This window comes from Polyangium fumosum, assembly GCF_005144585.1.
GTDB classification, from domain to species: Bacteria; Myxococcota_A; Polyangia; order Polyangiales; family Polyangiaceae; genus Polyangium; species Polyangium fumosum.
The window spans coordinates 1-57066 of the sequence record NZ_SSMQ01000007.1 but is presented as its reverse complement, the minus strand read 5'-3'; the positions used below and the strand labels follow the sequence as shown (position 1 = coordinate 57066).

General features: G+C 69.3%; 45 protein-coding genes and 1 pseudogene (1 of these 46 only partly in view). 24 read left to right on the top strand and 22 right to left on the bottom strand.

What is annotated here, in order from left to right; genetic code table 11:
• Positions 1-2293: the 5' portion of a serine/threonine-protein kinase gene (locus E8A74_RS08900; protein WP_170228976.1), read on the bottom strand. The gene continues 437 nt to the left of window position 1, outside the view; only the first 2293 of its 2730 coding nucleotides appear in the window; it begins with the start codon at positions 2291-2293; the stop codon falls past the left edge of the window.
• Positions 2294-2452: 159 nt separating this feature from the next.
• Here E8A74_RS08900 and E8A74_RS08895 point away from each other — a divergent pair, with 159 nt between their 5' ends.
• From E8A74_RS08895 to E8A74_RS08885, 3 genes are all read left to right on the top strand, one after another.
• Positions 2453-3082, top strand: a complete 630-nt coding sequence (locus E8A74_RS08895) for an RNA polymerase sigma factor (RefSeq protein WP_170228975.1) — start codon at positions 2453-2455, stop codon at positions 3080-3082.
• A 168-nt stretch (positions 3083-3250) separates the two neighbouring features.
• On the top strand, positions 3251-4612 hold the full coding sequence (gene argG / locus E8A74_RS08890) for an argininosuccinate synthase (RefSeq protein ID WP_136928521.1): 1362 nt from the start codon (positions 3251-3253) through the stop codon (positions 4610-4612).
• 58 nt (positions 4613-4670) lie between these two features.
• Positions 4671-6056 (top strand): serine/threonine protein kinase, encoded by a 1386-nt coding sequence (locus E8A74_RS08885; protein ID WP_136928520.1) that lies wholly within the window; start codon positions 4671-4673, stop codon positions 6054-6056.
• Between the two features lie 30 nt (positions 6057-6086).
• Here E8A74_RS08885 and E8A74_RS08880 read toward each other — a convergent pair whose 3' ends face one another.
• Genes E8A74_RS08880 through E8A74_RS08870 form a run of 3 tightly spaced genes read right to left on the bottom strand, consistent with a single transcriptional unit; the run spans position 6087 to position 9153 of the window.
• Entirely contained in the window at positions 6087-6491 is a 405-nt protein-coding gene (locus E8A74_RS08880) for a SpoIIAA family protein (RefSeq protein ID WP_136928519.1), read from the bottom strand.
• Between the two features lie 47 nt (positions 6492-6538).
• Entirely contained in the window at positions 6539-7933 is a 1395-nt protein-coding gene (locus E8A74_RS08875; RefSeq protein WP_136928518.1) for a flavin monoamine oxidase family protein, read from the bottom strand.
• Between the two features lie 20 nt (positions 7934-7953).
• Positions 7954-9153: an acetyl-CoA C-acetyltransferase gene (locus tag E8A74_RS08870; RefSeq protein WP_136928517.1), complete on the bottom strand. Its 1200-nt coding sequence runs from the start codon at positions 9151-9153 to the stop codon at positions 7954-7956.
• A gap of 254 nt (positions 9154-9407) precedes the next feature.
• Here E8A74_RS08870 and E8A74_RS54660 point away from each other — a divergent pair, with 254 nt between their 5' ends.
• From E8A74_RS54660 to E8A74_RS08855, 4 genes are all read left to right on the top strand, one after another.
• Positions 9408-9599: a hypothetical protein gene (locus E8A74_RS54660; RefSeq protein ID WP_232379450.1), complete on the top strand. Its 192-nt coding sequence runs from the start codon at positions 9408-9410 to the stop codon at positions 9597-9599.
• A 30-nt stretch (positions 9600-9629) separates the two neighbouring features.
• Positions 9630-10832 (top strand): response regulator, encoded by a 1203-nt coding sequence (locus E8A74_RS08865; RefSeq protein WP_232379449.1) that lies wholly within the window; start codon positions 9630-9632, stop codon positions 10830-10832.
• Positions 10817-11785 carry a phosphate/phosphite/phosphonate ABC transporter substrate-binding protein gene (locus tag E8A74_RS08860; protein ID WP_136928516.1) on the top strand — a complete coding sequence of 323 codons (969 nt, stop codon included), beginning with the start codon at positions 10817-10819 and terminating at the stop codon, positions 11783-11785. The genes E8A74_RS08865 and E8A74_RS08860 overlap by 16 nt, the downstream gene beginning before the upstream one ends.
• Before the next feature lie 385 nt (positions 11786-12170).
• Positions 12171-13487, top strand: coding sequence for a sensor histidine kinase (locus tag E8A74_RS08855; RefSeq protein WP_136928515.1), 1317 nt, complete (start codon positions 12171-12173; stop codon positions 13485-13487).
• Between the two features lie 48 nt (positions 13488-13535).
• Here E8A74_RS08855 and E8A74_RS08850 read toward each other — a convergent pair whose 3' ends face one another.
• Positions 13536-16172, bottom strand: a complete 2637-nt coding sequence (locus tag E8A74_RS08850; protein ID WP_136928514.1) for a S8 family serine peptidase — start codon at positions 16170-16172, stop codon at positions 13536-13538.
• Positions 16173-16326: 154 nt separating this feature from the next.
• Here E8A74_RS08850 and E8A74_RS08845 point away from each other — a divergent pair, with 154 nt between their 5' ends.
• Together E8A74_RS08845 and E8A74_RS08840 are read left to right on the top strand one after the other, a co-directional pair.
• Positions 16327-18015, top strand: coding sequence for a tetratricopeptide repeat protein (locus E8A74_RS08845; protein ID WP_136928513.1), 1689 nt, complete (start codon positions 16327-16329; stop codon positions 18013-18015).
• A 58-nt stretch (positions 18016-18073) separates the two neighbouring features.
• Positions 18074-20683, top strand: coding sequence for a neutral/alkaline non-lysosomal ceramidase N-terminal domain-containing protein (locus E8A74_RS08840; RefSeq protein ID WP_136928512.1), 2610 nt, complete (start codon positions 18074-18076; stop codon positions 20681-20683).
• 1 nt (position 20684) lies between these two features.
• Here the strand turns inward: E8A74_RS08840 and E8A74_RS08835 are convergent, their stop codons facing one another.
• Entirely contained in the window at positions 20685-21152 is a 468-nt protein-coding gene (locus E8A74_RS08835; protein WP_136928511.1) for a hypothetical protein, read from the bottom strand.
• Between the two features lie 205 nt (positions 21153-21357).
• Here E8A74_RS08835 and E8A74_RS08830 point away from each other — a divergent pair, with 205 nt between their 5' ends.
• Positions 21358-22473: a hypothetical protein gene (locus E8A74_RS08830; RefSeq protein ID WP_136928510.1), complete on the top strand. Its 1116-nt coding sequence runs from the start codon at positions 21358-21360 to the stop codon at positions 22471-22473.
• A 385-nt stretch (positions 22474-22858) separates the two neighbouring features.
• Here E8A74_RS08830 and E8A74_RS08825 read toward each other — a convergent pair whose 3' ends face one another.
• On the bottom strand, positions 22859-23254 hold the full coding sequence (locus E8A74_RS08825) for an alpha-helical endospore appendage domain-containing protein (protein ID WP_136928509.1): 396 nt from the start codon (positions 23252-23254) through the stop codon (positions 22859-22861).
• A gap of 298 nt (positions 23255-23552) precedes the next feature.
• Here E8A74_RS08825 and E8A74_RS08820 point away from each other — a divergent pair, with 298 nt between their 5' ends.
• Together E8A74_RS08820 and E8A74_RS08815 are read left to right on the top strand one after the other, a co-directional pair.
• On the top strand, positions 23553-24131 hold the full coding sequence (locus E8A74_RS08820; RefSeq protein WP_136928508.1) for an RNA polymerase sigma factor: 579 nt from the start codon (positions 23553-23555) through the stop codon (positions 24129-24131).
• 200 nt (positions 24132-24331) lie between these two features.
• Positions 24332-25567, top strand: a complete 1236-nt coding sequence (locus E8A74_RS08815) for a citrate synthase (protein WP_136928507.1) — start codon at positions 24332-24334, stop codon at positions 25565-25567.
• Here E8A74_RS08815 and E8A74_RS08810 read toward each other — a convergent pair.
• Genes E8A74_RS08810 through E8A74_RS08800 form a run of 3 tightly spaced genes read right to left on the bottom strand, consistent with a single transcriptional unit; the run spans position 25561 to position 29254 of the window.
• Positions 25561-26424 (bottom strand): SDR family oxidoreductase, encoded by an 864-nt coding sequence (locus tag E8A74_RS08810; RefSeq protein WP_136928506.1) that lies wholly within the window; start codon positions 26422-26424, stop codon positions 25561-25563. The genes E8A74_RS08815 and E8A74_RS08810 overlap by 7 nt on opposite strands.
• 35 nt (positions 26425-26459) lie before the next feature.
• Positions 26460-27932 (bottom strand): sigma 54-interacting transcriptional regulator, encoded by a 1473-nt coding sequence (locus E8A74_RS08805; RefSeq protein ID WP_170228974.1) that lies wholly within the window; start codon positions 27930-27932, stop codon positions 26460-26462.
• Positions 27929-29254, bottom strand: coding sequence for a serine/threonine-protein kinase (locus E8A74_RS08800; protein WP_136928504.1), 1326 nt, complete (start codon positions 29252-29254; stop codon positions 27929-27931). The genes E8A74_RS08805 and E8A74_RS08800 overlap by 4 nt, the downstream gene beginning before the upstream one ends.
• Positions 29255-29388: 134 nt before the next feature.
• Between E8A74_RS08800 and E8A74_RS08795 the strand changes: the two genes are divergently transcribed.
• The gene (locus E8A74_RS08795; protein WP_136928503.1) at positions 29389-32784 is read left to right on the top strand and encodes an AgmX/PglI C-terminal domain-containing protein; all 3396 of its coding nucleotides are present in this window, start codon (positions 29389-29391) and stop codon (positions 32782-32784) included.
• Between the two features lie 72 nt (positions 32785-32856).
• Here the strand turns inward: E8A74_RS08795 and E8A74_RS08790 are convergent, their stop codons facing one another.
• Genes E8A74_RS08790 through E8A74_RS08780 form a run of 3 tightly spaced genes read right to left on the bottom strand, consistent with a single transcriptional unit; the run spans position 32857 to position 35428 of the window.
• A complete protein-coding gene (locus tag E8A74_RS08790; RefSeq protein ID WP_136928502.1) occupies positions 32857-34242 on the bottom strand; it encodes a polymer-forming cytoskeletal protein in 1386 nt (461 codons plus the stop codon).
• Position 34243: 1 nt separating this feature from the next.
• Positions 34244-34822 (bottom strand): hypothetical protein, encoded by a 579-nt coding sequence (locus E8A74_RS08785; RefSeq protein WP_136928501.1) that lies wholly within the window; start codon positions 34820-34822, stop codon positions 34244-34246.
• A 27-nt stretch (positions 34823-34849) separates the two neighbouring features.
• The gene (locus E8A74_RS08780; protein WP_170228973.1) at positions 34850-35428 is read right to left on the bottom strand and encodes an RNA polymerase sigma factor; all 579 of its coding nucleotides are present in this window, start codon (positions 35426-35428) and stop codon (positions 34850-34852) included.
• A 134-nt stretch (positions 35429-35562) separates the two neighbouring features.
• Between E8A74_RS08780 and E8A74_RS55460 the strand changes: the two genes are divergently transcribed.
• Positions 35563-35997: a molybdopterin-dependent oxidoreductase gene (locus E8A74_RS55460; RefSeq protein WP_170228972.1), complete on the top strand. Its 435-nt coding sequence runs from the start codon at positions 35563-35565 to the stop codon at positions 35995-35997.
• Positions 35994-36245 carry a molybdopterin-dependent oxidoreductase gene (locus tag E8A74_RS55890; RefSeq protein WP_136928498.1) on the top strand — a complete coding sequence of 84 codons (252 nt, stop codon included), beginning with the start codon at positions 35994-35996 and terminating at the stop codon, positions 36243-36245. Before E8A74_RS55460 ends, E8A74_RS55890 begins: the two co-directional genes overlap by 4 nt.
• A 2-nt stretch (positions 36246-36247) precedes the next feature.
• On the opposite strand, the gene E8A74_RS55885 is transcribed toward E8A74_RS55890, so the two are convergent.
• Complete coding sequence (locus E8A74_RS55885) at positions 36248-36493, bottom strand: hypothetical protein (protein WP_284720091.1); 246 nt, start codon at positions 36491-36493, stop codon at positions 36248-36250.
• Here E8A74_RS55885 and E8A74_RS55975 point away from each other — a divergent pair.
• The 3 genes and pseudogenes from E8A74_RS55975 to E8A74_RS08755 all read left to right on the top strand — a co-directional run.
• Positions 36444-36731, top strand: a pseudogene (locus E8A74_RS55975) (nitrate reductase catalytic subunit); the annotation flags it as partial. The gene E8A74_RS55885 and the pseudogene E8A74_RS55975 sit on opposite strands and share 50 nt — an antisense overlap.
• A gap of 67 nt (positions 36732-36798) precedes the next feature.
• Positions 36799-37653 carry a molybdopterin oxidoreductase family protein gene (locus E8A74_RS08760; RefSeq protein ID WP_170228971.1) on the top strand — a complete coding sequence of 285 codons (855 nt, stop codon included), beginning with the start codon at positions 36799-36801 and terminating at the stop codon, positions 37651-37653.
• Positions 37654-37703: 50 nt separating this feature from the next.
• Complete coding sequence (locus E8A74_RS08755; RefSeq protein WP_136928672.1) at positions 37704-38195, top strand: SRPBCC family protein; 492 nt, start codon at positions 37704-37706, stop codon at positions 38193-38195.
• Between the two features lie 7 nt (positions 38196-38202).
• Here the strand turns inward: E8A74_RS08755 and E8A74_RS08750 are convergent, their stop codons facing one another.
• The gene (locus E8A74_RS08750; RefSeq protein WP_136928496.1) at positions 38203-39909 is read right to left on the bottom strand and encodes a L,D-transpeptidase; all 1707 of its coding nucleotides are present in this window, start codon (positions 39907-39909) and stop codon (positions 38203-38205) included.
• Positions 39910-40079: 170 nt separating this feature from the next.
• Between E8A74_RS08750 and E8A74_RS08745 the strand changes: the two genes are divergently transcribed.
• Both E8A74_RS08745 and E8A74_RS55970 read left to right on the top strand, forming a co-directional pair.
• Positions 40080-41057 carry a tetratricopeptide repeat protein gene (locus tag E8A74_RS08745; RefSeq protein WP_136928495.1) on the top strand — a complete coding sequence of 326 codons (978 nt, stop codon included), beginning with the start codon at positions 40080-40082 and terminating at the stop codon, positions 41055-41057.
• 1 nt (position 41058) lies between these two features.
• On the top strand, positions 41059-42543 hold the full coding sequence (locus E8A74_RS55970; protein ID WP_136928494.1) for an RCC1 domain-containing protein: 1485 nt from the start codon (positions 41059-41061) through the stop codon (positions 42541-42543).
• On the opposite strand, the gene E8A74_RS08735 is transcribed toward E8A74_RS55970, so the two are convergent.
• The 3 genes from E8A74_RS08735 to E8A74_RS08725 all read right to left on the bottom strand — a co-directional run bounded on the left by E8A74_RS08735 (position 42540) and on the right by E8A74_RS08725 (position 45026).
• Positions 42540-43109 carry a hypothetical protein gene (locus E8A74_RS08735; RefSeq protein WP_136928493.1) on the bottom strand — a complete coding sequence of 190 codons (570 nt, stop codon included), beginning with the start codon at positions 43107-43109 and terminating at the stop codon, positions 42540-42542. The two genes, E8A74_RS55970 and E8A74_RS08735, sit on opposite strands and share 4 nt — an antisense overlap.
• A gap of 154 nt (positions 43110-43263) precedes the next feature.
• A complete protein-coding gene (locus E8A74_RS08730) occupies positions 43264-44178 on the bottom strand; it encodes a DNA-methyltransferase (protein ID WP_136928492.1) in 915 nt (304 codons plus the stop codon).
• Positions 44175-45026: a penicillin-insensitive murein endopeptidase gene (locus E8A74_RS08725; RefSeq protein ID WP_136928491.1), complete on the bottom strand. Its 852-nt coding sequence runs from the start codon at positions 45024-45026 to the stop codon at positions 44175-44177. Before E8A74_RS08725 ends, E8A74_RS08730 begins: the two co-directional genes overlap by 4 nt.
• Before the next feature lie 122 nt (positions 45027-45148).
• Between E8A74_RS08725 and E8A74_RS08720 the strand changes: the two genes are divergently transcribed.
• Positions 45149-45598 (top strand): hypothetical protein, encoded by a 450-nt coding sequence (locus tag E8A74_RS08720; protein WP_136928490.1) that lies wholly within the window; start codon positions 45149-45151, stop codon positions 45596-45598.
• A 22-nt stretch (positions 45599-45620) separates the two neighbouring features.
• Here E8A74_RS08720 and E8A74_RS08715 read toward each other — a convergent pair whose 3' ends face one another.
• Positions 45621-47555, bottom strand: a complete 1935-nt coding sequence (locus E8A74_RS08715) for a hypothetical protein (RefSeq protein ID WP_136928489.1) — start codon at positions 47553-47555, stop codon at positions 45621-45623.
• 117 nt (positions 47556-47672) lie between these two features.
• On the opposite strand from E8A74_RS08715, the gene E8A74_RS08710 reads away from it, so the two are divergent.
• The 3 genes from E8A74_RS08710 to E8A74_RS08700 are packed head-to-tail and all read left to right on the top strand — an operon-like array spanning position 47673 to position 50153.
• Positions 47673-47894, top strand: coding sequence for a hypothetical protein (locus tag E8A74_RS08710; RefSeq protein WP_232379448.1), 222 nt, complete (start codon positions 47673-47675; stop codon positions 47892-47894).
• Positions 47895-47936: 42 nt separating this feature from the next.
• Positions 47937-49448 (top strand): hypothetical protein, encoded by a 1512-nt coding sequence (locus E8A74_RS08705; protein ID WP_136928487.1) that lies wholly within the window; start codon positions 47937-47939, stop codon positions 49446-49448.
• Between the two features lie 54 nt (positions 49449-49502).
• The gene (locus E8A74_RS08700) at positions 49503-50153 is read left to right on the top strand and encodes a sigma-70 family RNA polymerase sigma factor (RefSeq protein ID WP_170228969.1); all 651 of its coding nucleotides are present in this window, start codon (positions 49503-49505) and stop codon (positions 50151-50153) included.
• Positions 50154-50310: 157 nt separating this feature from the next.
• On the opposite strand, the gene E8A74_RS08695 is transcribed toward E8A74_RS08700, so the two are convergent.
• The 3 genes from E8A74_RS08695 to E8A74_RS08685 form a co-directional block, all read right to left on the bottom strand.
• Positions 50311-53100, bottom strand: a complete 2790-nt coding sequence (locus tag E8A74_RS08695; RefSeq protein WP_136928485.1) for a DUF3160 domain-containing protein — start codon at positions 53098-53100, stop codon at positions 50311-50313.
• A gap of 518 nt (positions 53101-53618) precedes the next feature.
• On the bottom strand, positions 53619-55001 hold the full coding sequence (locus E8A74_RS08690) for a helix-turn-helix domain-containing protein (protein ID WP_136928484.1): 1383 nt from the start codon (positions 54999-55001) through the stop codon (positions 53619-53621).
• 41 nt (positions 55002-55042) lie between these two features.
• Positions 55043-56605, bottom strand: coding sequence for a sensor histidine kinase (locus tag E8A74_RS08685; RefSeq protein WP_170228968.1), 1563 nt, complete (start codon positions 56603-56605; stop codon positions 55043-55045).
• Positions 56606-57066: the final 461 nt, after the last annotated feature.

The window sequence follows — 57066 nt, the reverse complement described above, 5'->3', positions numbered from 1 at the left end:
GCCACGCGCGCCGCCGCGACGCGAGGCCCTCGCGTGTGATCGCCCCGGCCCGCCGCGCCGTCACGAGCAACGCGGGCGTCGCGTCGTTCGAAAGGGCCGAGTCCTCCGCGTTCGGATCGGGCTCCCACGCGCCTTGACGATCGAGATACCCGATCGCGACCGCCCCGGCCTCCGCGTGTTTCCCCGACTCGAGCAAGAGCTCCGCGACCGCGCGCGCCGCGATTCCGTGATCGTTGCGCCGCGCGCTCCCCTCCGCCTTCCGCCCGAGGGCCTGCGCATGTTCGAGCGCCTCCTCGAAGTCGCCATAGAGCGCGGCCGTGCGCATCGCGCCCACGACGAGCACGCGGTTCCGCACGAGCTCCGCCGTTCCTTTGGGCAGCTCGTCCACTTGCTTGCCCGCGTGCCGCAGCGCTTCCTCCACCGTCGCGCTCGGCTCGCCCCGCGACGCGAGCGCGTCGGCGAGCAGCGGGTACGAGACGTGCGCCTGTGCGCCTCGGGCGATCATCTGCCGCGCGGTCGACTCCATCGCGGCGCATCGGCCCGCGTACCCTTCGAGCCGCGCGCGGTACGACAGGCACGCCATCGCGTCCGGCGCGACCTGCAGGCATCGATCGATGGCCTTCTGCGCCTCGTCGAAGCGACCGCGGTACGCCTCGAAGACGGCCAGCGAGCTGAGCGCGCGGGTGAACTGCGGATCGAGCTCGATCGCGCGCTGGAGGTGCTGGATGGCGGCCTGGAAGTCGTCGAAGTTGCCGCGGCCGAGCGCGAGGAAGTACCAGAGCTGCGCGTCGCCCGGATGGTCCTTGATCATCGCCCCGAGCCTGCGGCTCGCCTCGGCCCAGTCGGCGGGCTCGCGCTGCACGACCGGCTCGATCGCGTCGAGCAGCGCGCGGTCCCGCGGCGAGAGCGCGTCGCTCTTCGCCCGCGCTTGCCGAAAGCTCTCGCGCACGCCGTCGAGGTGCTGCGCCATCCCGATCGCCGCGTACTGCACGTGCGCCGAGGCGAGCCCCGGATCGAGCGTGATCGCGCGCTGAAAATCCGGCCCCCACGAGCCGCCGGCCCGGAACGCTTCGAGCCCCGCGCGGTACGCGGCGCGCGCCTCCTCGCTCCGTGACGACGAGCTTGGCAGATCCGTCGCGACCACGGGCGCATGCGCGTTCGTCGCAGCGAGAGCCGTGCTCGCCGGAGGTTGCGCCGAAGGCTCCGCGGCTCGCTCGGCGCCGCGGAGCCTCGCTGCACCGATCGCCGCCCCGAGCATCAAGAGCAGCACCCCGAGCGCCGCCGGGGCCAGGAAACGCTTCCTTCCCGGCTTCCCTTGCGCCTCGTGATCGAACTCCCGCGCGATCGCCCCGGCGTTCTCGTACCGCGCGTGCGGCTCCTTTTGCAGGCACCGCAGCGCCACGCGCTCGAGATCGGGATCGACGCCTGCGCGGATCGTCGACGGCGGCGTCGGCTCCGACCCTTCGATCGACGCGAGCACGGCGGCCGCGTTTTTTCCGACGAAGGGCCGCTTCCCCGTCAGCATCTCGTAGAGCATCACGCCGAACGAGAAGACGTCGCTCCGTGCGTCGACCGGCTTTCCCCCCGCTTGCTCGGGCGACATGTAGCTCGGCGTGCCGATGATCGCGCCGTCGGCCGTGGCCACCGAGACCGGATCGATCTCCACGTGGGTCGCCTTCGCCAGCCCGAAATCGAGCAGAGTGAGCCGCCCGTCGCCCTCGATCATCACGTTCTCGGGCTTGAGGTCGCGGTGCACGAGGCCGCGCCCGTGCGCCTTCGCGAGCGCGCGGGCGAGATCTTTCGCGACGCGCCGCGCCTCGTCCGGCGGCAGCGCCGGCGTGTCCTTTGGCCTCGCGTCGAGCCGCTCGCGCAGCGTCGATCCGCGCAGCCGCTCCATCGCGATGAACGCGCGGCCGCAATCCTCGCCGACGTCGTAGATCGCCACGACCCCTGCGTGCCCGAGCGCCGCGGCCGCGCGCGCCTCACGCAAGAGCCGACGCTTGCGCTCCTCGTCCTCCGACAGGAGCACCTTCAGCGCGACCTCGCGGCCGAGCGTGGGATCCGTCGCGGCGAACACGACGCCCATCCCGCCGCGGCCGATCTCCTCGCGGACCACGAAGCGCCCCACGCGCTCGCCGGGGCGCGGCAACGTCGCCGGCGCGCGGGGAGCTTCGCGAGAAGGGATTCGCGCGATCTTCGCCAGGAAGGGATCGGGCGTGATCGGCCCCTCGCCGTCCTCGGACGAGGACGACAGGGCAGCGTCGTCGTCTTCGTCGTCGACGTCCCGTCGCACGTCGCCCGTGCGTCCGGACAAGGGCTCGCCTGGCATGGACCGCCGCGAGCATACCATCCGGCAGCGCCGTTTCGCGCGGGAGAGCACTTCCCAAGCGACGGCCCGACGGGCAAGATGGATCGCCCGCGCAGAGCCCTCCGGGCTCGCGCCTCACCACGCATGGACGCGGACAAAAGGCGCACGATCGACGTAGACATTCGCCGCCTCGCCGAGGGCGGGGACATCGGCGCCGCCACGTCCGTCGCCCTGCGCGCCTACGGCCCCGAGATCTTCGAGTTCGTCGCGGCGCTCCACCGCAACGAGACCGACGCCTCCGAGGTATTCTCCCTTTTCGCCGAGAAGCTCTGGAAGAGCCTGCCGAGCTTTCGCTGGGACGCTTCCTTCCGCACCTGGGCGTACGCCGTGGCGCGCACGTCCTCCCTCGATTTCCGACGCGCGGAGAAACGCCGCGCCGCGCGGGTCGTCCCCTTGCCGGAGAGCTCCTCGCTCTCGGCGATCGAGGCCGAGGTCCGCACCGTCACGCGCTCCTACCTCCGCACCGAACGCCGCGATCGTTTCGCCGAGCTCCGGGCGCGCTTGCCGCCCGAGGAGCAAGAACTCCTCATGCTTCGCGTCGATCGGCAGCTCTCGTGGGACGACCTCGCGGTCGTGCTCCACGGCGAGGACGCGCCACCGCTCGGGGCGGACGAGCGGAAACGAGCGGCCGCGCGCCTGCGCAAGCGCTTCCAGCACCTCAAGGAAAAGCTCTACGAGATGGGGCGGCGCGAGGGGCTCGTCGGGGACGAGTAGAGCAGCGATTCACTCGCTGCTCTACGAGATCGCGCAGCGAACTCGCCTCGGGGGGTGAATCGGCCGGGCTCCGCCTGGCCGAGAGGGGGACGCGAGGCGGTCCCCCTCGGGACAGCAACAACAAAGGTCTTTCGCGGCGCGTCGTGGCCTGCTATCGCACGCGGCGAGATGAGCCGCATCTACCGCACCCTTCCTCCGTCGGGCACCGCGCTCGGCATTGCGTTCTCCGGGGGCCTCGACACGCGCACGGCCGTGGCCTGGCTCTCGCGCCAGGGCCTTCGCGTCCATTGTTATACCGCCGATCTCGGCCAGCCGGACGAGAAGACCCCGGCGGACATCCCGCCCGTCGCGATCTCGCACGGCGCTGAAAAGGCCCGGCTCGTCGATTGCCGCGAGTCCATGGCGCGCGAGGGCATCATCGCCCTCCAGTGCGGCGCGTTCCACCTCTCGACCGCGGGCCGCAAATACTTCAATACGACGCCCCTCGGCCGCGCCGTCACCTCGACGGCCATCGTTCGCGCCATGCGCGAGGAGGGCGTGCACGTCTTCGGCGACGGCAGCACGCACAAGGGCAACGACATCCAGCGGTTTTACCGTTATGGCGTGCTCGTCGATCCCGAGCTCAAAATCTACAAGCCCTGGCTCGACCAGAAGTTCGTCGACGCCTTCGGCGGCCGCACCGAGATGGCGCAGTACCTCGATTCGATCGGCATGCCGTACCCGATGGGCACCGAGAAGGCGTACAGCACCGACGCGAACGTCCTCGGCGCGACGCACGAGGCGAAGGACCTCGAGTTCCTCGACAAGGGCATGACGATCGTGAACCCGATCATGGGCGTGCCTTTCTGGCGCTCGGACGTGGCGATCGCCGAGGAGGAGATCACGGTCGAATACGCCGAGGGCGTGCCCGTCGCGCTGAACGGCGCTCGATTCTCGTCGTTGTTCGCGCTCATCGTCGCGGCGAACGAGATCGGTGGCCGGCATGGGCTCGGGATGAGTGATCAGATCGAGAATCGTGTCATCGGCGCGAAGAGTCGCGGCATTTACGAGGCGCCCGGCATGGCGCTGCTCCACATCGCCTACGAGCGCCTGCTCTCGGCCACGCACAACGAGGACACGACCGACCTCTACTGCACGCTCGGCCGCCGCCTCGGCCGCCTCCTCTACGAGGGCAAGTGGTACGACCCCGAGGCGATGATGCTGAAGGAGTCGCTCGCCCGCTGGGTCGCGACGCCGATCAGCGGCATCGTGCGCCTCTCGCTCCGCCGCGGCGACGATTACACGATCCTCGAGACCCGCGCCGAGAAGAGCGCGTATGCGCCCGAAAAACTCTCCATGGAGAAGACCGAGGCCGCGTTCACCCCCGAAGATCGCATCGGCGCTTTGGAGATCCAGAACCTCGCCGTCTCGGACAACCGCACGCTGCTGCTCCATTATGCCGAGCGTCTCGGCCGCCTCGCGGGCCCCTCGGCGTCGTCCTTCGGCGACGTCCTCGGCGAGGGCGAGGGCGAGCCGAAGCGCCTCTCCTGAGAGGCCACGGCGATCGCTTGTCGCCGCGCGGGGGCGTTGGTAGCGTCACCTGTCCGCCATGTTGCTCCCACGCCCCGCGCTCCTCCCCCCGGATACCATTTTTCACGGCCGTTATCGGGTGATCCGGGCGATCAAGTCCGGCGGCATGGGCACGGTCTACGAGGTCGTCGACGAGAGGACCTCGAGCCGGCGCGCCCTCAAGGTCATGCTCCCGAATCTCGTGACGAGCGAGCAGGGCCGCAAGCGCTTCGAGCTCGAAGCGCGGGCGACGGGCGCGATCGAGAGTGATCACATCGTCCGGATCCTCGACGTCGGCATCGATCCTGGCACCGAGCTGCCTTTCCTCGTGATGGAGCTGCTCCGCGGCCGTGACCTCGGCGCGCTCCTCGACCAGGGCGTTCGAATCGCCCTCGAAGACGTGCTCCGTTATCTCACCCAGACCGCGGTCGCCCTCGACAAGCTCCACGCCGCGGGCGTCGTCCACCGCGACCTCAAGCCGGAGAACATCTTCCTCTCGTGGCGCGACGACGGCACGCCCTGTATCAAGGTCCTCGATTTCGGGGTCGTGAAGACGGTGGATCCCGTCGTCGACGGCATCACGACCCGCGGCATCCTCGGCACGCCGCTTTATATGGCGCCCGAGCAGGTCGAGGCTGCGCAGGACGTGGGCCCGGCCGCCGATATTTATGCGCTCGGCCAGCTCGCCTATGAATTGCTCGTCGGCGAGCCGTACTGGGCCGAGGAGCTCGAGCGCGACGGCTCGCCGATCCTGCTCGCGGCCGACATCTCCGACGGGCCGCTAGAATCGCCGGAGGCGCGGGCGAAGCGCCGCAAGCGCGTGGATCTCCCTCCCGGGTTCGATGTCTGGTTCGCCGGCGTGACCGCGAAATCGGTGGCGGCGCGTTTTCCGCGGGCGAGCGTGGCCATCACGGCGCTCACGGACCTCGTGCGCGAGAGCGTGCGTGCGTTGCAGGAGCAAGTTTCATCCGCCAAACCCAAGGCGCCGGCTTCCGTTTCGCAGCCGGCTTCGCGCCCACAGCCGACTCCGTCCCCGGTGCGGGAGGTCGCGAAAAAGGGGTTTTTGGTCACGGTCGATGGTGCGACGAACGTGGTCCGCGTCGACGTGTGGGGGTTCTGGGACGTCGGAGACGGCAAGGGCTACTGGGAAGAGTTCGAGCGCAAGACGAAGCCGCTCCTCGGCAACCCCTGGTACGTCCTGGCAAATATCTCGAACTTCCCGCCGCAAAAGCCCGACGTGAGCGCGTTCGTCGAGAAGACGATGACCCACGCGCGGGAGAACGGCCTCGTGCGCGCGGCGAACCTCGTCAGCAGCGCGCTCGGGCGTATGCAGATTCAGAGGCTCTCGGTCGAGACGGGGTTGCCGCTGTATTCGTTTTTCACGACGGAGGCCGAGGCGTTGCGGTGGCTCCTCACGGGAAAATGAGCGTCGGGTCCTGACATTTCCGTGCAGCCCTCACGCGGCCTTCGTGTGCATCTCTCCGAGCCAGGCGCGTGCCTTGGCCTGTGTCTCGAAGAAGCGGTGGGCGATCTTCGCACCCGTGAGGGAGCTCGTGGCGCGAATGACGAGATCGAGCACCACGCGAACGGGGGCAGGCGCGCCCACGTACGCGACGAAATGCGGAGGGAGCTTTCGAGGCCGATCCCGCAGCTCGTGCCGTGATCCGTGGCTGAACCCGCCCGCGTCGGAGATGTCGCACAGGACGAAGAGCCGGCCCCGCGCGAGCAATCGTTCGTCCGTCAAACGCGCGAGCGCCGCCATCTCGCCGGGCAGGATCGGCCCGTGGAACTCCATCACGAGGAGATCACCAGGCTCGAATCGAACGTAGTGCCTGCCCACCCACGTCTCCTCGACGCTCATGGGCCGAGCGTGCCCGAACGTGGACGGGACGTCCAGTCAGGCTTTCGTCAGGAGGGGACGAAATGCTCCTCGTCTCGGCCCTCGAACCTCGCCCCCACCTCACCGGCCGCGCGCTCGCCCGATTCGAGCGCCCCCTCCATGTAGCCCGTCCATTCCGTCGCCGTCTCGGTGCCCGCCCAGTGGATTCGCCCCACCGGCTCGCGCAGCGCGCGCCCCACGCCGGTCATCGTGCCGGGCCCCATCACCCCGACGGGACAGCCGCGCGACCATGGCTCCGTCGACCAGTCGAATTCGACGTATTCGCTCGGCCGGAGCGCCCGCTCGCCGAACATGCGGCCGAGGCTCCCGAGCACCACCGCGCGCCGCTCCTCCAAGGGCCTCTCCGAGAAGACGCGCGCCTTTTGCCCCACGACGAACCCGAGGAGCGAATGCACCACGCCGTCATGCGAGCCATTGTCGAACACGACCGACATCGGCCCCGTGCTCGTCACGGCCTCCCCCGAGAGCCCCGCCTCGCGCCAGAAAGGCCGATCGTAGACCGCAATGCATTTCACCGTGGAGCCCATCGGCATCCGTTGCGTGAGCTGGTCGCGCACGACGGGCAGGAGCGGGCGAACTTCGATGCGACCCGCGAGCGCCGGAGGGACGGCCACGATCACGTACGGCGCCCGCACCACGACTTCGTCCGAGGTCACGACCACGCCGCGCCCGTCCTGCTCGATGCGCCGCGCCGGCGCGGCGAGCACGACCGCGTCCCCGAGCCGCGCGGCGAGCCGGATCGAGAGTTCCTGCGCGCTGCCCACGAAACGCCGCTCCTGCGCCCCGCCCTCGATTTCCACGAGGCGCATGAGGCCGCCGCCCGCGCGCAGGTACGCGAGGAAATACAGCATTGAAATCTCGCGCGGTTCGGCGCCGAAGACCACCCGCACTGCCGCGTCGAAGAGCTCGCGTACGTCGGCGCGCGGGAGAAGCTCGCGGGCGGCGGTTTCGAGCGTTGTTTCGTCCCACGCCGAAGCTTCGGCTGCGGCGAGCGGCCTTCCTTCGGGCAGCCGCGCCGCGAGCGCGTCGAGCTTGCGCAGCGCGAGGTGCAGCGCGACGAGCCCCGGCACGGGCAAGGAGGGAATGGTCCCCGCATACGTCGAGACGCGCCCGTCCCGCACCAGGATTTTCTGTCCGGAATGGTACGTTGGAAATGTCGCGACGCCGAGCTCGGCAGCGAGGCGCCCGAGGCGGCGTTGCCCCGCGCCGAGCCATTGCCCTCCGAGGTCGAGGACACGGCCCCCGATCTCCCGGCCCAGCGTGCGCCCGCCGACGCGATCCCGCGCTTCGAGCACGACGACGCGTTTTCCCATGCGAGCCAGCGCGTCCGCCGCCGAGAGGCCCGCGAGGCCGGCGCCGACAATGACGACGTCGGCCTCGCGTTCTTGGTTGAATGGGGCCATGGCCTCGCCGCTCCTCCCGATCAGATTCGTTCGAGGACGACCGCGATCCCTTGCCCGCCGCCGATGCAAGCGCTGCCCACGGCGATCTGCTTGCCCGTGCGGCGCAGCGTGTGGACGAGGTTCGCCGTGATGCGCGCGCCCGAGGCGCCGAGCGGGTGGCCGAGCGCGATGGCCCCGCCATTCAGGTTCGCCTTGTCGAGCGGGATCTTCAGCTCCTTCTGCACGGCGAGCCATTGCGGCGCGAACGCCTCGTTCACGTCGAAGAGGTCGACCGCGTCGAACGAGACGCCCGCGCGCTCGAGGGCCTTGGGAATGGCGGCTGCCGGGCCGATGCCCATGATCGAGGGGTCGACGCCCGCCGACGCCCATTGCAGGAGCCGCGCGAGCGGCGTCCAGCCCTTCTCGCGCGCCTTCTCGGCCGTGGTCACGACGAGCATGGCCGCGCCGTCGCAGATGCCGCTCGCGTTGCCGGCCGTGACCGTGCCGTCTTTCTTGAACACCGGCGCGAGCTTGGCGAGCGCCTCGGGCGTCGATTGCGGCCTCGCGTGCTCGTCCACCGCGAACGAGACCGGCGGCGCCCCGCGCTTGCCCGGCAGCTCGATCGGCGCGATCTCGTCCTTGAACGCGCCCGCCTCGTTCGCCGCGGCCCAGAGCTTCTGGCTGCGGAGCGCGTATTCGTCGCATTCGGCGCGCGAGATGCCGTACTTCGTGGCCAGGTTCTCGGCCGTGATGGCCATCGGCGAATTCACGTAGCTATCGGTGAGCGCGCTCCAGAGCGAATCTTCGAGCGCCGGGGCCTTGCCGAACGCGAAGCCCTCGCGCCCGCCGCGCAGCACGTGCGGCGCCTGCGACATGTTCTCGGTCCCGCCCGCGAGCACCACGTCGGCCTCATCGAGCAGGAGGAGCTGGGCCGCCTGCACGACCGCCTCGAAGCCCGAGCCGCACAGCCGGTTCACCGTGAGCGCCGGGACCTCGATGGGCACGCCTGCCTTGAGGCCCACGTGGCGTGCGCAGTAGATCGCGTCGGCGCTCGTCTGCATGACGTTGCCGACGACGACGTGCCCGACGTCGCCCGGCGCCGCGCCGGCCTGCGCGAGGGCCGCCTTCGCGGCGTGGGCCGCGAGATCGTTCGCCGAGACACCCTTGAGCGCGCCATTCATCGTCCCGAACGCGGTGCGCTTCGCGCCCACGATGACGATGTCCTTGCTGAGCTTGGCCATGTTTTCTCCGTGCATGTCCTGTTGAGGGCCGGGAGCATGCGACGGACCGTCGTGCCAAGCAAGTCCCCAGGCCCGACAAGCGCCCCGCTCGAACGCGAGCCATCTCGCCTTCGGGATCCGCGCCGCGAGGGAGCAGAGAACGGTGGGGGTCAAAGGAATCGGTCGCCTCGATTGAGAGAGGGGCGCATTTCGACGCGGGTCGTCGAACGGGATGCGAGCGTGGCGCGCTCCCGACGCGTGCGGGTACGTCCCACATGGATCGAGATCGATCGATTCCCGCCGTCCATGCGCAGGTTTTTTACGCATTGCTCGATGGACGCGGGCGGATTTCCGTGAGAGGTTGTGTCCAGGGGGCAAGCATGGACGCGATGCTAGCGAACAATCGCCGCATCCTCGTGGTGGATGACAGCGATGCCATTCACCGCGACTTCCTGGAAATTTTGTAACCTCGTCGGAGCTCATTCGAGCTCGATGCCATGGAAGCATCGATTTTCGGCGTCCGCGCCGCCGCGCCGCCCGTGCTGGATTTCGAGCTCGCCTTCGCCTCACAGGGCGCCGAGGCGCTGGAGAAGGTGCGGCAAGCCCGCGGCGTCGCCGCCCCTTATGCGCTCGCCTTCGTCGATATGCGGATGCCCCCGGGGTGGGACGGGCTGGAGACGCTGACGCATCTATGGGCCGCGGATCCGACCTTGCAGGCCGTCATTTGCTCGGCGTATTCGGACCATTCCTGGGCCGAGATCACGGAAAAGCTCGGCGTGACCGACCGCTTCTTGATCTTGAAAAAGCCCTTCGACCCGGTGGAGGTCCGTCAGATCGCCTGTGCGCTCACCGAGAAATGGAACCAGGCCGAGCGCTCCTCCTGCGCCGAGGTCGATCTGCGGCGGAGCGAGGCGAAGAACCGCGGCATCCTCACGGCCCTGCCCGACGCGCTGCTCGTCGTGGCGCGGGACGGCCTGTGCCGCGATTTCAAGCCCGCCCGCGGCGCCGCCGCGCCGATCCTCGTGTTCCGGCCGGGCGAGCCCATCTCCGCGGCGCTCGGGGACGCGCTCGGCGCGCAGATGGGAAGGTATGTGGAGCTCGCCATCGACACCGGGAACGCGCAGAGTTTCGAACTCCGGCAAGGGGAAAAGGGCGGGACACGCCATTTCGAGGCGCGCGTCGCAGGCATCGACGCCGACGAGGCGCTCGTGCTCCTGCGCGACGTTACCGAGGAGCGGCAGCGCGACGAGGCCATCGAACAGCAGCGCGCGCGGGAGGACGCCATGCGCGCGCAGAACGAGACGCTGCTCTCGATCTCCACGCCGCTCATCCCCATCACCGACGATATCGTGGTCATGCCCCTCGTCGGCGAGCTCGAGGCGTCGCGGTTGCAACAGGCGCAGGAGACGCTTTTGCAGGGGATCGTGGCGCGCGGAGCGCGTGTCGCCATTTTGGACGTGACGGGCGTGCCGCGCGTCACGCCCGTGGTCGCCGATGAGATCGTGCGTATGGCGCAGGGCGCGCGCCTGCTCGGCGCGGAGATCATGCTCACGGGGATCCGGCCCGACGTGGCGCAGACGCTCGTGGCCTTGGGGCAGGGATTTTCCGGGTTATCGACGCAACGGACGCTGCAGAGCGGCATTGCATTCGCCATGGGGCGCCGCCCGGGCGGGAGGGACGCGTCATGCGAGCGTACCTGAAATCGCTGGGCGTCTGGGGCTTTCTGGGGGCGCTCGTCGGGGCCACGGCGATCGGCGTCTTTTTGATCGAGCCCACGGACGCGCGCACACCCGAGCGCCCGGGCCTCGTGGCCGGCGCGGCGCCCGTGAAGGACGCGCGCCCGATGCGCATGGTGATGAGCGGGGCGTTCGTGTCGGAGTCCGGCGTCAACCTCTACGAGGAGATCGTGCAATATCTGGCCCGGAAAAACGGGATCACGATCGAGGTCACGACGGGCCTCGCCTACAGCACCATCAACAGCATGCTGCAGACGGGCGCCGTGGAGCTCGGCTTCATCTGTGGATTTCCCTATACCATGCTGCGCGACGAGCCCACCCCGCGCGCCGAGCTTGTTGGCGCGCCCATCATGACGTACCCTCGTTATGGGGGGCGGCCCGTGTACTTCGCGGATCTCGTGGTGCGGAACGAGAGCCCCTACCATTCGCTGGACGATCTCCGGGGCCGCACCTTGGTGTACAATGACGAGCGATCGCACACCGGGTACAACGCGCCCCGTCATCGCCTGATCGAGCGCGGCTTCGCGAGCGGTTTTTTCAGCAAGATCGTGCGCTCCGGCTCGCACGAGGAGTCGATCCGCATGGTGGCCACGGGCGAGGCGGACGCGAGCTGGGTGGACAGCCTGGTGCTCGATTACGATCGCGAAAAGCGCATCGGCCGCGCGGGCGAGGTGCGGGTCCTCGAGAGCCTGGGTCCCATGACCGTGAGCCCGGTCGTGGTCTCGCCGGATCTGCCGGCGGAGCTCCGCGCCGCGCTCCAGCGGACGCTCCTCGGCATGCACCAGGAGCCGGAGGGGAAGCGGCTGCTCGACGCGGCATTCATTGCGCGGTTCGTGAAGGTCGAGGACGCCGCGTACGATGACCACCGCTTGATGAAGATCACCGCCGAGAAGGCGGGGATCGCGGCGATCCGATGAGCTCGCCGCCTCGCGCGAGCATGCCCAGCCTCGTCCGGTCCTTCGTGGTGCTCGTCGCCGTGAGCGTGGCCTTGCAGCTCGCCTCGCTGATAGCGGTGCATGAGATCGGCCGCCGCACCGAGCAAAGCCGCCTCTTGCTTTCGGCCTCCGACGCCACGCGGGATCTCCTGGATCGCTACGCGAGCACGACGTACCTCGCGGTCGTGGGGCTCTCCACGTCCGACTGGGAGCTTTTGCTCCGGCAGCGAAAGCTGGCCAAGGAATTCGAAGCGCAGCTCTCGAAGAATTTTGCGGCGCTGCGGCAGGGGGAAAGGCGCATATCGGCGGCGCGGAGGTCTCGCTCGTCGCCGAGGACGATCCGGCGACGAAGGAGCGGCTCGCCGCCATGGAGCCTTTATGGGCCGAGGTGCGGACGAGCGCCGTGCGTGTGCTCCGCTCGGACAACCAATCGCTCAGGAACAACCCCGATATCGAGCGATTCCAGACGGCGTCGCAGCGACTCGCGGAGGCGCTCGTCACACTCGACGCGGACATCCGCCAGCGCGCCGGGCCCGATCTGCGCTGGCTCGGGCAGGCGCAGCGGGCGTTGCCGGTGGGGACCGTGGCCCTGATGCTCTTGCTCGGCGCCTTCGTTTACCGGCGTATTCTCCTGCCCTTCGACGCATCGATGAAGGACCTCGCGCGGAGCGAGGGCGCATTGCGCGTGGCGCGCGACGAGCTCGAACGGCGGGTGGAGGAGCGCACGGCGGAGCTCTCGGCGGCGAACGCCGAGCTCGAACGGCAGGAGCAAGCGCTCCGGCGGTCCAACGAGGAGCTCGAACGGCGGGTGGAGGAGCGCACGGCGGAGCTCCGCGAGGCGCAGCAGCGCTCGCTCGAACTCGCGCGGCAGGCGGGCATGACGGAGATCGCCTCCAACGTTCTGCACAATGTGGGCAATATGCTGAACAACCTGAACACCGCGAGCGCGATGCTCGCGGAGCGGCTGCGGGCGCTGCGGGTCGATCCCCTTCTCAAGGCGGCCGAGATGCTGGAGGCGCAGAAGGCGGACCTGGCCGGGTTTTTCTCGAATGACGAGCGCGGGCGCAGGCTGCCGGAGTATTTCGGGAAGCTCGGCCAGAACCTCGCGGCCGAGCGGACGGAGCTGCTCTCCTTGGTGGGCGCGCTCGAGGGGCACGTGGCGCATATCCGCGCGGTCGTCGATTTCCAGCAGAGTTATGCCACGGTGACGAACCTGGACGAGTCGGTGGATCTCGCGGCGGTCCTGGAGGACGCGCTGCGCATGGCCGTACCGAGCAGCGGGCGCAGCGGAGTGATCATCGATCGGGGGCTCTCGCCTTTGCCACGGGCGCTCTGCGACAAGCACAAGGTGCTGCAGATCGTCCTGAACCTCCTCGGCAATGCAAAATGGGCGCTCGGCGAGCGCGGGGGCGAGGACAAGCGCCTCGGGGTGCGGCTCGCGCGGCCGGCGGAGGACCGGGTGCGCATTCAGATCATCGATAATGGCGTGGGGATCGACGCCGCCTTGCTCACGAGGATCTTCCAGCACGGGTTCACGACGCGGAGAGGCGGCCACGGCTTCGGGCTGCACGCCTCGGCGCTTGTGGCCCGCGCCATGGGCGGGACCCTCGTCGCGGAGAGCGAGGGTCCGGGCCGCGGGGCGACGTTCACGCTGGAGTTTCCATTTCGACCTGCGGAGGCGTGACGTCGGCTTCGACGAGGTGGGGGGCGGGAGCCCCCCACGGGCCGAGATTCAGGGCCGCTCGACCTTGAACGACGGCGACGTCCAGGTCTCCCAGTGCGCCGGGTTGTTCGCGTCGCCGAGCGCCTTCAGCACGCTCATCTTCATCACGTAATTGCCATTCGGCACCGTGACCACCTTCTTGCCGACCGTGGTGGTCCCATTCCAGGCGAACGAATACGTGCCTGTCGGATCCGCATTGCGGCCGACGTACGTGTACGTGTAGGCGGTGCCCCAGGGCTTCTGGAGGCCCGCGGCCTCGACGATGTCGACCTTCACCGACGTCACCTGGTGCTCGAGGTGCACCGTGACGTTCGGCACGTTGGTCGACCCCGACATCGTGAAGACGGCGCCCCCATTTTCCTTGTTGTAGGTCGGCGGATTGGTCGAATTGTTCTGTCGCGACAACCAGGGGAAGCCCTGCGCCGTCGGGACGAGCGCGACGATCGATTGGTAGTCCCCCTTGAGGCCGATGTACGGCACGCGCAGCGTCGCATTGCCGCCCGTCTGCGCGAACTGGACGAAGCCGCCGAACACGCCCCGGTCGGCGAGGTTCGGGTTTGGCGTGATCGTCACGTCCACCGTCGCCGTGCCGTGCGCCGGGACCGTCACGCTTTGCGCGCTCAACGTCGCGCTCGGCGGCACGGTCGGCTGCGAGAGCGCCTGCGGCGTGCCGTACGTGCCCACCGTGGAGACGCCCGGCTGGTGCGAGACGTCGTACGTGATGGGCTCGTTGGTGTCGTTCTTCAGCGTGATCGTGTGCGTCGTGGGCTCCGTCGTCTCACCGATCGCAATGCGGCTCGGCCACACGCTGGACTTCGTGAGCGCGGCCTGGTCGACGCGGATGAGGCCCGCGCCCTGCCGATGCGCGCTGTCGAGGATGCCCTGCGTCGGATCGATGCCCCAGAGGAGCGGCTGCGCCGTGTTCTGGAGCCGGGCGCGAATCGCCTCGAAATTCGTCTCGCCCGTCGCCTCGATGAGCAGCGCAATCGAGCCCGCCGTGTGCGGCGAGGCCATCGACGTGCCGCTCTGCGAGGTGAACCCGCCGAGCTCCAGCGGATACGTCGAATAAATCGACCCGCCCGGCGACGTGAGGTCGGGCTTGAACGAGAGGTCCGGCCCCGCGCCCCACGAGCTGAACGACGAAATGCGCCCGCCGAGGCTGTTCGGCGAGGTGACCGTGTCGTCCGTCCACGTCAAGGACACCGCGCCCGAGGCCATGCGCTGGGCGATGAGGTCGCCGTCCGCCATCGTGATTCCGACGACCGGGACCCCCACGGGCGTCGTCCCTGCCGGCGAGCCCGTGGGAATCGTGACGCCGGGGACGAGCGCGCCGGCCGCATTGTTGTACACGACGACCGCCGCGGCGCCCGCGGCCTGCGCATTCTTCGATTTCTCGAAGAACGTGCAGCCGCCGCGCTTGATGAGCGCCACCTTGCCCATGAGGCTTCCTGCCGCCGGCGGATTCACGTTGCACGCGTCCGTGGCGATCGTATTTGGTGTCGCCGTGGCCACCAGGGGCAACGTGCCCGTGAACGGCGCGAAAGGCACGCCCGTGCCCGCGTTGTACCCGATGGCCTTGCCATCCGGCGTGATGGCAAACGAGGGCTGTGCGATATGCGTGTTCTCGGCGGAGGCCGAGGCAATGACGTTCGTCCCGACGCCGGGCGCGCCCGTGGCCCAGACGCCGCGGTCGCCATTGTTGCCGCCCGAGCAGGAGACGATGGTGCCGCTCATCGAGAGGTTCGACGCCGCGACGGCCGTTGGATACTGCGGCCATTGATAGCCGGAGCCGATGCTCATGTTGACGACACGCATGCCGTCCTGCTGCGCACGCTCCATCGCCTGGATCATGATGTCCGGGTTCGTCGACCCCGCGCAGCCGAACACGCGATACGCGCCGAGCGTGACGTTCGGCGCGACGCCGACGATCCCGCCGTTCGCGCCGACGATGCCGGCGACGTGCGTGCCGTGCCCGCCGCAATCGTCCGGATCCGCGTCGGGAATGGCATACGCCCCCGCGACACCCGCTTGGAACCCGTCGCCGACGAAATCGTAGCCGTACTGGACCCGGCACCCCGGACCGAAGCACCCGTTGCCGAGATCGGGGTGATCGTAATCGACGCCGCTGTCGATGATGCCGACGCGGATCTTCTCGCCCGTGAGCCCGAGCTGGTTCCGCGCGACGTCGACGCCCGTCATGGCGATCGCCGTCGCCATGTCCATCTGCGCGCCGCCGCTGTCGTCCGGCGTGTCTTCCTGCTGGATCGGGATCACGGGCCACACCGACTTGACGCCGGGAATCCGCGCGAGGTCCGCGACGTGCTCGGGCGCGACCCGGATCGAAAGCCCGTTCCACAGCCGGTGGAACGAGAGCCGCTCGGTGAACGGGATGCCCCGCTTCTCGGCCTCGGCCTTGAAGACGACCTTTTGCTGGAGGAGCAACGACTCCGACCCGCCGCGCAAGAGCGGCGCCTCTTCGAGCTCCACGAACCAGAACGCGGGGGTCTCGTTCTGCTCCGGCGTGACGACCGACGAGGGATCGTACGCATCCCCGTTCTCGAACGCCTGCTCGCCGTCGGGCTCTCCGCCGCAAGCCGCGAGCAAGGAGGGCAATGCAAGTAGGTGAATCCAGCGAAAGCGCCTCATGTGTTACCTCTTCGGCCGCCGCGTTTGGGGCCCTTTCCAGACAAGTGCCCCCGCCGCAACCGGGCGTCAAGAGGGTGGAGGGCTTGCCGTCCGCCACGTCCGCCCCATTGCCTTCGAACATGCCCCCGAAAGGGGCCGATCGGGGAGGGTGAAAATGCGAATCTCATCGCGGAAGACGCTCTTCGTTCTTTTCGGTTTGCTCGGCGCCCCGTCCGTCCTCGCCCTGCGCGCCGCGGCGAGCGGCGAGGACACGACGACGCCCGCGTCCAAGCAGGCGCCGCTGCTCGAAGGGATGGGATCCCTGCATCGCCCCATCACCACCCGCGTTCCCGCCGCGCAGCGTTATTTCAACCAGGGCCTCACGCTGGCTTATGCTTTCAACCACGCCGAGGCGGAGCGATCGTTCCTCGAAGCCGCGCGCCTCGATCCCCGTTGCGCGATGTGTTTCTGGGGCGCCGCGCTCGTGCTCGGCCCGAACATCAACGCGCCGATGAGCGACGACGCCGTCCCGCGCGCGTATGCGCACATCCAGCGCGCACGCGCGCTCGCGACCACGAGCGGCGTCACGCGGCCCGAGCGCGAGCTCATCGAGGCCCTCGTGCTCCGATACGCGCCCGCCCCCGTGGCCGATCGCAGCGCGCTCGATATCGCCTATGCCGGGGCGATGAAGAAGGTCGCCGAGCACTTCCCGGACGACGTGGACATTCTTTCGCTCTATGCGGAGTCGCTCATGGACCTGAGCCCCTGGAATTACTGGGAGCGCGGGATGCCGCGGGCGAATACCGAGGAGGTCGTGTCCGCGCTGGAGCGAGCGATGAAGCTCGATCCGAACCACCCCGGGGCAAACCATTATTACATTCACGTGATGGAGTCCTCGCCGCACCCCGCGCGCGCGCGGGATGCGGCCGTCCGGCTCGGGGACCTCGTGCCCGGCGCCGGGCACCTCGTGCACATGCCGTCGCACATCTACCTTCGCCTCGGCCATTATCACGACGCCGCGATGGCCAACGAGCGCGCCATCGCCGCCGACGACAAATACGCGCCCCTCGCCGATCCCTCGAACATGTACCTGATCATGTACCGGATGCACAACGTGCATTTCCTGTGGGCCGCGGCCACGCTCGAAGGCCGGTCCGCCGAGGCGCTGCGCGTGGCGCGCTCGATCCCGAGGCTCCTCGGCCACGCCGCGCACGGCCACGGCGGCGCCATGGCCACGATGATCGAGCATTTCCAGGCTGCACCGCTTTATGCCCTGGTTCGTTTCGGGAGGTGGCAAGAGATCCTGCACGCGGAAGCGCCGCCCGAGGATCGCGTTTACTCTCGCGGCGTGTACCATTACGCGCGCGCCATCGCGTACTCGCGGCTCGGCGACACGGCGGCCGCGGATCGTGAGCTCGCCGCGCTGGAGAAGGTTGCGGCGGAGCCCGCGCTCACCCGCACGACCGTGTCGGGCGTGAACACGCCGAGCGCCGTGCTCGGCGTGGCCCTCGCGGTCGCGCGCGGCGAGCTCGCAGCGGATCGGGGCGATCTCGACGCGGCCGTCCGTGAGCTCCAATTCGCGGTGGTGCTCGAAGACCTGCTCCGTTACATGGAGCCGCCGGACTGGCATCACCCGACGCGGCAGATCCTCGGCGCCGTCCTGCTCCGCGCGGGCAGGGCCGCGGACGCCGAGCGCGTCTATCGCGAGGACCTCGCGAACCTGCCGGAGAACGGGTTTTCGCTCTTCGGCCTCGCCCAGGCGCTCGAACGTCAGGGCAAGGCGTCCGAGGCCGCGGAGGTCCGGCGCCGATTCGAGATCGCCTTCGCCCGCGCGGACATCCGGCTCGAATCCTCCCGGTTCTGAAACGTCTCTCCCGCCTCGTCCGCCGCTTCGGCTATCCTCGCCCGCGAGGAGGCCTTCGGTGACGAAAACACGTAAGAAGACGCTCGGTTGGATCGCCCTCGGGTTGCTCGGGGCGAGCTTCGCTGCCTGTGGGGACGAGGACACGAAGATCCCGGAACCCCCCCCGACCGTGGTCGATCCGCTGGCCCATTGCCAGTTCGAAACCCCGCCGGAGCGCCCGTCCAAACCGGCGAATGCCCCGACGGAGGTCAAGGCCGGCTACGGCGCCGCCGTCCTGCCCATGCCCATCGGCACGCCCGTGGGCGGCTACGCGTCCCGCGCCATCGGCCTCGGCGGCGCCAAGCCCGTCGACGACCGGCCCCGGCGCTTCGGCAAGAGCCTCGTCCCCACCGTGGGCATCCACGACGCGCCGCGCGCCGAGGCCCTCGCCCTCGAAGCCGGCGGCGAACGCGTGGTCGTCGTGCGCGTCGACGCGCCGCTCCTCAACGAGAACACGCTCTTCGAGCTCGAATCGAAGGTCGCCTCCGACGGCTCCATGCGCGGCCGCATCATCATGACCGCCTCGCATAGCCACGCCGCCTGGGCCGGCTACCAGCCGAGCTTCATCCTGATGCCCGGCGTCGATCGCCCCAAGTCCGCGCTCGCCGAGCGCGCCATCGCCGCCATGGCCGACGCCGTGAAGCAAGCGCTCGACGGCCTCGCCCACGCGAAGATCGGCGTCACGGTCGAGAAGGACTTCGACCCGAACGACGAGGTCAACCGCGACCGGCGCGGCGAAAACAACATGATCCCCGGGCCCGACGGCAACGACGCGGGCAAGAGGAAGGACCCGACGCTCTGGGTCCTGCGCGTCGACAAGGCCGACGGCACGCCCCTCGCGGCCCTCGTCGATTTCCCCATCCACGGCACGATTGGCGGCGGCGACAATCCGCTCGTCTCGACCGACGCCCCCGGCGCCATCGCGCGCGCGCTCACCGCCGAGCTCGGTTATCCCGTCATGCACGTGCAGGGCGCGGCCGGCGACGTCTCGCCCGCGGGCCACGAGGGCCGCAACGCCTGCCCCGACTCGCTCCGCTGCCTCGACATTCCGCGCCTGGAGACGCTCGGCGCCCGCGCGACCGAGCTCATCGCGCCCATCATCGGCGGCGTCCAGACCGGCGACAAGGCCGCGCTCGAGATCGTCACGCGGAGCTATTACATCGGCCGCGAGAACGTGGTCAAGCGCCCCGACGGCACCGAGCTCCGCTACGCGGCGTACGATCCGAACGTGGAGGAATACGTGCCCGACGGCGTCCTCCTCGACGAGAATGGCAAGGTCAAGAGCCCCATCGACGAGTTCAACACCTACGCCGGCGCGGGCCTCTGCGGCGAGAAGACTGGCTTGGGCGCGATCGCCGGGCTCCCGGGCGCGATCAGCATGCCGGCCTATGGCTCGTGCCTCGAAATCGCCGAGGGCGGCGGCATCATCTTCGGCATCTTCGACGTGAGCGTCGACATGCCCCTGCCGCTCTGCGACTCCGTCCGCACGACGGCCGCGGCCCTTCGAATCTCCGGCACGCCGACCGGCGATTACCTCGTGGTCACGGCGCCCGGCGAGCCCGTCGCGCCCTGGGCCGCATACCTGCGTGGCCTCTCGCCTGCGGGCCCGGATCGGACGCTGCTCATCGGGTATGCCGACGATCACGTCGGATACATCCTCACGGGCGAGGATTGGCTCGCCGGCGGCTATGAGCCCAGCATCAACATCTGGGGCCCGCTCGAAGGCGAGCAGATCCTCGCCGGCGTGCTCGAAGCGGCGAAGCTCGCCTGGACGCCCGAAATCGAGGATCCCGAGGTGGGCAGCTCGCGCTTCGCCGCCTGGAAATACCCCGACGAGGCGCCGATCACGAGGCTCGAGACCACCGATCACGGCACGTCGGCGTCCGCGTCACCCGCGCTCTTCTGGCCCGACACGGTCACGGCGGAGGTCTCGGCTGCGGAAGTCCCGCGGGCCGTCGGCGCCGCGCGGTTTGCCTGGTATGGCGGAGATCCGGCCGTCGACATGCCCGTGGTGTTCATCGAGCGCGAGGCGGCGCTCGGCATGTACCAGCCCCTCGCGGACGTGAAGGGCCGACCGGCCACATCGTACGAGGGCGCGATTGTCACGACGTACTCGCCCGACCCGGTGAACGCCGAGGCGCCGGAGCACCACGTCTACACGGCGACGTGGCAGCCCGTCCCGGCGGACCTCTACTCCGCGCAGAAGCCCATGCTGCCGTTCTCGCTCCCGCTCGGGAAATACCGCTTTCGCGTGAAGGGCAAGGCGCTCGCGGCGTCCGGGGAGACGACCTACGAAATCACGAGCCCGCCGTTCGAAGTCGTCGCTGCGCTGCTCTCGGCCGCGTCGACGGCGACGCGGGGCGCCTCTTCGATCGACCTCGTGGCGAACCTCGGGACGGCGCCGGGGCTTCGTGCATTGCGTGTGGGGCCGAGCGATACGGGCGTGCCGCTGCTCGGCCCCTGGACGGTGACGGTGACGTTCGCGAACAACCAGACGAAGGTGGTCGAGGTCGACCCCGACGCCGAGGGCAAGGCCAGCGTGCCGCTCACGATGCAGGAGGCGCAGGACGCGCAGTCCGTCGAGATTCGCGACGTGGCGGGCAATGGCGGCACGCTGAGCGTCCCCTGACCTAGCTCGCGCGCCTCTCGCGCTTCTCGTGCTTCTTCCCGTCGCGCCGCGCCTCCTTGCCGTACTTCTCCTGCGCGGTCTTCTTCAGGTCCTTCGCGAGCTTCTTCACGTCCTTCGCCTCGTCGCGCGTCACCTTGCCGTCCTTGCCGGCTTCCTTCGCGGCGGCGCGGATGGCGGCGGCGCCGGCCTCGAAGTCCTTGCGAATCTGCGCCTTCATCGACTCCGGCAGCGGATGCGCGGCGAGGAGCGACTCCATTTGCTCACGCGCGTGCTTGATCTTCGCCTCGACCTTCTCGTCGAAGCGGGCCGCATCGATGGGGAACTCACCCTTGCCGTGCTTCTTCTTATCGACCTTCTCGACCTTCGGCGCCTTGCCCTTCTCCTCGGCGGAGGCGGCGAGCGGGGCAGCGGCGAAGGCGAAAGCGAGGGCGAGCGCGAGGGGGCGGACGAAAGTACGAAGGGTCGACATGGCGGGGCTCCTTTACGGGCGATTGCCGTGGTTCGAGCAGAGGAAGAGCACGCGGCGTGCCAGGCGCGCGGGCCTTCGATTTCGCTGTTTTGGCGGGATCCCGGCCTGCGGAGCCGACGCCGCACCTGCGGAATCGCGCGCCCGCTGCGGCGCATCGCGCGCACCGGGGCGGGTCGAGTACGCTGGCGGAGAAAGGACGGAACCCATGCAACGGTGCTCCATGCTCGGACGAACAGGGCTCGTCGGCCTCCTCGTGTTGGGCCTCGGCGGTTGCGGCATCTTCGGCGGCGGCGGCGGCGACGAGCTCACGGGCGACGCGCTCGTCCAGCACAACATCGAGGAATACGAGTCCCTGCAGGCGGAACTCGAAAGGAATCGCACGGAGGCCATGGGCAAGAGCGCCACCGAGGCCGCCGCCGTGGGCAATCGCCTGTTCTGGCTCACGTTCCCCACCACCGACGCCTCGCTGCACAGCCTCGACACGGTCTCCGGCGCGCGCGTCGATTACACGTTCGGGGTCGGGAACTCGAACGCATGGAACTGGCGCGCAAGCGATTCGATCGTCGTCACGGCCAGCCAGGGCGGCGGGGGCCTCGCGTACAATGCGTACGACATCAACCAGCCCGAAAAGGTCCTCGGCACGCTCGGCATGCCTTCGCCGGGCGGGGGGATTCGCTGGTATGCTTATGCGCCGGACGGCAATCAGGTGTACATCGTGGAGAGCGGCGCGACGAACATGCTTTTGCGCTGGACCGTGGGCGCGGCGCAGCCCGAGTCGCTCTTCAGCCTGGAAGAGGCGGGCATGAGCGTCGGCGAATTCTGGGATTTCGGCGTCGAGGGCAATACCGCGATCCTCATCGAGAGCGGCCGCGTCTGGAGCCTCGACATCGCCGCGAAGAAGGCCACGTGGCTCGAAAACGAGACCCAGGCCACGGCCGCGCAATGGGATTCGAACGGCGTGTTTTACCTCTCGGCCACGGGCCCGTTTTTCTACGCGAACGATACCCGGAAAAACCGGGACATCGAGGCGGAGATCGCCGCCTCGGGGTACGGGCTCAACAGCACGTACAACGCGATCCACGAATACGACCAGGGTGGCGCCGGGAACGGCGACGACGTCGCGTACATCGGGCGGGACGGGCTCTTCCTGTTCGACCTCGCGACCGGCAAGACGCGCCCGGCGCTCCTGAATGCGCGCGACAACAGCATCGTGTATCGGAACCCGGTCCTTCTGGAGAACGGAAAGCTCTTCGTGCAGGGGCTCGAATCGAAGAGCGGCGCGACGGGCGCCGAGGGAGGCTGGTACGAAGTCGATCATTGATTGATTTGCTGATACGGCCATCCGGACGGCGGCGGGCCGTCTTCCAGCGGATGTTTTCGGGCTCGAGGAGCGATTCGAGGTTCTCTCGCCAGAGCTCGAGCATCGACCGGTACGTCGACGCCGTCACGAGGACCTGCATGGCCGAGCGACCCGCCTTCGTGGCCTGGTTTGGCCATTTCTCCGAGATGTGCGCGACCACCGTGTATTCGAGCTCGATGATGCGGTCGACTGAATCCAGGCGCCGCTGAATCAACTCGCATCGGAAGGCGGTGATCTCCTTGATCCAGTCGTGTCCCTCCCCGGTCATCGCGCCCTCCCTTTCCGAGGTGATGGCGCGCGCCGTGGCCCCCCTCCAGGGTTGCCGCGGCGCGCGCCGTCGGCTTGTTCACGGCTGCTGCGGAGCCGGGGCCGGGGCGGGGGCCGGGGCCGCCGGTGGCTTCCCGCCGCCCGAGTCGCTGGCCACCGTCGGGTCGCTCTCGAGGAAGCGGAGCACCCTCCCGGCCTTCAGGTAGAGAATGAGATTCTTGGCGACGACCGCCTCGAGCGTGTCCCGGACCGACTCGTTGATGGCGAGGACGTCCTCCACGCTGGGGGACGTGGCCGGAACCACGCTCGCGTTGAGCGTGCCGAGGATCCACTGGATCTTCTCACCCTCGGCGTTGAGGATGTGCGCAAGACCCATCTCCTCCATAGCGACCGAGGTGAGGATGAGTGCAGCACCATCTTCCGGGGTGACCGGGTTTTCGGGCGCGGTGAAATCGGGAAGGCTGACCTGGCTCATGGTATTTGTCCTTTTCGTGTATGCAATGACCTGCGGCGTCCGGCTCCCTATGAACCGTTTCATTCATCGCCGCGGTCACTAGCAATGACGAACGAGGCGTCGTTTTCGTGAGCAAAGAATCGACGCCGGCGCGTCGTTTTCCTAGGCCGCTATCGGCATCCGACGCGGACGGACGCGATCGCGCGGCCTCGGCGACTCTCGTGTCGATTGGCAAATCGATATTGACGAGGTCGCTGCTTCGTCGAATCATCGGCAATATTGACTTGCCAGCGCGCGCTCGACTGGCGCGTCGCGTCGAATGGAGGTTGCTCATGGGGGAGAGAACCAGAGCTTCACGCGTGCCGCTTTTCAAGAGGCTTGGTCGCAATCCGAGCCGCAGCTCCGGAAGCTCTGCTTTCGCTGGACGGGAAGGGATCCCGAGGCCGCGCGCGACGCGCTCGGCACGGTCGCCGTGCTCGCGATGGAGGAGCTCGCGCGCAGCAGCGGCGAGATATCGAATGTACGCGCCTGGCTCACCCGGCTCGCGCGGAACGCTTGCGTCGACATCCACCGGGAGCGCGCGATCAAAAGGAGGGCGATCGAGCGGCTGACGGTGGAAGGAGGGCTCGAATCGGCGCACGTAGAGTCCCCCGAGGCCGAGCAGATGCGGCGCGAGCTCGACGTGCTCGTAAGGAGAGCCATCGACGGCTTGCCGCCCGCGCTCGCCGAAACCGCGAAGCTCCGCCTCGTCGAGGAAGAGCCTTACGAGGACATCGCCGGCGAGCTCTCGCTCTCGCCCGAGACCGTACGAAAACGTATCCAGGACGCGCGAACGCGTTTACGCAACGAGCTCTTGACGCACGTCGACGAGGCGAGGATCTGCGGAATCACGCGCTGAGTGGAAAGCCGACTTTCCACCCGTTGATGCATACGGCCCGGGCTGGATGAATTTTCTACGGCCCGGGCCGGATGCGCTTTCTACGGCCCGGGCCGGATATGACATTCTCGGTCCCATTTTACCTCGAATCCGGCGCGCAACACGCCTCGGCTTGGTGATACGTTGGTCGAACCTTCTTTCCTTGTAGAATCGGGGGACGCATGACGACGACCACGCCGGGTCCTGGATACCTCACGGCGAACGAGGCTGTGATGTTTCTTTCCGTCAAGCGATCGACGCTTTATACGTACGTGAGCCGAGGCCTTTTGCGCAGCGTCCCGTGCCCCGGGGGGCGCGGTCGGTATTACCTGCGCGAGGACGTCGAGCGATTGAAAGCGCGGAGCGAGGCGCACGCCGGCAGGTCCGCGCCCGATTCCGATGTGGAGCGTAGCTCGTCCCGGACGTTCATCACGCAAATGTCACCCGAAGGGCCACGATATCGAGGGTACGCCGTCGCCGAGCTCGTGCGCGAGGGCATTTCGTTCGAGGCCGTGGCCGAGCTCCTCTGGACCGGGAGGCTCCCCTCGAACGAGGTGCGCGGCTCGGCGTGGCCCGCATCCGACGAGGATTGGCGCGACGTCCTTTCCATTCTGCGCCGAACATGCGACGCGCTCGCGCTCCTCTCCTTGCCTTCGGCGCCCCTCGATGTGGTGCGCCTCGGCCTCCTCTTTTGGTCACTGCACCGGCACGGCAAGCCCACCACACACCCGCAAGCGAACCGCGTCGAGGCGCGCGCGTTGCTCCGGCTCGTTGCCGCATTGCCCGCCACCTGCCGCGGGGCCACGCGCGCCCTCGCGGCCGCCCGCGCCCCGTCCCTCGCCGAGAGCCTCGCCATTGCATGGCTTCCATCCGAAGTGGATTCCAGCGCTTCGAGGCGCGTGGCGCTGCTCGATCGAGCGCTCTCGCTCGCCGCCGATCACGCAGTCGAGCCGCCCGCGCTCGCCGCGCGCGCCGCCGCGCATGCGGGCGGCAGCCTCGCGGCCTGCGTGCTCGCGGGCGTAGAAGCGCTTTCGGGGGGCGAGCACGCCGGGGTATGCGCCGAGCTCGCGGATTGGATCGAGTCCCTCGAGACGACCACGAAGGTCAGGGAATTCGTGGCCGAGCGCCTCGACCATGGGAAACCGATTCCCGGCTTCGGGCGTCTCGCCGGGGCGGACCCTCGCGCGGCGATTCTGCTCGACGCTGCGTCCTCGTTTGCGCCCGCAGATCGACGGGTCCAGGGCGCCATCACCCTCGTCGAATCCGCCCGCATGTTCGGGGAGCCCGGCCTCGAAGTGGGGCTCGTCGCCCTCGCCGCGGCGCTCGGATTGCCCGTGGGCGCGCCGGCTGCGATTCTGACGGTCGGCCGCGTGGCCGGGCTCGTCGCGCACGTCCTCGAAGCCGAGAATCGTTACTGACGCGCGCGCGCCTCGAACCACGGCCGCAGCGGGCGCGTCCCCCGCGCTTCGGCCACCGAATCCGAGGTCGTGACGGCCGCGACGAACTCCAGCATATCGGAGAGGCGCGGGTGCGGCAGCCGGAGGAGGGCGCTCCAGAACCGAAACACGCCCGGCGGCACGTGCAGGATGCGAGGTCGTTTTCCCACGACCTCGAACGCGAGCCGCATGATCTCCTCGCGGGTCAGAATCTCCGGGCCCCCCACGGTGACGATTTCGGGACCATCCTCGGTCACGGACGCCATCGCCTCGGCGACGCAGACCGGATGCACCGGGTTTGCCTTGGCCGTCCCGTCTCCCGCGACGGAGCCGACGCCCCAACGGGCCATGTCGATCAGATCGCCGAGGGCCGAATAAATACCGGTTGGCCGGACGAACGTGCACGAGAGGCCCGACGCGCGGAGCATGTCCTCGGTGTCGAGGTGGGCGCGGATGTACCGCGTGTGATCGTATCCAGGGCCGGGGTGGGCCGAGAGGTACACGAAACGCGTCGCCGAGGCGCGCCGCGCCGCGGCGAGGAGGTTTTCGTGGGCGACGAGGTCCACGTCGCGAAAGGAGCGCCGCTCGGCCGTCCCCAGCGCGACGTTTGCGCCGAGGCAAGACAGGACGACGTCGATCCCCGCGAGGGCCTCGCCGAGCGAATCAGCGCGCGTCGCGTCCCCGAGGACGACCTCGCTCGCGAGCGGGCGGATCGTTTCGGCGTTTTTGGCGCTCCGGGAGAACGTGCGCACGAAATGGCCACGCTCGCGGAGCAATCGCAGGACCTCGGAGCCGACGGCGCCGGTCGCGCCGGCGAGGAGAACACGCGGTGGACTCATGGACACCCCCCAGGGCCCGGAGGATACCGCGCGTCTCACTCGCTCGTCGCGCGGATCCCGAACCTCGCCATCAATCGCTGCAGATGCCGCCGATCGACGCCCGCCTCGCGCGCCGCCCGCGACACGTTGCCGCCGGACTGCGCGAGGATCGCCTCCACGTAGGCCCGCTCGAAGCGCTCGACCCAGGCGTCCTTCGCCTCGTGGTAGGGCAACTTCAGGAGATTCGCCTCGACCCCGCTCGCGTGTGCCGTCTCCTTCGGCGCCTCGAGATTCGGCGGGGCCTCGGCCTTTCGCTCCTCGGCCCGCGGGCTCACGGCCGGCTCGCCCGGCGCGGCGAAGGCGCCGAGCACGGCCCAGCGCTCCACGATGTTGCGCAGCTCCCGCACGTTGCCTGGGAAATCGTAGCGGTAGAGCATCGCGATCGCCGTCTCGTCGAGCCGCGCGCACGGCGGTAGCCCCGACGCCGCGCGCCGCCGCGCGAGCTCGTCCTGGATGTGATCCACGAGCAGCCGGAGGTCTTCGATCCGCGTCCGGAGCGGCGGCACCCGCACGATCACCACCGCGAGGCGATAGTAGAGATCCTGCCGGAACCGACCCGCCTGCACCTCACGCGCGAGCGATCGGTTCGTCGCCGCCACGATGCGCACGTCGACCGAACGCGAGCGATCCGAGCCCACGGCCTTGACCTCGCGCCGCTCGAGCGCGCGGAGCAGCTTCGCCTGCATGTCGAGCGGCAGCTCGCCGACCTCGTCGAGGAAGATCGTCCCTCGGTCCGCCGCCAAGAACGCGCCCGGCCGCTCACGCACCGCGCCCGTGAACGCGCCCTTCTCGTGCCCGAAGAGCTCGCTCTCCAGGAGCTCCCGCGGGATCGCCCCGCAGTTGACCGCGACGAACGCGCCCGCGCGTCCGCTCGCCTCGTGCAGCCCCTCGGCCGCGAGCTCCTTGCCCGTGCCCGTCTCGCCTTCGAGCAGCACGGTGAGGTCACTCGCGGCGACACGCTCGAGCAGCGCGAACATTTCGCGCATCGCGGGGCTCGCGCCGAGCATGCGGCCGAAACGCGCGCGCGGGCTGATCTCCTGCTCCACCGTCTCGGCGAGGGGTTCGAGGCGCAGCACGCTGTTGCCGAGGCGCACGAGCGTGTCGTCCGTGATGGCCACGCGCTCGATGCGCAGGTCGCCCACGAACGTGCCGTTCGTCGAGCCGAAATCCGTGAGCGAGAAGCCGTGGGGCCCGAGGCGCACGGCGAGGTGTTCGCGCGAGACGGCCGGGTCGCGCAAGGTCACGTCGACGTCGAGGCTGCTTCCCACGCGCACCTCGTCCTGCGCGAAGACGTGCGCCGCGCCCTGATCGCGCCCGTCGGGCGCGTCGACCACGACCACGCGCAGCTTGCGGATCCGCCGCACCGAGGGGCCGCTCGTCGCGTCGATGACCTCGGTCACGGGGCGCCGCCCTCCCGAACCGCTCGGGGCGCTGCCGAGCAACCTCGTCCTGCTCTCGCCGTCGCTCATGGCTCGCGCACCTCCGCCTCCTCGTCGTCCTTGGTCGCGCCCTTCTTCGGGGCCACGAGCACCACGTGTTCGTTCGGGCGCACGCGGAACGTGTACTCGCGCCGCGTGCCCTTCGGTAGCACGACGGCGACCGTGTGCTCCCCGCTCCTGAGCTCCAGCCTTCCGTCTGCGGGCAAGGCCACCTTCTCGCCGTCGACCTCGACGTGCGCGCGCGGCGGCACGACCCCGGCGACCGAGATGGAGCCGCGCGGGTTGCGCGGCGGGAGGCGCGCCGAGCATTGCCCCATCGCGAAGAGCAGCACCGCGCCGAGCGCCACGGCCAGATACACGCCGGAGGAGCGTCGCGGGGGCGGCGCAGGGCGGGGCGCAGGTTCGGCCGCAGGTTCGGCCGCAGGCACGGGCAGCGCGGGCGGCAGGAGCTTTTCGGACGAACCTCGCGCCTCGGCCGCCGGCAGCCGGACGAGCGACGTTCGATCCTCGGGGGCGCGCGCGCGATGCGCCGCCACGCGCGCGGCGAGCGCCTCCCGATCGAGCGCCAGCGCTTCGAGGCCCTGCACGATCGACGCGCTCGTGGGCCTGCGCAAGGCGTCCCGCGCGAGCGCCGCCAGGAGCCCCGGCACGCGCGTCTCCCACGCGGCGAGCTCCCGCGGCGGCTCTCCGCGCGCTCCGGCCGACGCGAGGTCGTCCTCGGGGAAGATGCGCCTCCCGAGCGCGCACTCGGCCACCACGACGGCCCATCCGTAGACGTCGCTCGTGGCGCTCGCCTCGCCGGGCAGCGCCGCCTCCGGGGCCAGATACCCCGGCGTCCCCGCGACCTCGGGGCGCGCCTCGCCCGCGCGCCGCGCGAGGCCGAGGTCGACGAGCTTTGCCTCGCCGGTCTCGTCGATCATCACGTTCGAGGCGGCGAGGTCGCCGTGCACCCAGCCCTTCGCGTGCAGGGCGGCGAGCGCCCGCGCCACGTCGAGCGCCGCCGCGCGCACCGCGCCCTCCGGCATCGGCTCCGCGCCGGAGGCGAGCTCGTCGAGCGGCGCGCCGCGCACGTGCTCGATAGCCACGTACGGCAGGCCCGCGAGCTCGCCGTGCGCCGCGAGCGCGGGCAGCGCCGAGGCGCGCACCTCCGCGAGCACCTCGCCCTCGCGCTGGATGGCCTGCGCGGCGCGGCCCGAGGCGCGTTCGCCCAGCACAGGCCGTTTCAGCACGAACGTCTGGCCGCTCCGGTCGCCGAGCCGGACGGCGACGAGCACGTCCGACATCGCCCGCCGCGCGAGGAGCTGCACGAGGAGGAAGTCGCCGAAGAGCTCGGGCACGAACGGCGCGGGCACGGGCGGAGGGTAGCCGAGAACGGCCCGCGGCGGACACCTTCGCGCAGGATCCGGGAACCTTCCGCCTTCTGCGGCGTCCACATCCGGCACACAGGGCCGCTCTGCAGGCGTGATCCGGCCCGAGGAAGGTCGTCATGCGTCGTCTTCGTCCTCTCGTCGCGGCCCACACCCTCGTGCTCTTCGCGGGCCTCTCCGGATGCCTCGCCGCGCCCGACGAGGTCGACGGCGAAAAGGCCCCTCCTGCCGCCACCCGCGGCGCCCCCGCCATTCTCGAAACGGCGTCCGGGATCCGCGAGGAGGAATTCATCGAGGAGGAGACCAGGCCCACGGACCTCGCCGCCCCGCGCGGCTTTGGCACGATCACGGGGCGCCTCCCGGGCACGAACACCGTCGTCCCCGGCGTGCGCTTGCGGGCGCATTCCGTGCGCGTGACGATTCGTGACGGATTCGCCCGCACCGAGATCGAGGAGGAGCTCGCGAACGACACGCCCACGGTCCTCGAAGGCCGGTATGTCTTTCCGCTGCCGCCCGACGCGAGCCTGTCGCGGCTCGCGTTATGGGTGGGCGAAGACCTCGTCGAGGGCGAGATGGTCGAGCGCCAGCGTGCGGCCCGCATTTTCCAGGGCATCGTCGACGACACGGTTCGCCCGCGCGACCCGGCGCTGCTCGAATGGGCGCAGAACAGCTCCTTCTCCCTGAAGATTTTCCCGATGCCGGCGCGTGGCAGCCGCAAGGTGATCCTCGCGTATGACGAGGTCCTGCCCGTGACGAAGGGCGTGGCGCGGTACACGTATCCGCTTTCGCTCGGCGAGGATCGCGCGGTGCGGATGGATTCGTTCCGCGTGCACGTCACGGTCGAGGACGCGGGCGGCGGTGCGGCCGACGCGAAGGTCCTCGGGCATGCCGCGTCGCTCCGCACCGAGGCGGGCCACCTCGAAGCCGATTTTCAGGCCGAATCGTTTGTCCCCAATGCGGACTTCATCCTCGAATTCCCGCGCCCGCAGGCGGAGATCCTGCCCGTCGCGGTCGAGGGCAGCGGCGACGGTCGTGGGTTTTTCTCGGTACGCGTCCCGATCCCGACGGCGCCCGAGGCGACGGCGCTCGAGCCGCGCCGCGAAAAGGTGATCGTCCTCGACGCGAGCCACGGCGTTACGCGGGAGGGCCTCGCCGCCGAGGTCACGGTCGCCGAGACCATGATCCGTCGATTGCGCGAAGACGAGCGGTTCGCCGTCCTCCTTTGCGACAGCGCTTGCGTCTCCTACCCCGAGCGTGGCCTCTCCGCGAGGAGCGACGTATCTCTCGCCGAGGCCGGACGATTCTTGCACGAGCGCGCGCCGCAGGGCGCCTCGGATCTCGCCGAGGCCCTCGTCTCCGCGATTTCGCGGATCGAGACGCCGCGCCGCGGGCAGGTCGTTTACCTCGGCGACGGCGCGCCTTCCGCGGGCGAACTCAAGGTGGATTCGATCGCCGCGCGGGTCCGCCCGGTCCTTTCGGACAAACAGGCCGAGCTTCGTTTCATGGGCGCGGGGCCCTCCATTGACGAACTCGTCCTTGGCGGGCTCGCCGAGGAGCTCTCGGCCTCGTACGAGCGGCTCGCGGCGGGCAACGGCTCCCTCGCGCAGCGCGCGCTCGTGCTCGCGAAGAGCCTTGACGCCCCGCTCCTCACGAATGCGCGCCTCACGTTGCCGGCGGGATTCGTCGACGTCTTCCCGCGCAAGCTCCCGGCGTTGCGCGCCGGGGAGGAAATTGTCCTCGTGGGCCGTCTGGCCGGGGCGCCCTCGGCGGAGAGCGCCACCGTGGAGCTCTCGGGCGAATTCGACGGCATGCAAAACCTGGAGGCCCGAGCGCTGTCCTTCACTGCGACGCCGGGCGCCGATCGTAAGGTCGTTGCGCGGCGCTGGGCCACGGAGCGCATCAGCGAGCTCGGCCGGCGCGCGGACGACGACGCGGCCAAGGAGACCGTCGCGCTCTCCCAGCAATACCACGTGCAGAGCCGCCTGACGTCGCTGCTCGTCCTGGAGAACGACCGCATGTTCGCCGCATTCGGCATTCCCCGCACGCAAGGCAAATTCGGCCTCACGTCCGAGGTAGAGACGGTCCGCGGGGGCCTCGGAGGGACGTCGCCCGACCCGATCGGCGATTCGTTTGGCACCGGTGGCCTCGGTTTGTCCGGCGTCGGCGAGGGCGGGGGCGGGACAGGGCAAGGGTTTGGCGCGGGACATGGGAGGCTCGGATCCTTCCGCGACGGCATCGGCATAGGGAGCCGCGCGGGCCAACTGCGCGCAGCGCCGACCCTCCGGATGGGCGCGACGACCGTGAGCGGCCGCTTGCCGCCCGCGGTCATCCAGCGCATCGTGCGGCAGAACTTCGGTCGATTCCGCTTCTGCTACGAGCAGGGCCTCAAGTCGAGCCCGAACCTCACGGGCCGCGTCGTCGCCCGGTTCGTCATCGGCCGCAATGGCTCGGTCGTGAACGTGGGCAATGGTGGCAGTGATCTCCCGAATGCGGAGGTCGTGAGCTGCGTGCTCAGCGGCTTCCGGGGCCTCTCGTTCCCCGAGCCGGAGGGCGGCGTCGTGACCGTGACCTATCCGATCATGTTTTCGAACGGCAATGGGAGTTCGTCCACCGCGCCGGTCTTCAGCCGATCCCACGATTGGGGCGTTGCGTCCTGGATCGGCAAAGGGGATGAGGCCTGGCGCAGCGCCGGGAAGGAGACGCTCGAAACACTCGCGAAGGCTTCCATGGAGGCGCCTGAGAGCCGCCGGGCGCGCGAGGCGTGGGTTACGGGCCTGCTCGTGCGGGGTCGATTCGAGGAGGCGCTCCGCGAGGCCTCGAAATACGTCGAGCTCGACCCCGACCGCGCTCGCGCACACGAGCTTTATGCCGAGGCCGCGGCGGCGCTCGCTGAGGACGACACCGCGCTCGTCGCGCTCGATACCCAGTCCGAGCTCGACCCGTCGAATGCGAAGGCCCACTGGCGCACGGCCCGGGCCTTCGAAGCGGCCGGCGACGAGCGCCGCGCCTGCGCGCATTTCCGCTCGTACGCCGAGCTGCTCCCGCGCGACCTGGGTGCCACCTACGATGCGCTCCGCTGCCGCGCCCGCGTGCTCGGCGAACGAGAGGCCGTGCTCGCGGCCCTTGCGGCCCAGAAAGACCCGAGCGAGCGCCTCGTGTCCTTGCGGAAAGCGCTCGAAAAGGGCGAGACGCTGGTCTACGCGGATGGGTTTTCCTGGGGCGAACGAATCTCTACGAAGCTCACGTGCGCCGAGGGCGTGGAGGGTTGCCCTCGGGTCGTCTTGATCGATCCCGCGGGCCGCGTCATGACGCCGATCGTGCCGGGGACGGGTCGATCGAGCGCGTCCTCGATCGCAGCGTCCGCGTCGAGCGGGACGTATCGCGTCCTCGTGACCGGGGGCCTGCCTGCCGCGAAGGGAGAGCTCGTGGTTCGTCTGGACGGCACGCCCCGGACGTTCGAAGTCCGAGGCGGGAAGGGCGCGCGGACGGCGGCGGTGATTTCGGTCGATTCGTGATCGATCGCTGAAACAGAAAAAGGCCGCGTCTCCCGAGGGAGCGCGGCCTTTTTCGTCAGGAAGGGAGTCGAATCAGACGACCTCGGCGCTCCGATACGGATGCGAATCGTCCATCGTCGGCTTGGCGCCCTTCTTCATGGGGATCAGGCCTGCGGCCCGCGTCGCCACGAGGCTGCCGATCGCCACGAGCACCACGACCACCCGCACGATCTCGCCGATCACCGGCAGCGGGCCGGTCAGCACGAAGAGCGCGCAACCCAGAGCGAGGTGCGCATATTCGTTCTTCGTCTTGTGCCCGATGAGCGCGCGGCCCACGACCTCCAGCACCGAGCACATCGCCGCGAAGAGGCCGAAGACCCCCGCAAGGAGCCCCACCACCGCGACCGGAATGCCCACCAGCGTGATGCAGAGCGCCACGAGCAGCGCAATCGCGCCGAGCGAACCCACGATGCCGAGCGCGAACGAACGCATCGGCCGGGCCGCGATCTCCACCTTGAGCGACTCCGCGCGCTTCGTGAAGAGCGCAATCAAGACCGCGCCGAGCGCGAAGAGCAGCGCCCCGCTCGTCATCGATTCGCTGAAATTACGCATGAAGCGCTGTGCGTTCGTCGGCTCCTCGTCGTGCTCGTCCTCGATACGCGTCGAGACGTCGCCCCCGATGATCGACCCCTCCTCACGATGGAGCTTCCCGCCCACGATTTTCGCGTTGCCGTCGAGGCGCGCGCCCTTCTTCACGTGAATCGAGCCGCCCATCACCTGCGCGTCGCCCATCACGTGCGCGCCCTGCTCGATCGTCACCGTCCCGCCGGCGACCTCCACGCTGCCCGTGACGACCCCGCGAATCGTGAGGCTTCCGCCGACCAAATGGACGTCCTTGACAACCTCGTCCTTCCCGATGACGAGGCTCTGCCCCACCACCTCGCGATCCTTGCCCTCGCCCCTCCGATGTTGTGCCGCGCCGGTGCGAGGCTCGGCGGCGGGGGCGGCCTGCTCGTTCTGTTCGTCCTGTTCGTCCGCCGAATCGTTTGGCGGGACAGGCGGCACGGGCGGCACCGGGGGCACCGCAGGAACGGGCGGCACCGGGGGCACCGGCGGCGCCGCGGGGAGCGCTTCGGCGCTCGGCGCCGCGGGGGCGCGGGAAATCGAAATCAACGTGCCGTCGCGGCGGGCGACGTACTGGCCGCCTTCGAGCAAGAGCGCGAGGACCTTGTCGGCGGGCTGGTCCTTGACGTGCAGGGAGGCGGGCTCCGTCGACGGGGCGTGGATCACGACGCTCCAGCCCGCGGCCTCGGCGAGGCGCTTGATCGCGTCCTCCTGCGACACGCGCTCGACGTCGAGGCTGATCTTCTTCTCGTCCGCCGGCCATTCGCCTTGCTTCTCGACCGCCGCCAGCGAGGGCGCCGCGGTCGTCAATGCAGAAAGCAAGAACGCGAGCCCAGAAAGCCTTCGACCAGCCATTTCACACGCCTCCTTCTTGCGCCAAATCGTTCGAGGACCCCGGACGCGAGATTCGCGATACGACGAGGCCCGAAATCATGAGTACCGCCGACGCCGCGAACGCGAGCGTCGGGAACATGTCACTCTTCGAGACGACCTCCGCGCTCCGCGCGAGCATGAGCACGGCCCGCCCGATCGTCCCGACCAAGCTCGGGACCCGGGCGATTTGATCCAGAATCGCCGGCAGCGCGCCGAGCGCCGCCAGGAGCAGCGCGCCGAACACCGCGCGCTTCGGCAGCGTCGCGAGGCCCCGCACGGATGCAGGCGCCTTCGCCACCGCGGCCGCGGGCTCCTTCACGAGAACCTTCACCGGCGCGAACGAGGGCTCCGTGAGCTCCGCGAGCAATTCGCCCGCGTGCGCCGAGAGCAACGCCTCCGCGCCGAGGCGCTGCGCGCAATGGTCACAACCGTCGAGATGAGAGAGGGCATCCGCGGGGACGATCCCCGCTTCTCCGTCGGCGACACTCGAGAGCACGAACTCCGTCACGTGTCCGTCGTGTTGCCAGGCCAGATCCGGCGGGAGTTTGTCGTGGTCGTCCATCGTCGTTCCTCATCTCGTCTCACGGAATCATTCGCCGACCGTCTCCGCGAGCAGCCGCCGGCCGCGCGCGAGCCACGTCGCCACGGTCCCGAGCGGGACCCCGAGGCGCTTGCAAATATCCTGGTATCCAAGCCCCTCGACGTGGAACATCACGAGCGCGCGCCGCTGCTCCTCGGGGAGCGAGCCGAGCGCCCGCTCGAGGCGGGTCGCCCGTTCCGCGCTCGCCGTGCGCTCCTCCGGACCCGGCGAGGGGTCCGGCACCCAGTCGAGCCACGTTGTCGTGGTGTCCTCGGACGCAGACGCGGTCTCCATCCGCGCCTCCACGCGCCGCGTGCGCTTGCGGCTCCGCAGCGCGTCGAGCGCCACGTGCCGCGCGATACCGATCACCCACGGACGGAGCGGCTCTCCGTCACGCAAGCGGCTTCGGCCCTCGATGGCGCGGGAGAGCGCCTCGTGCGTACAATCCTCGACGTCCGGGTGGTTCCGGCGCTCGCCGAGGACACACGCCACCACGGCCACGACGATCTGTCGTAGCGAAGCAGTCTCCTCCGGTGAGACGGTCGCCGTTTGGGGCGGCGCCTTCGGGCCGGGGACGTTGGGCGTCATGGGTGCGGGCTGCATCCTCGCCGCCCTGTTCGGCGGAGCGGGGGAAGAAATTTCGAGCCCCCGATCTTTTTCTGGCCGGCGCCCGAAACTCGCCCCCCTCTTGCGCTCCGCGGGCGGTCGAAGGATCCTCGTGCGTGGTCACTGAGCAGCGCAAGACCGTCTGCCCGTATTGCGGTGTGGGCTGCGGACTCTTGGCGACGACCGATGGCAAACGGATCCTGAAGCTCGTCGGGGACCCCGAGCATCCGGCGAACCTCGGTCGCCTTTGCTTGAAAGGCGCCCTCGCCGCGCAAGCCCTCGCCGCGCCGTCGCGCCTCGGTCGAGCCCTCCTCCGCGGCGCGGACGGCGCGCTCGTCCCCATCTCGCGCGAGGAGGCGGTGCGCGAGATCTCCACACGGCTCGGGCGTATTCTCGCAGAGCATGGCCCCTCCGCAGTCGCGCTTTACCTCTCGGGGCAGCTCACGACCGAGGCGCAGTACCTCGCCAACAAACTCGGCAAAGGGTTCCTCCGGACGAACCACGTCGATTCGAACAGCCGCCTCTGCATGGCGAGCGCCGCGGCGGGATGACGCTCTCGCTCGGCGCGGACGGTCCGCCGCTGACGTTCGCGGACATCGAGGAGGCCGACGCGTTCGTGTTCATTGGATCGAACGCGGCCGATTGCCATCCCGTCGCGTTCGACCGGGTCCTCCGGCGGATGAAGACCTCGGGCGCACGCGCGATCGTGGTCGATCCGCGCCGAACGAAGACGGCCGCGCAAGGGACGATGCACCTCGCGGTCCGGCCCGGGACGGACATCGCGCTCCTCCATGGGTGACTTCATCTCTGCCTGGAGATGGGCGTCATCGACGAGGCGTTCGTCGCGGCGCATACGGAGGGCTGGGACGAGCTTTTGCCGATGCTCCGCGAATACGATCCGGCGCGCGTCGCTGCGATCTGCGGAATCACCGAGGAGGAACTCCGCGCGTCGGCCGAGATCATCGCGCGCACCGAGCGGCTCATCACGTTCTGGACGATGGGCGTCAACCAGACGACGCTCGGGACCTTCTCGACGAACGCGATCATCAACCTGCACCTCACGACGGGCCGGATCGGCAAGCCGGGCGCGGGACCATTTAGTTTGACGGGACAACCATGCGATGGGCGGCCGGGACATGGGCTACATGAGCCACGGTCTGCCCGGGCAGCGGGGGTCCTCGACGAGGCGCATCGGGCCGAGGTGGAGGCGCTGTGGGGCCTGCCGCCGGGGGCGATCGGCGAGAAGCCGGGGCATGACGCGGTCGCGATGTTCGACGCGATGGAGCGGGGCGAGATTCGCGCGCTTTGGATCATCGGAACAAACCCGGCGGCGAGCATGCCGAACCCTGCCCGTGGCGCGGTGGGGGCTCGAGCGGGCGGAGCTCGTGATCGTGCAGGACGCGTATTATCCCACGGAGACGACGCGGTTTGCCCACGTGGTGCTGCCGGGCGCGTTGAACCTGGAGCAGGAGGGGACGTTCACGAACAGCGACCGGACCATTTCGCTGCTCGAACGGGTGGTGGAGCCGCCGGGGGACGCGCGGCCGGACTGGGAATGGGTGCAAGACGTGGCGCAGGCCATGGGCTTCGGCGCGGCGTTCGATTGTTCCTCGGCCGGCGCGATTTTCCGGGAAATGGCCATGATGACGCGGGGCCGGCCGAACGATCAGACCGGCGTCGATTACGAGAGGCTGCGCGCGGAGGGGCCGCAGCGCTGGCCGCACCCGCACACGGGCGCGCCGCGGGTGCTGCACGAGGGGCACGTGTTCGCGACGCCCTCGGGCAAGGCGAGGCTCTTTGCGCGGCCGTACGTGGCGCCGGAGGAGCAGCCGGACGCGCGGTATCCGCTGGTGCTGACGACGGGGCGCGTGGAGGCGCACTGGCATACGCGGACGAAGACGGGCAATGTGGAGCGGTTGAATCGCATCGATCCGGCGCCTTACCTGGCGATGAGCCCGGAGGACGCGCGCGAGCTCGGGCTCGTCGAGGGAGCGCGGGTGTTCGTGAAGAGCCGGCGTGGCGAGGCGAGGACTGTCGTACGCGTGACCCGGGACATCGGGCCGGGCGTCGTGTTCATGCCGATGCATTGGAACGATCTGTGGGAGGCGGGCGCGTCGGTGAACGAGGTGACGACGTCCGCGACAGACCCGCTGAGCATGGAGCCGGCGCTCAAGCGGTGCGCGGTGGCGGTGGAGCCGTTCGGCTAGAGCAATCGCAGGGCTTGCGTCGCGGGGAAAACCGAGGCGGAATACGCCGCATGTGGTTCCGCACGACCCCTTCGGATCTTTCGTACGTCGACAGCGCCCCGCAACGCATCGCGAACGTCGTGACGATCGACGCCACGCCCGAGCGTGTCTTCGATCTGTTCGCTACCGGCGAGCGGCAAGAGGCGTGGTTTCAGGACTTCGTCGCCTGCCGGTGGACGAGCCCGGAGCCGCACGCAGTGGGCACGACGCGCGAGATCGAGCTGAAGACGCTGACCGTGAAGGAGCGTTTTCTTGCCTGGGATCGCGGGCAGCGGCTCACGTTCTCGATCGACGGGATCACGCTGCCGATCGTGAAGCAAATGCTGGAGGATCTGCGCTTCGAGCCGCTCGACGGCGGCCGGCGGACGCGGCTCGTCTGGCACGTGTTCTACACGCCGGCGCTCGTGATGGTGCCCGTGCACGGGGCAGCGCGGGCGGTGTTTTCGCAGATGTTCCGGCGCTCGGCGGAGAAACTCCAGCGCTTCGCCGAGCACCATCCGTAGGCGTGGATTACAGGGCGGTGATCACGACCGGCGTGGCCTTGCCATTGCCATCGCCGGGCCGGACGCCGCCCCAGCCCTCGGGCAGGGCGGGCTCGGTCCATTGAAAGAGGAAATGGCCGTCCTCGGGGGAGACGTTCACGCACTCGGCGCTCTTCGGGTTGCCGAAATCCTCGTGCCAGTAGGCGACGTGCATCGCGAGCGGGGCGCGGAGGTACTGGATGTTCGGGACCTCCGAGATCCAGAGCATCTTCGGCGGCCATTCCTTGTCCGGTGACATGACGGCGACGCGGTCCTTCCACTCGATCGGGAAGACGCCGGTCTTCGTCATCGAATGGACGTACGGGTCGTAGCCGGGGATGGGGGCGCCGCCCTTGCCAGGGGAGAACATCGTCGCGTAGATGGGTTTGTCGCCCTCGTAGGCCGTGAGCGTGCCGGGGTTGATCTTGACCTCGATCCACTTTTCGCCGGGTTTGACCGAGCGCGGCAGCTTTTTCGCGGTCCGCGTGACCGTGATGTGGTCCGCGAGGACGAACGCGCCGGGCTCGTTCCGGAGGGCGAGGTACGCCTTCTTGCCGACGACGACGCGCTCGCTGACCTGGACGTACCCTTTCGGCGGAATGGTTTGTCCGAATGTGACCATTTTCCCGTTTTCACCGCGGGTATACCGCGGGATGGGCTCCTGCTTGCGGTTCCAGGCGAGCGGGAGGCGGACGTCGCTGCCGAGGCGCACGCCGTGGAAGGCGGTGCGGCGGAAGGGGCGCATGCGGTCGGCGGGGACGAGCATGAGGTCGGGCGTGACGAGCCAGGTGCGGCCTTCGGCCTCGAAGGCGCGCGCGTACGCGAGCATCGAGCCGTTCGGGATGACGCGCCAGACGAGCTTCGCGGGATCATAGGCGCCATTGCCGGAGACGGAGCGCTGACCGTTCGCGAAGATGGCGAAGACCGGGTCGGTCGGGCGGATGCGGTCGCGCTCGTCGGCGCTGATGAGCTCCTCGTGGCCACGCGACCACTCGGCGAGCTGCACGAACGTGCCCGGCGCGCCGAAGCTCCGTTCGGCTTTCTCCTGCTCGGCCTTCGTCGGGACGCGGCTGTACATGGGCGCGCCGTTCGAGAAGGCATAACGATACGGCATGACGGCGTCCTCGCGGGGCGCGAGCTCGGCGAGGGCGCGGTAATACGGGTCGTTCAGATCGAGCGTGGTCTTGCGGGGATCGAGGCAGATGTAGCCGCGGGGGGCGACTTTGTAATAACCGCGGGGGCAGTTTTTCCCCTCGACGGGCTCGTTCGAAAGGAGCGTGACGCTCGTGCCCATGCGCACGTACCCGAGCGGCAGGCCCTCGGGCGCGGGGCGTTTGTAGATGTATGCCTGATCGGCGAGGGCCGCGATACGCGGCGGCTCCGTCTGCGTGGCTTTGGGCGCGGAGGTGGGCTCGCTCTTGGCGGAGGCGAACTGGAACGTGGGCGCTTCGCCGGGCGGCGGTTCGACCTCGGTCTTGTTGAAGGGCGTGTTCCCGTCCTTCTTGCGCTGGTTCCACTCCTGCCACTCGCGGAGCTTGATGTCTTCTTTCCACTGCTCGATCTCGAAGTCCGTGGGCGGGACAACGCGCTCTTGCCTGGGGCGCTGGGAGCCTCCGTCGTATTTCGCCTCGGGTGAGGGCGCGCACGCGGACGCCAGGAAGAGGACGAGCGGAAGGGCACGGCCTTCGAGCTTCATGGTTCGAAGGGTACCGTGCGTGTTTCAAGGGAGGCAAAGATCGATCGATCCTGCCTGGATCCGGGCCGGAAAGTACGGCTCCTTCCCTTGTCGACCCAGGCGGGGTAGCCTGAACGTTGGTCGGGCGACGAGGGTCCTGCCCGGCGCTCTCGGTCGCGAGCGGAGAATCAATGTTCAGGAAGTCGACGGGGCTTTCGGTTTCCACGGCCATCCTTCTCGGGGCCGCGCATGTGTTCGGACAAACTTCCGCCACGGACAAGGCCGTCGCGGACAAGCTCTTCGACGAGGGGAGGACGCTGCTCGACCAGAACCGGCTGCCGGAGGCGTGCCTGAAGTTCGCGGAGAGCGATCGATACGATCCCTCGGTCGGGACGCGGCTCAACCTGGGCGATTGTCACGAGCGGCAGGGAAAAACGGCGAGCGCGTATGGTCACTTCGGGGAGGCTGCGCGGCTCGCGCGGGAGCGTGGGGACAAGCCGAGGGAGGCCGTGGCAGAGGAGCGGCGGCGGGCGCTGGAGCAGCGGTTGTCGCGGATCCAGATCACGGCGTCGTCGAGCGTCACGGGGCTCGAGGTGCTGCTGGACGGCAAGGTGCTCGGGCCGGCGGTGTTCGGGACGGCGTTGCCGGTGGATCCGGGGAGCCACGTGGTGGAGGCGCGGGCGCCGGGGAGGGCGGGGTTTCACGAGGAGAAGGTGGTGCCGGAAGGACCGGCGACGGTGGAGGTGGTGATCCCGGAGCTCGCGGCGGTCGCGCCGGCAGCGGGGAAGGACGTGGTGGCGGCGCCGAAGTCGCGGTGGTCGCTTCTGCGGAAGGCGGGGCTCGCGACGGGGATCGCGGGGGTCGTGGGGATTGGGGTGGGCGCGGGGTTCGGGGCGGCCGCGTTGCAGAAGAACGCGGCGTCGAAGGAGAAGTGCGACGCGGGGGATCCGACGCGGTGCACGCAGGAGGGGTACACGTTGCGGAACGAGGCGGGGTTTTCCGCGGATGTGTCGACGGGGTTGCTGGGGATCGGCGGGGGGGTGCTCGCGACGGGGATCGTGCTGTTCGTGGTGGGCGGGAACGAGCCCGAGGCGCCGGCAGAGCGCGCGTGGATCTCGCCGATCGTGGGTCGAGGGAGCTTGGGTGTGAGCGCCGGGATGGAGTTCTGAGATGCGAACGCGCGTGACGACGTGGATGCCGGGCGTGGTGGCCCTGGTGGTGGTGAGTGGGTACGGGTGCAAGCAGATCATCGGCTGGGAGGAGGCGACGATCTGGGAGCCGGATGCGGGAGGAGGTGGCGGCGGGGCCGGAGGGATCGGCGGAGATGGAGCCGGGGGCGCCGGCGGGAGTGGAGGGGTCGGCGGGAGCGGGGGCGTCGGTGGGAGTGGAGGGGTCGGCGGGAGTGGAGGGGTCGGCGGGGCGCCGCCGGAATGCATGGATGCGGGGGACTGTCAAGCAGGATTGAACCAGGTGGCGGCCTGCGAGATGGGGACGTGCGTGTCTACGTGCGCCGCGGGGTGGGGGGATTGCACGGCAGCGCCAGGGTGCGAGACGGATTTGGGGACGACGAAGGCGCATTGTGGCGCGTGTGGGAATGCGTGTGCGGCGTTTTGCAAGGTGGGGAGTTGTAATGATCCGGTCAGCGTGGCGGGGGGGTACTATCATCACTGCGCGGTGCTGAAGGGGGGGGAGGTTTATTGTTGGGGACGGGGTGAAAAAGGGGAGCTGGGTGCAGGAAATTTGCAGACGCAGTTGAAGCCGACGAAGGTGAACTTGCCTGCGCCGGGGACGGCGAAGCAGGTGGATGGCGGGGGGACGTCAGGAGGTAGCTACCTTGCGAGGACCTGCGCGGTTCTGGCAAACGGTACCGTGGCGTGCTGGGGGGACGGTAACGCGAGCCCGACGCTCGTTGCCAGCGTCTCGAATATCGCTCAAATATCCGTAGGCGACGGCCATACCTGCATGGTCGATGTCGTTGGCAGTGTGCGCTGCTGGGGCTCGAATAACTACGGGCAGGTCGGTACCAGCCAAGGCGGGTACCTGTCTACGCCGGTTCAGGTGGGCACCGGTTACGCGCAGGTTTGCGCTGGAGCCAACCATTCCTGTGCTCTCAAGAAAGACGGAAGTGTCCAGTGCTGGGGGCGTAACTTCCAAGGACAACTCGGGAACGGATCGACAACGGACAGCTCTACGCCGGTCAACGTCTCGAACTTGGCAGGTGTGCTCGAAGTTCAGTGCGGAGGAGAATTCTCCTGTGCAAGGAACCCGCTCGGCCTCTATTGCTGGGGACTGAATGTCGTAGGTCAGCTTGGTACTGGCGGGTTTCTGAACGCATCAGCGCCAGTATCCGTCGATGTGACCGGAGCCGATTCTATCGCGCTGGCCTACAACTTCACCGGAGCCACAGCGGCGGGCACGGCCTACCTGTGGGGATCGAATGCGACTGGACAGCTCGGCAATGGCACAAAGACAAATGCCTCAAAGCCAGTGGCTATCGGTCTGCAGGGGGCAACGATGCTTGGGTTGGCGACGACGTCGTCGTGTGCGTTGTTGACGGGGGGGCGGGTTCGATGCTGGGGCGACAACACGTTTGGTCAGATCGGTGATGACACCGCGGTGAGCAAGTTGACGCCTACACCGGTTGTTTGGCCTTAGGGAGACGGCGCAGCGCTGCCGCCGCTAATGTCGTATTTGAGCTCGACATCCTCGATGTAGGTGCCGACGAACGGGCTTGTCTCGGTGCAGCTCGGGATCTTGTCCCCGCAGGTCGAGCCCGAGCACGCGTACGAGGTCTTCTGGACGGCCTCGCCGGAGATCGCGTTCCCATCCGTGATGATGTTGATCGTCGACGTGACGGTCGTGGTGCGCTTGGATCCGGTCCCATCCGCCATGTCGAAGTCCACGTCGACCACCTTGCCGGAGAACGTGAACCCTTCATCCGACTCGGCGCCTTCCAGCGTAATGGCGCCCGTATCGAGGTAAATCTTGTCCTCGATGCTCGCGTACACGATCCACGTGCCCGTGCCGCGGAGCGTCGAGCTATCGTTCTCCTTGTTCGGCGGCGGATCCGTCTCCGGATACCAGCACCCGCTGTTCGAATCCGTCTCCCCGAACGAAACCCGATAGATCCACGTATCCCCCGGGGACACCCCGCACCCCGTCAGCCCGGCCAGCGCCGCAACGCAAGGGAGCGCCCGGAGCAAGCTCTTTCCGAAATCCATGGCTCTTTCTCCTCAGTTCAAAGCTGCCCCGACGTCAGCCCCCCGTCCCCCCCGTCATCACGCGTGTGGTCAACCCAACACCCTCCAGTAGTGTGAGGATGCTCGGTCACCAAAATCTGCGTGTGTTGAGAGAGCCGATCGTCCACAACTTTTTTCAGGCGAACGATACATCGCCCGCGCGGACAAACGGAATCTTTTCTGAAGTGAGGCGTCTCGCAGAAAGGTCGACCGCCAGGTGACTCACGTCACCACCCACGAACCGTCGACCCAGCTTCGCCGCCGCTACAAGTGTGGTCCCGCTTCCACACATGAGGTCCGCCACCGTCGCGCCCTCCCGGCTCGACGCCCGGATGATGCGCTCCAAGAGCCGCTCCGGCTTCTGCGTCGGGTACCCCGTCCCTTCGACGCGCAGCGGCGTATTCGCCACCATCGCCGGCACGTCGGTCCAAACACTGCCGAGCCGCCGCCCCTCGTCCGCGTAGTACCGGTACGCCCGGCCATTCACCACACGCTCGCGGTACAGGCGGCCCGCCTCGTCCCGATGCCGGAAGTGCATCTCCAGGCTCGTCGCCGCGTACGGCTCCCGCAGGATCGGGTCGCCCGCGTTGTAGACGACCTCCCGGCGCTCCCGTGGATCCCGGACGTAGAGCAAGAGCGTCTGGTGCGTGACCGTGAACCCACGCGCGCCGCGGCTGCCGTTGCCAGGCGTCCAGATGACCTCGCCGAGGAACGCGCCCCGGCCGAAGAGGCGATCACAAGCGACCTTCACCTCGTGCACGGTGCGATGATCGAGGTGCACGTAGATCGTGGCGCCCCGGCTCATCCTGCCGCGGATCACCTCGAGCCGCGGCAGGAGCATCGCCACGAGGCTCTCCGGATCGTAACGATCCTCGTACGCCACCGGGCCCCCCGACGCTTGTTTCTTGCCCCGGGTTTGTCCGAGCGCCGTACGCGCCGTCATCGACGTGCCCACGCCGTACGGTGGATCGAGGTAGACGAGGTCGAAGGAGACGTCCGGCGCGAGCGCGGCGCAGACGTCGGCCGCGTCGCCGTGCGCGAGGAGGTTCATCGTGTCCCGGTCGCCGCCTCGGGCTTGCCCGGGAGGAGATCGTCGAGGAGCGCCGCGAGCGCCTCTGCGTCGCTCCACGGCTCGAGCGCGAGCGGCGCCGGGAGCCACGGCCACGCAGGTCCACGGCCCTCGCAGCCGGCCACCGCCTCGGTCGGCGCGCACGCGACGCGGAGGTGGATGTGATCGTCGTGCGGCGCGCTGTCCTTCGGCTGGAGCAAGACGTTCTCCGCGCGCCAGACGATCTCTGGATCCTCGCCCCGCGCCCGCGCATGCTCGATGAGCAGCGCTTCGAGCCAGCGCGCGAGGAAGAGCCACTCGACGTCGGCCTCGGGCGAGCTGACGAGCGCCTTCACGAGCTGCCAGTTGCGCTCGGTGTCGAACCGGACGAACGGCAGGCGCTTGTCCTCGGTCTCCGCGAGGCCGTCCGCCCCGAACCGGACGAACCCAGGGCTCGGGATGGAGCGGCCGTCGGGCGTCGTGCAGTAGAGGAGCAGGTCGACGTCCCGGCCCGTGCGATGCGAGCGATGGCCGTTGCGGAAGCCGCCCTGGCGGTTCGAGAGATCCCCGACGAGCAGCGGCGCGCCGGGGCGGAAGGCCGCGACCTCGCGGGCGGCGCGCTTGACCGTCTCGACGAGGCGCGGCGTGCCGTACCGAGCGCTCGTGTTGCGCAGCAGCCGATACCCGGCGCCACGCTCGGGCAGCGCGGTCGCGCCCGTGAGCACGCCCGCGTGGGGCAAACCCACGGACCCCGACAAACCCGGCGCGAGCGGCGTCGGCGTGCCCATGCACCCGACGAGCAGGAGCACGAGCGCGGCACAAAGCACGAGGAGGGAAGCGCGAGGACGCATGACGAGTGGACGAGGCGAGGCTACGCCGAGGCGCGGCGCGCATGGAAGCATCGGACGCGTGTCGCGGGAAGAGGCCAGGCGGCCTTGCGACGCCTCACGCGGGAGGCCACCATCGAGCTGGCATGGAAGAGCTGTTCCGCAGCGCGTTCGCGATCGTCACGCGGGAACCGGGGTTCATTCGCGTGCGACGGACCACGGCGCCGATGGCTGTGGTCGGCGCGAACGTGATCCTCGAACGGCTCGCGAGCGAGTTTCGCTTCCGCGTCCCGCTGCGGGAACGCAAGGGCGTCGGCGTGATGCTGGACACGCGGGAAGCTCCGATGATGACCGACGACACGGCGATGGACATCATCCGCCCGCTGATGATGGAAGTCCTCATGGGCTTCTCCCGGAACGCGATCCTCGTGAAGACCGCGGTCGGGAAGCTGCAGGCCATGCGCAGGACGCGCGAGGAGGCGAGCGCCGGCCGGGTCCAGATCCCGGTGTTCGACGACGAGGCGCAGGCGATCGCGCACCTGCGCGGCGAGGATCTCCCCACGCCGCCGCCGCGCTCGTCGCCGTCGAAGCGCTAGCGGCGGCGCGCGGGAGCCGCGATCAGAAGCAGGGGCCGGCGCAGCTCTGCGCGACGCAGTTCGACCACTGGGTGCAGAGGTTGCCGGTGCAGCACTGCTGCTGGCAGCTCGCGGGTGTGCCGCCGCCGACGGTGCAGCGCTGGTAGCAGCTCAGGCTCGACGCGCACTGCGGGTTCGTCAGGCAGTTCTCGGTCTGCGCGCAGCAGCTCCCCACGATGCACTGCGAGCACGGCGTGCCGCCCGGATCGAGGCTGCACGTCCCCGCGTCGACGGGCGGCACGCCGCAGTGGCCGCCGTTGCACGCGAGGCCAACGCAGCACTGCGGATCACTCACGCAGTTCGATCCCGTGGGCAAACACGAGCCTGCGCCGCAGATGCCGTTCTGGCAGACGTTCGTGCAGCACTCGCCGCTCCCGTTGCAGGGGAAGCCGTCGAGCTTGCACTGCGCCGCGCCGCAGAGGCCGTTCGTGCAGGTGCCGTTGCAGCACTGACCGGGCCCGTCGCAGGGGAAGCCGTCGGGCTGGCACTGGCTGAAGCCGCAGGTGAAGAAGTTCGGATCGCAGAAGGCCGAGCAGCAGTCGAAGCCGTTGTCGCAGAAGAACCCGTCGGGCTGGCATTCGCCGACCGTGCAGAACCCGCCCGGATCGCAGAGGCCGGAGCAGCACTCCTCCCCGAACTTGCAGCCGAAGCCGTTGGGGAAGCACTGCCCGATGCCGCAGCTACTCGAGAGCGGATCACAGAAGCCCGCGCAGCACTCGAAGTCGTTGACGCAGAACAGGCCGTCGGGCGTGCAGCCGCCGAAGTCGCACGAGAAGGTCGAGAGGTTGCAGTTGTTCGAGCAGCACTCGAAGTCGTTCTGGCAGAAGAAGCCCTCGGGCTGGCACTGGCCGAAGCCGCAGATCTGGGTCTCCGGGTTGCAGAAGCCCGCGCAGCACTCGAAGTCGTTCTGGCAAACGTTGCCGTCGGGCTGGCACTGGCCGAAGCCGCAGCGTTCGCTCTGCGGATCGCAGAAGCCCGAGCAGCACTGGTCGTGGAACTCGCAGGAGGTGTTGTCGGGTTGGCACTGGCCGAAGCCGCAGCGGTGCGTCTTCGGGTCGCAGAAGCCCGTGCAGCACTGGCCCGACGCGGTGCACGCGGCGCCGTCGCCCTTGCAGGGGCCGCCGCCGCAGATGCCGCCCTCGCAGACGTTGGAGCAGCAATCAAAGGGGGAGCCGCAAGCCGTGCCGTTGGGGCCGCACTGCTGGAAGCTGCAGACGCCGCCGGGGCAGAAGCCGGCGCAGCACTCGGCGGCGACCTGGCAAGGCGCGCCGTTCGGGTTGCAGGAGCCCGTGCCGCAGACGCCCTCGGTGCAGAGGCCGGAGCAGCACTGGGAGGGGTTCGTGCAGACGAACCCGTCCTGCTGACACGCCGAGCCGCAGACGTTTTGCGTGCAGCCGCCGCCGCAGCAGTCGCCGTCGGCGAAGCAGGTGGCGCCCTGGGGCTTGCAGACGGCGGGGCCGCAGAAGCCGTTGGTACACTGGAAGCCGCAGCAGTCCTGCGGGCCCTTGCACGCGAAGCCGTCGGGCTTGCACTCGATGCCGCCGCAGAAGCCCTGCCAGCAGTCGAGGTCGCAACACGCGGCGTTCTCGGTGCAGGCGAGGCCGTTGGGTGTGCACGAAACGCCGCCGCAGAAGCCGTTGATGCAGTCGAGGTTGCAGCAGTCGACGGTGGTCTCGCAGGCGAGCCCGTCGGGCTTGCAGATCTGCTCCGGCTTGCAGATCTCGTCGTTGCAGGAGAAGCCTTCGCAGCAATCGCCGGGCAGGCCGCAGCTCTCGCCGATCGCGCCGCAGCTCGTGCCGCCGCCCGTGGCGTAGAGATCGAGGTCCCCGGTCCGTGAGCCGCACGATGCGAACGTCAGGAACGACACGAGGACAAGGGCGAACGCGCAGAAGACGCGCGCAGCAAGCGAAGGACGCATGCGCGGATTTTAGGGGGCGCGGCGGCTCGGACGCGAGAAATTCATGGTCTCGTCGGGAGAACCGAGGGCGAACGAGGCGCGTTGCGCAGGCCGGAGGAGGGGCGCAAGATGGCGGGCATGGGGTCCCCTGCGCGGAAGAGCAAGCCGGCGACGATCGAGGACCTGCTCGTGATCCCCGAGGAAGAGCGGCGGCACGTCGGCTGGCGTCGCGAGGGTGTCCCCGAGGCGCCCCAAGAATGGCCCGTCCGTGAACGCGTCCGCGCCGAACCCTTCGAGGCCGTCGAGCTCGACATCAGCGAGCTCTTCGGCGAGGTCGAGGACGAGCCGATCGATGCCTAGTCGCTCGTCCTGAAAAACGTTTTTCCTCCCGCACCCCACCCCATGCCCCCGATCTCCCCGAAAATCGCTCCGAAAATCCCGCCGAAACCCTCCCCCAAAGACCCGACCGAGCCCCGCGACGCCGGCAGCGGGCTCGCGGGCGCGGCGCTCGCGGCCTTCGTGATCGCGATCGTCATCGTCGGGGTGCGGTATTGGGGCAGCCGCGGCGACCCGGGCGCGGCGCGACCGGGCGTCGACGCCGGGGAGGCGGACGCGGCGCTGGTCGAGGACAAACCTCCGCCGCCCCGGTGCACGGCCGTCTCCGCCGAACCGTTCGTCGTCGGGGAGCCGCAGGCGGCGAAGGCGCCCAAGGCGCCGGATGCAGGGCGGGGGCCTGGGGCGCCGGACGCTGGAGGGGAGCCGATGCCCCCCACGTCGACCCACGACGAGGAGGAGTTCGACGAGCTCTCGCCGTTCGCCGTGGAGCTCGGGCGCGGCACGACGTTCGACGGCGGGTTCGCCCTGGGCGCGTTGCGCGACGGGGAGGGCGGGTCCGTGGCCATGGTCGTGACGCTCGGCTTCGACGGGCGTGGCGGGAAGCTCGTGCGCCTCGGGCGCAGCCGCGGGGATTTCGATGCCCCGACCGTGAGCGGGTACAAGGGCTCGGTGCTCGCGGCGATGCTCGAGCCGAACGCGGGCGGGCGCGCGATCCGGCTGGCCCGGGTGAGCGGCGAGCAGGTCACGTGGGGGCCGGAGCTCAGCGAGGGGCGGGACGAGTCGCTCGCGGTGGACCTCGCCGCGTCGGGCGCGGGCGCGGTCGTGGTCTGGGACGACGTGAGCAAGGACGGCAAGCAAACGATGGTGATGCTGGCCCCGTTCGACCCGGAGACGATGAAGGGCAAGGGCGAGCCGCGGCCCGTCTCGCCCCCCAAGCAGGACGCGGAGACGCCGCGGCTCGCGTCCCGGCCGGGTGGCCTCTGGCTCGCGTATGCGGTCGTGGGCACGGCGCGGAAGCCCAAGGACGAGGACACGGGGCTCGTGGGGGAGGCGATCGCGCCGCGGTGGATCGAGGTGGTGCCGCTCGACGAGCACGGCGTGGCGGTGGCCCTGCCGCGCGCGGTGACCCCGAAGGACGGGCACGCGCTCGCCTTCGACGTCGAGCCGAGCGAGGACGGGGGGATGGTCGTGACGTACCGGGACGACGACACGCCGAGCGGGTCGAGCGGGGGGCGCGTCATGAGCGTGTGGGTGCGTTTGTCCGGGGTGGGGGAGGCGAAGCTGCTCACCGAAGAGCCGAGCTCGGCGGGCGTGCCGGACCTCATGCCGGGCTGGCTTTCCGTCTCGTCGTTGTCAGGGGCGACGCGGATCGGGACGATGACGCCGCGGGGCGAGCTCGTGGGGGAGCTGCGGCCGGAGCCGGTGCTCGGGAACGGGGAGGTGCTGGCGGCGACGCGGGCGGCGCTGCTCGTGGCGCGGCCGGCCGGCAAGGCGATGAAGCTCTCCGTGATGCAGTGTGTCCCGGATGACGCGGGGGCAGCGGACGCGGGTTTGGAGGCCGGAACGTCGCCGCCCTGAGGGGTCGCGAAACATTTTTTGGACGATCTGCCTTTTCAACACATTAGGGCGAGCGTGGGAGACTCTATCCACCGCACGCCATCGCGCTCCAAACACAAGCCCCGCGTCGAGGTCCTTTACGAACTGTTCCTGGCGGAGGTGCGCGATCGCCTCGGAGGCCTGGGGCTGCACGGGGAGGACCTCGAGGAGCTCGTCCAGATTGTTTTTACCGTCGCCAACCGACGGACCGCGGTGATTCCGCGGAATGATGAGGCAGCGAGACGCTGGCTCATGGAGGTTTGTCGCAAGCAGGTCTCGAATTTCAGGAAACTCTACAGACACGCCTACGAGGTGCTCGACCCGGAGGCGGTCGCCGATGCTGTCGCGCAGCCGGAGGACCCGGAGAAGTACCTCGCGACGATCGCGCTCGTGCAGGCGGCCGCGCGCCTCATGCCCGCTGACGAGCGGGAGATCCTGCTCCGCCACGACGTGGAGGGCGAGTCCCTGCACGAGATCGCGAGGTGGCTGGGGCTCAAAAAGAGCGGCGCGCACGTACGGGTGAAGCAGGCCCGCGCGCGCTTCGTCGAGAAGCTCGCCCTGATCGAGGCGCAGCGGAGGGGCCGGCGCCGCCAGCGCAGGTTCGTCCCTGCGTGGTTCATGGGGCTCTTCGCGAGCCTATGGCACTGGATCCTGGAGAAGCGTGCGCAATGGAAGCGACTCCCCTAGAACATCGATCGGTTCAAGAACCGCTCGATGTTCTAGGCTTCTTTCGTCCCGAGGGGGACGCCTCGCGTCCCCCTCTCGACCGGGCAAAGCCCGGTCGATTCACCCCCCGAGGCGAGCTCGCTTCGCGATCTCGCAGAGCGCCGAACGGGTCGGCGCTCTAGGGGGCGCCGAGCGAAAACTCGGTGCCCTGTGGGCGGGTCGGCAGGTCCTCGCTGAAGGCCTTCCCGCTGAACACGCTCGGGCTCGTGAAGAGCGTGAACGCCCCCTGGCCCGCGCCAGTCTGGGCGAGGTCCTCGATCCGTACGACGAGGGCCTCGACCGGGCTCCGCGGGGAGCGGCTCTCTCGGTGCGGGGGGTCGTCGTACGTCCCGCGCGTCGACGGCCGCCAGGGGACCTCCGGGAAGGTGAACGGGTACACGGAAAAACCCTCGCCGACGTCCAGGGTGAGCCCTGGGGCGAGGGGATCGCCGTGGTGGTCGAGCAAGGTGACGGTGACCGGGCCGAGCGCGCGGTCGCTCGCGAGGACCAGGCGCACCTCGAGCGTGCCGTCACGCACGCAAGAGACGGTCCTGCCGGCTAGGCCGATCGCGGGATCGGGGACGGGCGCCGGGGCGAAGCTCTCTCGCCACGGGGCCCGTTTGTCCAGGTGGGTCCGGGCTGCCTGGTCGTCGAGCCGCTTCTCGATCGGCGCGTGGATCTCGTAGCCCCGCGCGACAGGGCCGACCATCGCGCGGGGCGCGCCGCCCGCGTCGACGACGAACACGCCGAGCCGCGGGCCGTCGGCGCCGAGGTAGGCCACCTGCCCGGCGTTCGTCAGGGTGAAAGAGTCCGCGACGAGGTCGGCCGTGCGCGTCGCGCCGATCTCCCGGTCCTCGAACATGTCGAAGTACCAGCCGGTCCACTTGGGCGGCTCGCCGCTGTCGGCGTAGCCGCCCTGGGGGATGTACTCGGCGACCATCGCGAGCCAGGTGGCTTGCTCCTTCGTCGGCGCGCCGCGCGTCAGCTCGGTGCGGGCGATGCCGCGGAGCGTGCCGAGCACGCGGAGGAGGCCGTCGAAGCCGCCGCCCGTGATCTTGCGCAGGCCCTCGACGTGGGCGACGAGCGCGTCGTAGAAGGGCACGAGCGGCTCGACGTACGCGTCGGGGATCTCGCAGCCGTACGCGTCGTACCCCTGGCCCGCGAGCAGCACGAACGTGTGCCGGAGCTGCGCGTACCCGACGAGCGCGGAGCCGAGCCGCAGATCGGCGTAGCCGTCCTTGCCCATGAACGAGGGGCGGGCGCCCTCGGGATCCTTGCGCAACGCGAGGATCGCGCGGAGGAAGCTCGCCTGGACGTCGCGGCCCTTCTCGGCGCCCGTGGCGAGCTCCGCGCGGGCCGTGTCGAGCGCAGAGCGCAGCGCGGGGAAGCGGTCGAGGTCGCTCTTCAGGTACGTCGCCGCGCGATCGTGCCCGAGCAGATACGCGACGTCGGCCGCGCCGAGGTGGGAGCGGCCTGGGACGGCGTCGTGGACGAGGCGGCCGAGCGGCGCGATGTCCGGCACGATGCGAGGGCCGAGCAACGTGCTGATGACGGGCAGGTTCGTCACGCCCTCGGGCATGAAGTGGACACGCGTGGTGCGGCGGAAGCCGTCGCCGATCACGAGGCGCAGTTTCTCCGGGGCGGCCGGGTCCTTCGGGGTGAACCCGCCCTTCTGCATGAGGTGCAGGAGATCCGGCACGCTGACGTCCTCGCGCCGGCCGGCGAACGCGCTGTACACCTCCTCGAAGAGCTTGAGCTCGGGGAGCGCGCCGCCCTTCTCCACCAGCTCGGCGAGCGCGAGCGCGGCGCGGGCCTCGCGTGGCGTCTCGCGCGGGTCGGGCGAGGCGTCGGGGTGGGAGCTTCGTGAGCCGCGCGAGACGAGGTTCCATTCGAGCCGCGAGAGCCACATGACGGCGGCGAAGTACGAGCGCGGCTCCCACCACGTCCCGTTCGAGGGATCCAAGAACGTGTCGGCGTAGTGGCCGCGTGGCTCGAACTGGGAGAAGTCGATCATCCGGCTGCGGCCGAAGAGCTCGACGGGCGTGAGTTGCCTCTCGTGCGTTGCCGCGAGCAGCGCTTCGACCTGTTCGTCCTGTCCGAACAGCGAGACCGGCGTGTTGTCCTCGTGATCCGGAAGCACGTGCGCCGCGGCGACCGCGAGGTAGACGTCGAGGTCCTTCCGCGTCGTCTCGTCGAGCGATGCGCCGCTCGCCGCGAGGGCCTTGCGCAGCTTCTTCAGCATCGACTCGAGCGCAGGCTGGAGGCGCGTGCGCTCGATCCGGCCGAGCGAGGCCTCGGTCGCGCGGAAGACGGCGTGCAGGATCGGATCCGGCCCCACGTAAAGCGGCAGCTCCTCCTGGAAGACGTCGTGGAACGCGTTCGCGTAGTCGGTGTACGGGAGCCGATCGAGCACGACGAACCCGTTCTTGCGGAGCTGCGCGTGCTCGACGTCCGTGAGGTGGACGTGCGCGTCGATGCGGTCGAGGAACCGCGGCTTCGTCACGCCGTCCCACGCGGCGGAGGCGGGCTTGCGTTCGAGGCTCCCGGCGCGGGCCTTCGGCTCCACGCGGCGGATCGCCTCGTTCGAGATGAAACACGCGTCCGCGCCCTTGGGCGTCTTCTCGACGACGTCGCAGTCGAGGTTCCCGCACGACGCTTCGATCGGCTGGAACGCCTTCGTCCCGGCGAGGGCGGGCGTGGGCGGCGCCGAGGTCGGCAGGGCGCACGCGGTGTCGTCGCTGAGGGAGCCGAGCAGGTCACGCATGGACGGGCGCGGCGCGGGGGCGACCGCGCGCGCCGCGCTCGCGGGAGCGGTCGCGGAGGCAGAGGGCGCGGCGGGGTTGGCGTGTGCGCCGGGGTGCTCCGTGGCCGCCGGGCGACAGGCCGCGCCGAGGAGCGTCGTCAGGGCGAGTGCGGCGAGAGGGCGCATGGCCCGAGGGTATCAAGGTCTCGAGGCTCTTTCCTTCTCCACGAGCACGGCGACGCCGCTGAAGCACTTCGAGAAATCCATTGTATCGATCGTCAGTGGCTGACCTGTCGGCGGAAACCAAGGGTCGAGGAGTTGAAAACTATCTCTTGTGCATCCCACGAGCACAACGGCGTGGAATGGTGCATTGTGAAATTTGCCCGGCGGAAAGAGGTCCCCGTGCATCGACGTCAGTGCAGGGTAGGAGCGCCGCTGCCATTCTGCATAATAGACACCGGATATTCGGACCACGGCCAGACCTCCATCCAGGATGTGCACCCTGAGATCTGCTTCTTCCGTCGGACCGAGCGTTACGCGCCTGGTGGCTCCCAGGGTGCAGACGCGATCGAGGTCATGCCCCTTCTTGTCCGCACCAGCGTGGAAGAGGGACTCCGTGGGTGGGATATCGCGCCACTTTTGGATGATGCACATGCATGCCGGGACGCACGAATTCCTGGCCGTCTGCTCGTGGTGCCATTCTTTCATGGCGTGAGCGCTGGCGACACCACATCCACGATGAGCTTCGCTTGCTCGGAGAAGATGAGCTGGCCGCGAGGTGCGCGCTCGATGGCTCCTACCCCGCCATCAAACACCGTCACGATCCACCCTGCTTCGTTCCTCTTCGCTTCGCCCGGAACCAGCCCCGCATCGGGATAGGTCTGGGCCAGATAGACGGACGCGGCGCGGAGCATCTGGTGCTCGGCAGACACCGACGGGGCTGTCATCTCCGCGGGCAACCCAACGAACGGTAGTGGCTCCGTCCGCGCAATGCCGAGGATGGCTCGCGCGCGATCGGGAGAGAGCGCGCGGCTGCTGACGGCCCTCGCGACCAGGGATCGCAATGGCTCTCCGCGCAGCCCGATCTCGGCGGGGGCCGCATCGGCGCTGAAATCGGCGTCGTACCTGCGAGGCTGCCGGTACTCCATCGACGCTCGCTGGACGTCGGTCAATTTGAATACGTCCTGCAAACGATTGATGGCGACGGTTCGACCGACACCGAAGCGCTTGCCTACCGCGCAAATCGCGTCCTCCGAGGTAGGATCAAGAGGAACGACCACGTCCCTTACGCCCTCCGTGGGCGCGAGCAGGCATGCCGCGAAGGCATTGGCGTTTCGTTCAATTTCATCGAGCCACGGTGGAGGTGGAAGAGAGTTTTTGTGCGGACTGACGAGCACCTGACGTGCAGGCTCCGTCAAATCAAAGAGGATATGGCCGAGCTCATGGGCCATGGTGATACGGGCTCGCCACGGGCGTTTCCCTTCCTCGATGATATTGACGAGAATCGCGGGTCGTGGGACGCGCGTACAAGCTCCTTCTACAATCCTGTCAACCTGATCCTCTGACACCCAGACGAGCGCCACGCCCAGTGATTCCACCACCTCTCGCATGGATCGGATCGGCGACAACCCCAAATCCAGGTAGTCACGCACCATGCGGGCTCGATGATCGCCGGTATGGTGTTTCTGGGGATTGGTTCGATCGGGGATCGTGGGGGACGTGGGGCGAGGGCGCCCGAGCAGCTTCTCGATATCGGCGATGTCGCGTACGACCCGCTGGAACTCCCCGAGCGCCTGGTCGACCTCCGTCGTGAGCACGCTGCGGATGTCGAGCGCTCGATCCGCGTGCGCTTCGCTGCGCAGAAGGAGCGTCATCGGCGCTGAGCCGACCTGGCCTTCAAGGAGGTCGTCGAGCCGAAGGCCGAACGCGCATGCCACCCGATCGAGCTGGGCAGCCGTCAGTCGTGTCCGGCCTGCCTCAGCATCGCGAAGAATGTCAAGATCGATCCGGGTCCACATCGCCAGGTCTTCGATGGAAAGACTGGCGGAACGGAGTGCTTCTTGGAGGATCGCCGTGGTCCGGTTCACACGTAAATAATAACACAAGGCCTACCGTTCGCGCAGTGGTACTAGGCGCCAAGGTCCCGACCCGCCGCCGCGGCGCGCTCGTCGTCTTCCCGCGCGACCACGCTCGTCGGCTCCGTCGCACACGGCATCCACACCCGAAACGTCGTCCCTCGGCCGAGCGCGGACACGCACTCGATGCGGCCTTCGTGGGCGGTCACGATCCGACGCACCGTGGCGAGGCCGATCCCGGTGCCCGGCGCGCGTACGCCGGGGACGCGGTAGAACGGCTCGAAGATACGCTCCTTCGCGCCCTCGGGGATCCCGGGCCCCGTGTCCTCGACGGCGAGCTCGACGAAGCCACCGTCCGCCTCCGCGGCGTGGATCGCGACGCGCCGCTCCTCGCGGCCCGCGATGTACTTGAGCGCGTTGCCGAGCAGGTTGAGCACGACGACGTGCAGGAGCTCGGGCGCGCAGGCGACGCGCGTGTCCTCGACGTGGACCGTCACCTCGGCGTGCACCTCCGCGGCGGCGGGCGCGAGCTCCTCCGCGACCTGCGCCACGACCTCCCGCACCGACGCCATCTGGCTCGTGCCGTCCGGGCGGCTCGACCGTGAGAACGCGAGCAGGCCTTCGAGCACCGCGTTCGCTCGTGTCACCGATCGTTCGAGTGACGCTGCGATCCGCTCCGTGGCTTCCTTGTCCTCCGCGCGCCTGAGCCGCGGCGGCACGAGCGCGATCGGCGTGAGCAGGTTGCGCAGATCGTGGGCGATGCGGCCGGCGAACGCGTCGAGATCCTCGTTCACCCGCGAGAGCCGCTCGACGGTCTCCGCGAGGTTCCGCCGCGCCTCCTCGGCCTCTGCGCGGGCGCGCTCCTCCCGCGCGAAGAGCGCGAGTTGCTCCTCGGCCGCGCGGTAGAGCCGATGCATCGTGCGCGTGAGCAGCACGCCGAGGCATGCGGCGAGCAGGACGGCGCCGCTCGCGACGATCACGACGAGCCTCGACGCGCGCGACGCGGCGCTCCGCGCGCTGTCGCGGGCCACTTCGAGGCGTGAGTCCACGAAGAGCTCGTAGTCGCCGAGCGCCACTTCGAGCGCGCCGAGCTTCGGGATCACCTCGGCCGCGACCACGCGCCCCACGTCCTCGTGCGTGCCGCCCGCGCGATGCAACGCGAACGCCCGCGCGAGCGCCTCCTGGTGCGCCTTCTGCGCGGTCGCGACGCGCTCGAGCCGCGCGCGCTCGGCCGGGTCCTCCGTGCGCGCGAGCAGCGCGCCGAGCCGCGCTTCGAACGCGCGCCGCGCGGCGTAGCTCTCTTCGAGCATCTCGGGATCCCCGGTGAGCAGGTAGGCCTGGCCTTGCGAGGATTTCTCCATCGCGCCGGCGCGCAGCCCCTCCACTTCGAGCAGCTCCGCGCCGTAGATCTCCTCCACGCGGTCCTGGCTCGCGATCACCGATTGCAGGGCGAAGCTCGCCACGCCGCCGATGACGAGCGCGGCGAGGATGGCGACGAGGTACGCCGCGCCGATCGTCTGTTCGAGCTTGCGCCGCGCCATCGCGCGTTCGGCTTCGTCTTCCCCCACGGAAGCGTTCGCGGCGGAGAGGGTCCTCCGCATCGGATCGAACTTCATGGTCCACCGCCGCGTGGGGCCCGTCGGGGCGCGGTGGACGATCCAAAAAGTCCCGGAAAGAAAGGCAAGCGCGGCGCCTTTGCAGGAGGCCGCGGGAAGAAGCTGTCCGGCAGCAACACGAGTCGCGCGGGGAGCAGGGCCCGTACCACCCGCGGGTGCGCGGCCCTTGCCCACGCCCTCGCGTCCGGGGCGGGGAAACACGCGGCGCGAGGGCGCTTTCGGCGCACATCGACGGGGAAAACGTCTATCGTGGTATTCGGGCTTTTTTAATCGGTGAGGTCGATCATGTCCGGACGAATGGGTGACGATCATGCAGCCGCGCGCAGGCGGGTGCTGCTCGGTCTCGGCGCGGCGCTTTCAGCCGCCGCCGTTGGTTGCGGCGGCGCGGGGGCGGCGACGGACGTCGCAGGCGGCGCGGGCGTCGGCGGCGCGGGGGGCGCGGGGGGCGCGGGCGGAGCCGG

Excerpts from the sequence above, each read along its gene's own strand:
- E8A74_RS08895 (WP_170228975.1), top strand. The coding sequence starts at position 2,453 with ATGGACGCGGACAAAAGGCGCACGATCGACGTAGACATTCGCCGCCTC.
- argG (WP_136928521.1), top strand. The coding sequence starts at position 3,251 with ATGAGCCGCATCTACCGCACCCTTCCTCCGTCGGGCACCGCGCTCGGC.
- E8A74_RS08885 (WP_136928520.1), top strand. The coding sequence starts at position 4,671 with ATGTTGCTCCCACGCCCCGCGCTCCTCCCCCCGGATACCATTTTTCAC.
- E8A74_RS08880 (WP_136928519.1), bottom strand. The coding sequence starts at position 6,491 with ATGAGCGTCGAGGAGACGTGGGTGGGCAGGCACTACGTTCGATTCGAG.
- E8A74_RS08875 (WP_136928518.1), bottom strand. The coding sequence starts at position 7,933 with ATGGCCCCATTCAACCAAGAACGCGAGGCCGACGTCGTCATTGTCGGC.
- E8A74_RS08870 (WP_136928517.1), bottom strand. The coding sequence starts at position 9,153 with ATGGCCAAGCTCAGCAAGGACATCGTCATCGTGGGCGCGAAGCGCACC.
- E8A74_RS54660 (WP_232379450.1), top strand. The coding sequence starts at position 9,408 with ATGGATCGAGATCGATCGATTCCCGCCGTCCATGCGCAGGTTTTTTAC.
- E8A74_RS08865 (WP_232379449.1), top strand. The coding sequence starts at position 9,630 with ATGGAAGCATCGATTTTCGGCGTCCGCGCCGCCGCGCCGCCCGTGCTG.
- E8A74_RS08860 (WP_136928516.1), top strand. The coding sequence starts at position 10,817 with ATGCGAGCGTACCTGAAATCGCTGGGCGTCTGGGGCTTTCTGGGGGCG.
- E8A74_RS08855 (WP_136928515.1), top strand. The coding sequence starts at position 12,171 with ATGGAGCCTTTATGGGCCGAGGTGCGGACGAGCGCCGTGCGTGTGCTC.
- E8A74_RS08850 (WP_136928514.1), bottom strand. The coding sequence starts at position 16,172 with ATGAGGCGCTTTCGCTGGATTCACCTACTTGCATTGCCCTCCTTGCTC.
- E8A74_RS08845 (WP_136928513.1), top strand. The coding sequence starts at position 16,327 with ATGCGAATCTCATCGCGGAAGACGCTCTTCGTTCTTTTCGGTTTGCTC.
- E8A74_RS08835 (WP_136928511.1), bottom strand. The coding sequence starts at position 21,152 with ATGTCGACCCTTCGTACTTTCGTCCGCCCCCTCGCGCTCGCCCTCGCT.
- E8A74_RS08830 (WP_136928510.1), top strand. The coding sequence starts at position 21,358 with ATGCAACGGTGCTCCATGCTCGGACGAACAGGGCTCGTCGGCCTCCTC.
- E8A74_RS08825 (WP_136928509.1), bottom strand. The coding sequence starts at position 23,254 with ATGAGCCAGGTCAGCCTTCCCGATTTCACCGCGCCCGAAAACCCGGTC.
- E8A74_RS08820 (WP_136928508.1), top strand. The coding sequence starts at position 23,553 with ATGGAGGTTGCTCATGGGGGAGAGAACCAGAGCTTCACGCGTGCCGCT.
- E8A74_RS08815 (WP_136928507.1), top strand. The coding sequence starts at position 24,332 with ATGACGACGACCACGCCGGGTCCTGGATACCTCACGGCGAACGAGGCT.
- E8A74_RS08810 (WP_136928506.1), bottom strand. The coding sequence starts at position 26,424 with ATGAGTCCACCGCGTGTTCTCCTCGCCGGCGCGACCGGCGCCGTCGGC.
- E8A74_RS08805 (WP_170228974.1), bottom strand. The coding sequence starts at position 27,932 with ATGAGCGACGGCGAGAGCAGGACGAGGTTGCTCGGCAGCGCCCCGAGC.
- E8A74_RS08795 (WP_136928503.1), top strand. The coding sequence starts at position 29,389 with ATGCGTCGTCTTCGTCCTCTCGTCGCGGCCCACACCCTCGTGCTCTTC.
- E8A74_RS08790 (WP_136928502.1), bottom strand. The coding sequence starts at position 34,242 with ATGGCTGGTCGAAGGCTTTCTGGGCTCGCGTTCTTGCTTTCTGCATTG.
- E8A74_RS08785 (WP_136928501.1), bottom strand. The coding sequence starts at position 34,822 with ATGGACGACCACGACAAACTCCCGCCGGATCTGGCCTGGCAACACGAC.
- E8A74_RS08780 (WP_170228973.1), bottom strand. The coding sequence starts at position 35,428 with ATGACGCCCAACGTCCCCGGCCCGAAGGCGCCGCCCCAAACGGCGACC.
- E8A74_RS55890 (WP_136928498.1), top strand. The coding sequence starts at position 35,994 with ATGACGCTCTCGCTCGGCGCGGACGGTCCGCCGCTGACGTTCGCGGAC.
- E8A74_RS55885 (WP_284720091.1), bottom strand. The coding sequence starts at position 36,493 with ATGATCGCGTTCGTCGAGAAGGTCCCGAGCGTCGTCTGGTTGACGCCC.
- E8A74_RS08755 (WP_136928672.1), top strand. The coding sequence starts at position 37,704 with ATGTGGTTCCGCACGACCCCTTCGGATCTTTCGTACGTCGACAGCGCC.
- E8A74_RS08750 (WP_136928496.1), bottom strand. The coding sequence starts at position 39,909 with ATGAAGCTCGAAGGCCGTGCCCTTCCGCTCGTCCTCTTCCTGGCGTCC.
- E8A74_RS08745 (WP_136928495.1), top strand. The coding sequence starts at position 40,080 with ATGTTCAGGAAGTCGACGGGGCTTTCGGTTTCCACGGCCATCCTTCTC.
- E8A74_RS55970 (WP_136928494.1), top strand. The coding sequence starts at position 41,059 with ATGCGAACGCGCGTGACGACGTGGATGCCGGGCGTGGTGGCCCTGGTG.
- E8A74_RS08735 (WP_136928493.1), bottom strand. The coding sequence starts at position 43,109 with ATGGATTTCGGAAAGAGCTTGCTCCGGGCGCTCCCTTGCGTTGCGGCG.
- E8A74_RS08730 (WP_136928492.1), bottom strand. The coding sequence starts at position 44,178 with ATGAACCTCCTCGCGCACGGCGACGCGGCCGACGTCTGCGCCGCGCTC.
- E8A74_RS08725 (WP_136928491.1), bottom strand. The coding sequence starts at position 45,026 with ATGCGTCCTCGCGCTTCCCTCCTCGTGCTTTGTGCCGCGCTCGTGCTC.
- E8A74_RS08720 (WP_136928490.1), top strand. The coding sequence starts at position 45,149 with ATGGAAGAGCTGTTCCGCAGCGCGTTCGCGATCGTCACGCGGGAACCG.
- E8A74_RS08715 (WP_136928489.1), bottom strand. The coding sequence starts at position 47,555 with ATGCGTCCTTCGCTTGCTGCGCGCGTCTTCTGCGCGTTCGCCCTTGTC.
- E8A74_RS08710 (WP_232379448.1), top strand. The coding sequence starts at position 47,673 with ATGGGGTCCCCTGCGCGGAAGAGCAAGCCGGCGACGATCGAGGACCTG.
- E8A74_RS08705 (WP_136928487.1), top strand. The coding sequence starts at position 47,937 with ATGCCCCCGATCTCCCCGAAAATCGCTCCGAAAATCCCGCCGAAACCC.
- E8A74_RS08695 (WP_136928485.1), bottom strand. The coding sequence starts at position 53,100 with ATGCGCCCTCTCGCCGCACTCGCCCTGACGACGCTCCTCGGCGCGGCC.
- E8A74_RS08685 (WP_170228968.1), bottom strand. The coding sequence starts at position 56,605 with ATGAAGTTCGATCCGATGCGGAGGACCCTCTCCGCCGCGAACGCTTCC.